Annotated in this window: 38 protein-coding genes; 12 read left to right on the top strand and 26 right to left on the bottom strand. The window is 66.2% G+C overall.

From position 1 onward, the window contains the following. The 11 genes from C4B30_RS32440 to C4B30_RS32395 all read right to left on the bottom strand — a co-directional run. The coding region (locus C4B30_RS32440; protein ID WP_105133518.1) for a methyl-accepting chemotaxis protein at positions 1-1,474 on the bottom strand (1,474 nt) is incomplete at its 3' end. Positions 1,475-1,646: 172 nt separating this feature from the next. After that, positions 1,647-2,318, bottom strand: a complete 672-nt coding sequence (locus C4B30_RS32435) for an OmpA/MotB family protein (RefSeq protein WP_105133517.1) — start codon at positions 2,316-2,318, stop codon at positions 1,647-1,649. A gap of 60 nt (positions 2,319-2,378) precedes the next feature. Further along, positions 2,379-3,143 carry a flagellar motor protein gene (locus C4B30_RS32430; protein ID WP_006484340.1) on the bottom strand — a complete coding sequence of 255 codons (765 nt, stop codon included), beginning with the start codon at positions 3,141-3,143 and terminating at the stop codon, positions 2,379-2,381. Positions 3,144-3,156: 13 nt separating this feature from the next. Continuing rightward, positions 3,157-4,407, bottom strand: coding sequence for a Crp/Fnr family transcriptional regulator (locus tag C4B30_RS32425; RefSeq protein ID WP_105133516.1), 1,251 nt, complete (start codon positions 4,405-4,407; stop codon positions 3,157-3,159). 328 nt (positions 4,408-4,735) lie between these two features. Next, positions 4,736-5,200 (bottom strand): DUF3761 domain-containing protein, encoded by a 465-nt coding sequence (locus C4B30_RS32420; RefSeq protein ID WP_105133515.1) that lies wholly within the window; start codon positions 5,198-5,200, stop codon positions 4,736-4,738. 61 nt (positions 5,201-5,261) lie between these two features. Then, complete coding sequence (locus C4B30_RS35740) at positions 5,262-5,399, bottom strand: HHHH-motif protein (protein ID WP_174385987.1); 138 nt, start codon at positions 5,397-5,399, stop codon at positions 5,262-5,264. A 341-nt stretch (positions 5,400-5,740) separates the two neighbouring features. After that, positions 5,741-6,736, bottom strand: coding sequence for an ABC transporter permease (locus C4B30_RS32415; RefSeq protein ID WP_027782427.1), 996 nt, complete (start codon positions 6,734-6,736; stop codon positions 5,741-5,743). A gap of 1 nt (position 6,737) precedes the next feature. Then, a complete protein-coding gene (locus C4B30_RS32410) occupies positions 6,738-7,715 on the bottom strand; it encodes an ABC transporter permease (protein WP_105133514.1) in 978 nt (325 codons plus the stop codon). Positions 7,716-7,748: 33 nt separating this feature from the next. After that, positions 7,749-9,302, bottom strand: coding sequence for a sugar ABC transporter ATP-binding protein (locus C4B30_RS32405; RefSeq protein WP_105133513.1), 1,554 nt, complete (start codon positions 9,300-9,302; stop codon positions 7,749-7,751). A gap of 57 nt (positions 9,303-9,359) precedes the next feature. Then, positions 9,360-10,388, bottom strand: coding sequence for an ABC transporter substrate-binding protein (locus C4B30_RS32400; RefSeq protein ID WP_080681277.1), 1,029 nt, complete (start codon positions 10,386-10,388; stop codon positions 9,360-9,362). Between the two features lie 133 nt (positions 10,389-10,521). Beyond that, complete coding sequence (locus C4B30_RS32395; protein ID WP_089501343.1) at positions 10,522-11,439, bottom strand: aldose 1-epimerase; 918 nt, start codon at positions 11,437-11,439, stop codon at positions 10,522-10,524. A 313-nt stretch (positions 11,440-11,752) separates the two neighbouring features. Here C4B30_RS32395 and C4B30_RS32390 point away from each other — a divergent pair, with 313 nt between their 5' ends. Then, a complete protein-coding gene (locus C4B30_RS32390) occupies positions 11,753-12,793 on the top strand; it encodes a LacI family DNA-binding transcriptional regulator (protein WP_105133512.1) in 1,041 nt (346 codons plus the stop codon). Between the two features lie 375 nt (positions 12,794-13,168). Further along, on the top strand, positions 13,169-15,490 hold the full coding sequence (locus C4B30_RS32385) for a PA14 domain-containing protein (RefSeq protein ID WP_105133511.1): 2,322 nt from the start codon (positions 13,169-13,171) through the stop codon (positions 15,488-15,490). 76 nt (positions 15,491-15,566) lie between these two features. On the opposite strand, the gene C4B30_RS32380 is transcribed toward C4B30_RS32385, so the two are convergent. From C4B30_RS32380 to C4B30_RS32365, 4 genes are all read right to left on the bottom strand, one after another. Continuing rightward, positions 15,567-16,334 carry an ABC transporter ATP-binding protein gene (locus C4B30_RS32380; protein WP_105133510.1) on the bottom strand — a complete coding sequence of 256 codons (768 nt, stop codon included), beginning with the start codon at positions 16,332-16,334 and terminating at the stop codon, positions 15,567-15,569. A 33-nt stretch (positions 16,335-16,367) separates the two neighbouring features. Next, on the bottom strand, positions 16,368-17,081 hold the full coding sequence (locus C4B30_RS32375; RefSeq protein ID WP_105133509.1) for an ABC transporter permease: 714 nt from the start codon (positions 17,079-17,081) through the stop codon (positions 16,368-16,370). Continuing rightward, positions 17,078-17,767, bottom strand: coding sequence for an ABC transporter permease (locus C4B30_RS32370; RefSeq protein WP_027782418.1), 690 nt, complete (start codon positions 17,765-17,767; stop codon positions 17,078-17,080). The genes C4B30_RS32375 and C4B30_RS32370 overlap by 4 nt, the downstream gene beginning before the upstream one ends. Before the next feature lie 68 nt (positions 17,768-17,835). Further along, positions 17,836-18,609: an ABC transporter substrate-binding protein gene (locus C4B30_RS32365; protein ID WP_105133508.1), complete on the bottom strand. Its 774-nt coding sequence runs from the start codon at positions 18,607-18,609 to the stop codon at positions 17,836-17,838. Between the two features lie 514 nt (positions 18,610-19,123). On the opposite strand from C4B30_RS32365, the gene hutC reads away from it, so the two are divergent. Next, positions 19,124-19,819 (top strand): histidine utilization repressor, encoded by a 696-nt coding sequence (gene hutC, locus C4B30_RS32360; protein WP_027782416.1) that lies wholly within the window; start codon positions 19,124-19,126, stop codon positions 19,817-19,819. A 15-nt stretch (positions 19,820-19,834) separates the two neighbouring features. On the opposite strand, the gene C4B30_RS32355 is transcribed toward hutC, so the two are convergent. Beyond that, complete coding sequence (locus tag C4B30_RS32355) at positions 19,835-21,076, bottom strand: glycosyltransferase (protein WP_105133507.1); 1,242 nt, start codon at positions 21,074-21,076, stop codon at positions 19,835-19,837. Positions 21,077-21,170: 94 nt separating this feature from the next. On the opposite strand from C4B30_RS32355, the gene C4B30_RS32350 reads away from it, so the two are divergent. Next, positions 21,171-21,791: a TetR/AcrR family transcriptional regulator gene (locus C4B30_RS32350; protein ID WP_105133506.1), complete on the top strand. Its 621-nt coding sequence runs from the start codon at positions 21,171-21,173 to the stop codon at positions 21,789-21,791. Between the two features lie 114 nt (positions 21,792-21,905). On the opposite strand, the gene C4B30_RS32345 is transcribed toward C4B30_RS32350, so the two are convergent. Further along, positions 21,906-22,520, bottom strand: coding sequence for a TetR family transcriptional regulator (locus C4B30_RS32345; RefSeq protein ID WP_034185267.1), 615 nt, complete (start codon positions 22,518-22,520; stop codon positions 21,906-21,908). Between the two features lie 375 nt (positions 22,521-22,895). Between C4B30_RS32345 and C4B30_RS32340 the strand changes: the two genes are divergently transcribed. The 3 genes from C4B30_RS32340 to C4B30_RS32325 all read left to right on the top strand — a co-directional run bounded on the left by C4B30_RS32340 (position 22,896) and on the right by C4B30_RS32325 (position 25,716). After that, positions 22,896-23,558, top strand: a complete 663-nt coding sequence (locus tag C4B30_RS32340; RefSeq protein ID WP_105133505.1) for a DUF3313 domain-containing protein — start codon at positions 22,896-22,898, stop codon at positions 23,556-23,558. Further along, the gene (locus tag C4B30_RS32335) at positions 23,533-25,185 is read left to right on the top strand and encodes a PqiB family protein (RefSeq protein ID WP_105133504.1); all 1,653 of its coding nucleotides are present in this window, start codon (positions 23,533-23,535) and stop codon (positions 25,183-25,185) included. Before C4B30_RS32340 ends, C4B30_RS32335 begins: the two co-directional genes overlap by 26 nt. A 177-nt stretch (positions 25,186-25,362) precedes the next feature. Further along, entirely contained in the window at positions 25,363-25,716 is a 354-nt protein-coding gene (locus C4B30_RS32325) for a hypothetical protein (protein WP_027782412.1), read from the top strand. A gap of 42 nt (positions 25,717-25,758) precedes the next feature. Here the strand turns inward: C4B30_RS32325 and C4B30_RS32320 are convergent, their stop codons facing one another. The 4 genes from C4B30_RS32320 to C4B30_RS32305 all read right to left on the bottom strand — a co-directional run bounded on the left by C4B30_RS32320 (position 25,759) and on the right by C4B30_RS32305 (position 29,814). Next, the gene (locus C4B30_RS32320) at positions 25,759-26,556 is read right to left on the bottom strand and encodes an alpha/beta fold hydrolase (RefSeq protein ID WP_105133503.1); all 798 of its coding nucleotides are present in this window, start codon (positions 26,554-26,556) and stop codon (positions 25,759-25,761) included. Between the two features lie 109 nt (positions 26,557-26,665). After that, entirely contained in the window at positions 26,666-27,583 is a 918-nt protein-coding gene (locus C4B30_RS32315; RefSeq protein ID WP_027782410.1) for a LysR family transcriptional regulator, read from the bottom strand. Positions 27,584-27,771: 188 nt separating this feature from the next. After that, positions 27,772-28,017 (bottom strand): DUF3717 domain-containing protein, encoded by a 246-nt coding sequence (locus C4B30_RS32310; protein WP_012338561.1) that lies wholly within the window; start codon positions 28,015-28,017, stop codon positions 27,772-27,774. Between the two features lie 261 nt (positions 28,018-28,278). After that, a complete protein-coding gene (locus C4B30_RS32305) occupies positions 28,279-29,814 on the bottom strand; it encodes an amino acid permease (protein WP_027782409.1) in 1,536 nt (511 codons plus the stop codon). A gap of 587 nt (positions 29,815-30,401) precedes the next feature. On the opposite strand from C4B30_RS32305, the gene C4B30_RS32300 reads away from it, so the two are divergent. From C4B30_RS32300 to argG, 3 genes are all read left to right on the top strand, one after another. Next, complete coding sequence (locus C4B30_RS32300; RefSeq protein WP_105133502.1) at positions 30,402-31,934, top strand: sensor domain-containing diguanylate cyclase; 1,533 nt, start codon at positions 30,402-30,404, stop codon at positions 31,932-31,934. Positions 31,935-32,112: 178 nt separating this feature from the next. Then, positions 32,113-33,183, top strand: coding sequence for an FUSC family protein (locus tag C4B30_RS32295; RefSeq protein ID WP_105133501.1), 1,071 nt, complete (start codon positions 32,113-32,115; stop codon positions 33,181-33,183). A gap of 318 nt (positions 33,184-33,501) precedes the next feature. Continuing rightward, entirely contained in the window at positions 33,502-34,839 is a 1,338-nt protein-coding gene (argG, locus tag C4B30_RS32285) for an argininosuccinate synthase (protein ID WP_006759320.1), read from the top strand. Positions 34,840-34,973: 134 nt separating this feature from the next. Here argG and C4B30_RS32280 read toward each other — a convergent pair whose 3' ends face one another. The 3 genes from C4B30_RS32280 to C4B30_RS32260 form a co-directional block, all read right to left on the bottom strand. Then, complete coding sequence (locus C4B30_RS32280; RefSeq protein ID WP_105133499.1) at positions 34,974-35,798, bottom strand: hypothetical protein; 825 nt, start codon at positions 35,796-35,798, stop codon at positions 34,974-34,976. 90 nt (positions 35,799-35,888) lie between these two features. Further along, complete coding sequence (locus C4B30_RS32275) at positions 35,889-36,818, bottom strand: hypothetical protein (RefSeq protein ID WP_234015479.1); 930 nt, start codon at positions 36,816-36,818, stop codon at positions 35,889-35,891. Positions 36,819-38,415: 1,597 nt separating this feature from the next. Next, positions 38,416-38,745, bottom strand: a complete 330-nt coding sequence (locus tag C4B30_RS32260) for a hypothetical protein (protein WP_034185266.1) — start codon at positions 38,743-38,745, stop codon at positions 38,416-38,418. A gap of 56 nt (positions 38,746-38,801) precedes the next feature. Between C4B30_RS32260 and C4B30_RS32255 the strand changes: the two genes are divergently transcribed. Further along, positions 38,802-39,317 carry a shikimate kinase gene (locus tag C4B30_RS32255; protein WP_105133497.1) on the top strand — a complete coding sequence of 172 codons (516 nt, stop codon included), beginning with the start codon at positions 38,802-38,804 and terminating at the stop codon, positions 39,315-39,317. A 78-nt stretch (positions 39,318-39,395) separates the two neighbouring features. On the opposite strand, the gene C4B30_RS32250 is transcribed toward C4B30_RS32255, so the two are convergent. Continuing rightward, positions 39,396-40,706: an MFS transporter gene (locus C4B30_RS32250; RefSeq protein WP_105133496.1), complete on the bottom strand. Its 1,311-nt coding sequence runs from the start codon at positions 40,704-40,706 to the stop codon at positions 39,396-39,398. Positions 40,707-40,882: 176 nt separating this feature from the next. Next, entirely contained in the window at positions 40,883-41,965 is a 1,083-nt protein-coding gene (locus tag C4B30_RS32245) for a tartrate dehydrogenase (RefSeq protein WP_105133495.1), read from the bottom strand. Positions 41,966-42,073: 108 nt separating this feature from the next. Here C4B30_RS32245 and C4B30_RS32240 point away from each other — a divergent pair, with 108 nt between their 5' ends. Then, positions 42,074-42,994, top strand: a complete 921-nt coding sequence (locus C4B30_RS32240; RefSeq protein WP_105133494.1) for a LysR substrate-binding domain-containing protein — start codon at positions 42,074-42,076, stop codon at positions 42,992-42,994. The last annotated feature ends 311 nt before the right edge of the window (positions 42,995-43,305 follow it).

The raw sequence follows: 43,305 nt of genomic DNA, 5'->3' as shown, positions 1-43,305 counted from the left end.
CCCCCGCCCGCGCCGCTTCCACGGCAGCATTCAAAGCCAGAATATTCGTCTGAAACGAAATACTGTCGATCATCACGATGATCTCGGAGATCCGTTGCGACGCGTCGCTGATCTGCTCCATCGTCGTCACGACTTCACCCACCACCTGCCCGCCGCGCGCCGCCGTATCCGAAGCACCATTGATCATCTTCGCGGCCGTCGTCGCCGTCTCGGTGTTGTTGCGCACCACGGCCGTGATCTCTTCCATCGACGAAGCCGTCCGCTCGAGGTTGCTCGACTGCCCTTCGGTGCGTTCGCTCAGATCCGCATTCCCCGAAGCAATCTGCGCCGACCCGGTCGCAATCGAAGCCGAAGCAGCCCGAATCCGATGAACGAGCGTCGACAGCGACGACACGAACCGGTTGAACGCATCCGACAGTTGCCCGATTTCGTCCTGGCTCTCGACCGTCATCCGGCGCGTCAAATCGCCCTGACCGCTCGCGATTTCCGACAGCAGCGTTGCCGCCCGGCGGATCGGCGCGGCGATCGCTCTGCCCACCAGCCAGATCACGAGCAGCGCAACCCCGAGCCCCACCACCGCCGCAACCAGTGCCGCGCTGCGAATAGCACGCGTCACCGGCCCGAGCAGTTCGGCCTGCGGCACCTGGACGACCACATACGCATTCAGCTCCGGAATGAACGACGTCGCGATGAAGCGCGCGCCGCCATCCCCCTCGTAGCTCAGGTACGCATACGGCTTACCGGCAAGCAGCGTCGACGACGCACCGCCCGGCAGCCCCGGTTCATCCTTCAGAAAATGCTTGCCGTCGATCAGCGACGTATCGCGATGCATCATGATCGCGCCGTCGGGCCGCACGAGGTATGCGAACCCGGTCTCGCCGATCCGATAAGCCGAGATACCCTTCGCAAGCGCATCCACGGACAGGCTCATGCTCGCCGCGCCGATCGGCACGCCGTCGAGTTCCACGCGGCTGTTGATGAACATCATGTAGCCGCCGACGGTCACCTCGCGATCCATGTTCACGTCGAACGCCTTGCCGGACGACAGGAAGCTGGTCAGCCACTGATCCTTGTCGGTCACCTTCCGCTGCAGGCCGGCTTCGTTGTAGTAGTTGCCGCTCTTCACCGACACCCACTGCACGGACGCGGCCTTCTGCTCGTCCTTCACGTTCTTCGCAAGCTGAATCCAGTTGCGCGTGCCGGCATCGGGTTCGCCGTCGGCTTCCCATTGCAGCAGGAACGCATCGCGCGCCAGAATGCGCGACGCGGCGATCGGTCCAGCCATCTGGCGCTGCACGTCGGCGCGGATGCCGTTGACGGCAGTCGGCAGCTCTTCGCGGACGACGCGATCGCGCACCGCTTCGCCGATCAGACGAACGCTGAGCCCGCTCGAAATCGCGACGAACACGAGCAGGCAACTCGTCATGCTGAGAATCAGCTTGTTCTGAATGGAAAGCTTGCGCCAGAAATGCATGGGGAACCCTCGATAACCGCTCGGTCTGAGCCAGATTGGGTTATCGGCAGGCGGGAGCAGAATCGCATCGCTGATTTCAGATAGCGATCATTCGAGATTCGTTATGTTGTTAAAGAGCCGGCATATGCATCCGCCCATATGCACGAGGAACAACGCAAATACAAAGCGCTGATCAGTAAGCAACGAAGATCGTGACGCGCCGATTGCGCGCCCTCGAAGCAGCATCGTCCCCCGCAACAAGCGGCTGCGTATCCGCCCGCCCGATCGCCGCCAGCCGATGCGGCGCGACACCGCGCTCGGTCAGATAGCGCACCACACTCCCCGCGCGCGCCGACGAAAGCTCCCAGTTCGATTCGTACTTCGCGTTCGCGATCGGCACGTTATCCGTGTGGCCTTCAACGAGGATGTCGCCCGTCGCATGCGCGCTCAGTGCCTGCGCAATCTGGTTCAGCACCGGCGACGAATCGGGCAGCAAGCGCGCATCGCCGACGTTGAACAGAATCTTCGCGTCGATACCGATCTCGATGCCGTGCGGCGCCTTCACCAGCGAAATGCGTCCATTCGACTTCAACGAATCGAGCAACGCGAGCCACGGCGGCGCAGGATCGGACTTGGCGGCATCGACGGCGGCACTCCCAACACCCCCAGCCTGCCGCGCAAGTGTCTGATACCGCGCATCGAGCGCGTTGTATTTCGCGAGCTGAAGCACATACAGCGCGAGAAACAGCACCATCAGCGTCGTGATGAGATCCGCGTACGAAATCAGCCAGCGCCCGGACTGCGCGCCTTCGAGTTCGTCATCGTCGCGATCGGCGGCGGATGCGCCGTCAGTTCGAGCAGTCACGCTGTCGGGAATCCGGGTTCGTCATACGGTAGAAGCACGGCGGATACGAGCACTCGGACATCACGCCAGCGATTCCGCCGCCCGCCCGCGCACATCGCCGGTCAACCGCGTCTCGATCGTATGCGGCGACTCCTTGCGCGAAATCGCGAGCAAGCCGTCGAGATACAGCTTGCGGAACCGCATCTCGCTGTCGATCTGCGCACGCAGCTTGCCGTACAGCGGCAGAAACACGAGGTTCGCAAACGCGAGCCCGTACAGCGTCGCGACGAACGCAACCGCGATGCCCGGCCCGAGCTGCGCCGGTTCGAGAATATGGCTCGTCACCTGCACGAGCCCGAGCACCGAGCCGAGAATGCCGAAGGTTGGCGCATAGCCGCCGGCCTGCTGCCATACGCGTACGGCGGCGAGGCGGCTACGTTCGTACGCATCGAGTTCGCGCTGCAATGCATCCTCGAGCACCGCGGTCGACACGCCGTTCGCCAGCAGTTCGAGCCCACGTCGCGCGAACGGATGAATGCCGCTCACGTCCATCGATTCGAACGCGAGCAACCCGTCGAGCTTCGCGCGGTCGCCCCATTCGAGCAGGTCTGACAGGTTCTTGCGATCGACCTCGCGTGCGCGCACGAACGCGAGCCGCAACTGCTTCACCGCGTCGAAGAAGCGCGCCCACGTGTTCTGGATCATCACCGCGCCGAGCGTGCCGCCGAGCACGATCACGAGCGCCTCGAACTGGAACAGCATCGAGAAGTGCCCGCCTTCCAGCGCGAACCCGAACACGATCGCCGCGCCGCCCAGCACCACACCGACCAGGGTCAACAGATCCATACGCCTCCCTGTATCACGCATCCGACGATGAAGTCGATGCGACGGACGTCGCACCCGCCGCAGGCGCCTTCGCCGCGCGTACGGCCTCCAGCACGCGCTGCTCGATCTCCTCGATCTCGACCGGATCGAGCTTGAGTTCGCGGCGCATCACCCACGACACCTCGTTGCGCCGCGCCTCGGTCATCACGGAAAACAGCTTGTCGGCCACCGCGCGATCGTCGAGGTTCGCGATCAGCTTCGCGAGATCGTAGGTATCGAACGTGCTGATCACGTCGAACAGCGTGCGCTGGTCGATCCATACGAGATCCTCGAGCGCGCGCACGTCGCCGCCGCGGCGCGCGTTGCGGCGCGAGAAGTACGCGACGCCCTTTTGTTCGACGTAGCTGAGTACCTTCGATTTGCGGAACGCGAACACTTCTTCCGCGATCTCGCCGTTCGACAGCTTGTTGAGCAGCAGCGTCTTGTCGACGCCGATCAGCGATTCGAGATCGGCCAGTTCGATGAGTTCGAGTTCGCTGTTGATCGACAGGTCGAGATCGTGATCGGCGACCTGCTGCGCGCGGTCGATCACGCGTGCGGCGTCGAACGTGACGACCTGGCGCGCATCCGACGAAGCCGCGTAGTCGGTTGCGCCGCCCGCAACGTCGCCCTGCGCGGCTTCGATCGTGACGAGGTTGAGCTTCTCCATGCGCCGCAGCATCGCGAGCACGTGCGGCCGCGAATGGCCGGCAATCGCACGGCATTTGCGGATCACTTCGGCGAGCGGCACCGAGGTTTCGGCCGCATGCGGCTGCATCGACCGGCGCGCCCACGTGTCGCCCGATTCGCGCGCGTCGGTGCCGGCCATCAGCGACAGCACGTGCGCATACGACAGCACGCCCGGCATGAAATCCGCATGGGTATAGGTCGCAAGCTGGTCGTCCTTGCGCTTCACGCGGCGGATCATCGTCCGCACGATATGGCGCAGCAGCGCGGACACGCGCTCGATCTCTTCATCGAGCATGCCGGCCGGCACGACCGTGAGCTGACAGAACGAAAGCGCCTTCGCGGTATGCGCACGCGGTTCGGCGGCGAGCAGCGCCGATTCGCCGAAGAACTCGCCGCGGCCGAGCGTCGCGACGATCACGCGCTTGTCGTCGCAGCGCGTGGACAACTCGACCTTGCCGTCGGTAATCAGGAAGATGACGGGCTCGCCCGCGAAGCCCTCCGAGTAAATGACTTCTCCGGGCGCCGCGGTACGCGTCCACGATTGCTGACGATTCAAGTCGGTTCCCCTGCTGCGCTGGTTATTGCGGACTGCGCGTCGCCTGTCTGAAGCGTGCGATCGCGAGTCGTCCCCGTGACTCGTTTACGTCAGGGGGCGCAACATCCTTTAGGGAATTCGTCCTCGTTCTTAACCGAAATCAAGGTAAAACGTTTGCGGATTGCGTGGGTACATCGCGGTATTCATTTCGATGCACGCGCAGGTCGTGCAATTGAAAGCGTGGCGCGCTTGCGCACTGGCCGCACAAACGAAAACGCCCCGCCGAAATGGCGGGGCGTGAATCCCGATCGTTCCCGGGCAGCGCGCGAGACGACCGCGCGCGAACCGCTTACGAGCAGGCCTTGCCGTGCGATGCGTGGTAGCCCTTCGCCTTCGCGTCGGCTTCCGACATGTAGCTGCCGTGCTTCGTCTTGCCGTAGTACTTGTCGGTCGAGCAGTGATAGACCTTCGTGGTGTCGTTCGCCCACACCTTGCCCGCGCCGCCGCCCGGTGCTGCGGCCGTGGACGCCGCCGCGCTCTTCGCGGGTGCGGTGCCCGATGCCGGCGCGGCGGAGGCCGCCGTTGCCGGCGCCGCGGCCGGTGCGCTTGCCGCGGCTGCAGCCGATGCGCCGTACCACGTCTTCACGCCTTTATGACCGGCGCACGCGCCCTTTTTCGATGCGCCCGAGTAGAACGAACCGTCCTTGCAAAGCCCCGTCGTGCCGGCCGGCGCGCTGGCCGGAACCTGCGCGAACGCACCGATCGACATACCCATGCCGGCGACCAGCGCGGCGATCAACATCGTCTTTTTCATGGTCCTCTCCTGATTTGCCTGAATGATGAAAATGTCCGGGACATCCCGGGGAAAACCACGATTACCGCACCCAGCGGCACGCGCGGTGATGGTGATGATCGAAATGGCACACGCGGTGCGAATGCGCTTCGGCCAGTGCCGGCACGAGCACGGCGCAAGCCAGTGCGGTTGCCGTCAGGATCTTCGCGATGCGGTTCATGGTGAAACTCTCCCGGATAGGTCAGCCGGTGATCCGGCTGGTACCTCCTTAACGCCGGGTGTGGACGAACCGTGCACCGCGCCCACGCGCAATTGACGATCTTTGACATCGCATCGTTAATCGACGGTCGAAGCTGACGAACGTCTTTCTTTTCTTTCCGGTTCTTCAGCTTCGCGACCGTTTGAAATCCAAAGCAACGTGTCGCATCGGAAAGCCGGTCGCGAATTCAGCAGAGCAATAAAAAACCGCCTGAATGAAGGCGGTTCGTCGAAAACATACATTAACGCGGCACGCTATCCACCGGCCCCGCCCCATAGCGTCGGCGGCGGACACCGCGCACGTCATCGCTTGCGCCGCTTGCCGGTCAGCAGCGTCTGCGCGATCACCGCGAGCAGCAGGAACGCCCCGCTCGCGAGGTTCTGATAGTACGGGCTCAACGTGCCGACCTGGTTGATCACGTTCTCGATCACGCCGAGCAGCAGCACGCCCGCGAGCGGACCGAACAGCGTGCCGACGCCGCCCGTCAGCAGCACGCCGCCGATCACCGCGGCCGCGATCGATTGCAGCTCGTAGCTGTTGCCGGCGCCCGGCAACCCCGAATCGAGTCGCGACGCGAGCAGCGCACCGGCCAGCCCCGCCAGCGCCCCGCTCAACCCGTACGTGACGACCTTGAGCCCTTCGACGTTCACGCCGAGCATGCGCGCCGCTTCCTCGTTGCCGCCGATCGCGAACACGCCCGCGCCGTAGCGCGTGTGATTCAGCACGAACGCGGCGACGAGATACGCGACGAGCACGATCCATACGAGATTGCCGACGCCGAACAGCGAGCCGTTCGCGATCGTCGCGAAGAAGCCGGGGTTCGCGATCAGCATGTCCTGGCTCGCGAGCACGAGCGACAGCCCTTTCAATCCGAGCAGCGCGGCGAGCGTGACGATGAACGGCGCCATCCGCGCGCGGGCGATCAGCCAGCCGTTCATGAGCCCGACGATCAGCCCGACGCAAACGGGCGCGGCCAGCGCGGCGCCCCAACCGTACGGCGCCGCATACGCGGCGATCACGGTGCCGAGCCCGACGAGCGAGCCGACCGACAGGTCGAACCCGCCGAGGATGATCACGAAGCTCTGCCCGATCGTGATCAGCGCGACGAATGCGGCGGCCGCGACGATATCGAGCAGGTTCGGCGCGCTCAGGAAATGCGGGAACACGCGGCCGGCGATCAGGCACACGAGCACGAGGATCGCGATCGCACCGCGCGCCTGCACGAGCCGGACGAACTGCGCGCGACGCGCGCGGCCTGCATCTTGCGCGGTGTGCGGGGAGATCGGCGCGGTCGACATATCAGGCTCCCGAGCGTTGCAGGTACAACGCGCCGAGGATGAACGCGGCCTTCAGGATCTGCGCATACGTGTAGCTGATGTTGTTCATGATGAAGCTGGCATCGAGCAGTTGCAGCAGCAGCACGCCGAACACGGTGCCGACGATCGACACGCGCCCGCCGGACAGCGGCGTGCCGCCGATCACCGATGCGGCGATCGCATCGAGTTCGAAGTTCACGCCGACGTAGTTCGGATCGCCCGCGCCGAGACGCGCGGTGGCGAACAGACCGGCCAACCCGGCCAATGCACCGCTCGCCGCATAGACCGCCAGCAGCGTGCGCCGCACGGGCACGCCGGCGAGATGCGCGGCATCGCGGCTCGCGCCGACGAGAATCGTGTAGCGCCCGAAGGTCGTGTTGCGCACGACGAAGAACACGATGGCCGCGCACGCGAGCGCGATCAGCATCACGACCGGCAGCCCGAAGCACGTGCCGATGCCGACGAAATCGAACGCATCGGACGGCGGCAGGCTCACACGCGAGCCGCCGAGCAACGCCTGCGCCAGCCCGCGCGCGGCGACCAGCAACGCCAGCCCGGAAATCAGCGGATCGATGCCGAGCCGCGCGACGAGGCCGCCGTTGAACAGGCCGACCGCGAGGCCGATCGCAATCGCCGCCGCGAACGCCGCGCCGGTGCCGTACGGCAAGCATACGGCGATGATCGCGCTCGACAGCGCCATCACCGAGCCGACCGACAGGTCGATCCCGCGCGTGGCGATCGCGAGGTTCTGCCCGAGCGCGATCAGCACGATCGGCGCGGCCTGGAACAGCAGACTGCGCGCGGCGAGCGGATTCGAGAAACCGGGCGTGACGATCAGGTTGAAGACGGCGAGCGCGACGAACGCGAGATACACGCTGTGGTCGCGCGCCTGCGCGAACAGCGAGCGGCGCGACGTGCGGCGGGCTTGGTCCGGTTCGCTCATCAGGTTGGCAAGATTCACGCTTTCCTCATCCTCGGGTCGATGTCGGGTGCGTCACGTCTGGTTCGCGAGCAACGCGGTCACGTCGTCGGGGCTCGCGCCGCGCGTCGACAGTTCGCCGCTTGTCGCGCCTTCATGCAGGATCACGAGCCGGTCGGCCAGCTCGAGCAGTTCTTCCATCTCCGACGACGTCGCAACGACCGCCAGCCCCTCGTCGGCGAGCCGTTTGACGAGATCGTGCACCTCCGCCTTCGCGCCGACGTCGATGCCGCGCGTCGGATCGTCGAGGAGCAGCACCGACGGCTCGGTCGACAGGCACCGCGCGATCAGCGCCTTCTGCTGGTTGCCGCCGGACAGCGTCGAGATCGGCGCGCCCGCATGCGACGTCTTGATGCCCAGCTCGCGGATATAGCGCTCGACGAGCGCCTCCTGCTTGCGTACGGAAATGAAGCCGAAGCGTGCGATGCGCGGCAGCACGCACACGACGATGTTCTCGCGCACCGACAGCTTCGAGAAAATGCCTTCCGAGCGGCGATCCTCGGACAGGAACGCGAGCCCCGCGCGAATCGCCCGCGCCGGGTCCGCGCCGTCGAGCGCATGGCCGCCGACGCGCACCGCGCCGCCGTCCGGCTGCTGCGCGCCGAACACGGCCTTGAACGTCTCGGTGCGGCCCGCGCCGAGCAAACCCGCGAGCCCGACGATCTCCTTCGGCGCGACGCGGAACGACACGTCGCGCAGGCGCGTGCCCCAGCGCAGCCGGTCGACGGCGAGCGCCGGCTCGTGCGTCGTGTCGGCGGCGGCCGCCTCCGCCTGTTCGCGCGGGCCGTGCGCGCCGACTTCGCGGCCGAGCATCGCCGAAATCAGCGCCATGCGCGGCAGCCGGTCGGGCGTATCGCTGCGCACGACCGCGCCGTCGCGCAGCACGGTGAGCCGGTCGCACATGCGGTAGCACTCCGAAAGACGATGGCTCACGAGCACGATCGCGATGCCGGTCGCGCGCAACTGCTCGACGACGCCGAACAACACCTCGACTTCCGCCCCGCTCAACGCGGAAGTCGGCTCGTCGAGAATCAGCACGCGCGCGCCGAGCGACACGCCGCGCGCGATCGACACCATCTGTTGCTGGCCGAGCCCGAGCGAGCCGACCTTGTCGGCCGGGTCGACGTCGAGCCCGTAACGCTCGACGATCTCGCGGGTGCGCGCCCGCATCTCGCGGCGATCGATCCACGGGCCGAAGCGGCGCGGCTCGTGACCGAGGAAGATGTTCTCGGCCACGCTGCGTTCCGGAATCAGGTTGATTTCCTGGTAGACCGCGCAGATGCCCGCGTGCTGCGCGGCACGCGGGCTGTCGAACGACACGGGCACGCCGTCGACGCGGATCTCGCCCGCATCGGGCTGGTGAAAGCCGGTGAGGATCTTGATCAGCGTCGACTTGCCGGCGCCGTTCTCGCCCATCAGCCCGTGCACCTCGCCCGCACGCAGCGACAACGACACGCCGGTCAGCGCGCGCACCACGCCGAACGTCTTGCCGACGCCGTGCGTCTCGAGCACGACCGGTTTGCCGTCGGCGCCGTCGGCGTCGGATCCGGCGGGAAGCGTTGCGTCCATCGCGCGCCTCGCGTTCGCGGTTGAGCGGTTGAGCCGTTGGCGGCCGGTGCCGGCCGATCAGTAGACGAGGTTCGCTTCGAGCGAATGCTTCGCGTTCGCCTTGTCGTACAGCGCGTCTTCCATGATCTGCTTTTGCGCGACCGGCTTGCCGGCGAACCACGCTTCGAGCGACTTGAACGCGAGCGGGCCGAAGCGCGGGTTCGTCTCGACGCTCGCCGCGGCCGAGCCGTTCGCGATCGCGGTGACGAAATCCTTGGTGCCGTCGATCGACACGACCGTCACGCCGCGCTGCTTGCCGGCCTGCCGCAGCGCGGTCATCGCGCCGAGCGCCATCGTGTCGGCCTGCGCGTAGACGGCGTTCACGTCCGGATGCGCGAGCAGCACCTGCTCCATCACCTTCTGCGCTTCGGTGGCCGACCAGTTCGCGGTCTGCGACGCGACGATCTTCATGTTCGGGAATTTCTTCAGGCCGTCGGCGAAGCCGTCGGTGCGCTGGCTCTCGACGGTATTGCCATAGCCGCCCTGGATCTCGGCGATCGTGGCCTTGCCGCCCGTCGCATCGGCGAGCGCCTGCGCGGCGCGCTGCCCTTGCCGGAAGAAGTCGGAACCGAGGAACGTGATGAAATCCTGGCACGGCGTGCCGGCCGTCTGGCGGTCGATCGTCACGACCGGGATGCCCTTCGCGCGCGCCTGTGCGAGCGCGGGCTGCAGGCCGGTCGAATCGTTCGGCGCGACGATCAGCGCCTGCGCGCCCTGGTTGATCATGCTTTCGATATCGGCGACCTGCTTCGCCTGGTTCGCGTTCGCATTCGTATACAGCAGCCGCTTGACGCCCGCCGCCTTCGCCGCGGCGCGCACCGACGCGGTTTCGGTCGCGCGGAACGGGTTCTGTTCGTTCTCCGATTGCGAGAAACCGACCACGAGATCGGTCAGCTTCACGCTGCCCGGCTTCGGATTCGTGCAGGTCTGCGCGGAACTGGCGCCGACCTTCTGCGCGTTGTCCTGCGCATGCGCGATCGCGACGCATCCGAGCGTCACACCCATCGTCACCACGATACGTTGCAGCTTTGCACGGCTCGGCATCATCGTCTCCAAGTGTTGTGATGTCGTGATCGGCCCGCGCCCCATGACACACCCGCGGCGGCGGCATCACGAATTAATATTATTACTCGATATTATCGCCTACCCGACTCAGGATAATCCCGTACCGCCGAATCCGTCAGGCGGGGCCAGGCGTCCACCGCAACGTCGCCTGCAGCGACTCGCCCGGCGCCAGCACGCAGCCGCCGACGAGCGACGCGGGTTCCGCCGCATTGAAGCTGTCCGTCGTGTTCGTGACGGGCTCGACGCACAGCGCGTCCGCGCCCGACGGGGCGTACACGACGAGCTGGTCGAACGGCTGCTCGGCCTGCAGCACGATCCGCCGGCCGCGCTCCGGCCAGATCACCGCGGCTTCGCGGGTCCAGCCGACGAAATTGTTGTCGAGCTCGAATGCATCGACCGGCATCCCGTCGCGCAGCGCGGCGACGGCCGGATGATCGCCGACGTGGGTGGGCAGCACATCGGCGTCGGCGTGCCACATCGCGTCGACGTGCGCCTTCACGACGGTGTGCGGCGTGCGCAGGTAATACGGGTGATGGCCCATGCCGAACGGCATCGGCGACGCGCCGAGGTTGCGCGCGGACAGCGTGATCGACAGCACGGGGCCGTCCAGCCGGATCGACTGGCGCGCCTCGTAATGGAACGGCCAGTCGCCAGCGCGGCCCGTATCGGGGCGATGTTCGAAGCGCAGGTCGACCTGCGTGTCGTCGCGCCGCTCGACCTGCCACGGGCGCAGCCAGCCGTGCCCGTGCAGCGCATGGCGATACGCATCGTCCGGGCCGGACAAGTCGATCGTGCGGCCGTCGAATTCGAACTTCGCGTCGCGGATGCGGTTGCAGTAAGGAAACAGCGGAAAGCTCGCGAAGCGCAGCGGATCGCCGCTCGCGAGCGCCGCGTCGGAAGTCGGGCGGAACCAGTGCTGCGGGCCGTCCGGCGCGTCGTCGTAGTACGCGGCGATCGATCCGCCGGCCCGCGGCGCGACGCGTACGCGGGTCGACCCGCTGGCGAGTTCGATCAAGTCGGTGTGGCGGGGCATTCCCATCGGCATCGATCATCCCGGGATGAAGCTGACGATCCCGCAGGCCGGCGTGCAGCATCCGGCCGCGGGCATGTGCGGCCAAGGATGGCACGGCGCCGCCCGCGTGGTCAATAATATTTGTTGATATTATTATCTCGACATCCACGCATCCGGCGCAGCACGCGTAAAGCTTGATTGCCGGCCCGAATGGCCGATGTTACCGTCGGGTCAGATGATCCGACCCGCTGTTCATCAACGATTTTATTTGCCTATCCTGCCGAGGCCGGACCGCGCTCCTACCGTGAAACGCTCTACTCAACGTCGCCCCACGATGACCGACATCGCCAAGCTTGCCGGCGTGTCGCAATCCACCGTCTCCCTCGTGCTGAACAACGCGGCGGGCACGAAATTCTCGGACGCCACGCGCGAAAAAGTGCTGAAGATCGCGCACGAACTCGGCTACCGCTTCCTGCCGCGCGAAGTGACGATGACGCACAGCGGCGAGCGCGACCTGATCGTCTATCTCGCCGACGAAATCTCGACGAGCCCGCACCCGGTCGTCAATATCGACGGCGCGCGCGACGCGGCCTACGCGAACGGCAAGCTGCTCGCCGTGTACTCGACCCACGGCAACGTCGACATCGAGCGTCAGGTGCTCGAGTCGGTGCTCGCGATGCCGAACCTGCTCGGCGTCGTCTATGCGACCGTCTACACGCGCAAGGTCGCGCTGCCGGCCGAGCTGCCGCGCGTGCCGGCCGTGCTGCTCAACTGCTATACGACGGACAGCGGGCTGTCGTCGATCGTGCCGGCCGAAGTCGCGGGCGGCCATGCGGCGACCGAATACCTGCTGCGCGCGGGCCACCGGCGCATCGGCTACGTCAACGGCGAACCGTGGCAGGACGCCGCGAAGGATCGCCTGAAAGGCTATCGCACCGCGCTCGCCACGGCCGACATCCCGTTCGCGCCGGAACTCGTGCGCGACGGCGACTGGGGCTCCGATACCGGCTTCGAGCAAACGCTGTCGTTGCTGCGCGAGCCGCACCCGCCCACCGCGATCTTCTGCGCGAACGACCTGATGGCGATCGGCGCGATCGAGGCCGTCAAGCATCTCGGGATGCGCGTGCCCGACGACGTTTCGGTGCTCGGCTACGACGACCAGGAAATCGCGCGACACACGCACCCGCCGCTGTCGACGATCGTATTGCCGAACTACGAACTGGGCCGCTGGGCCGTCGAGATCCTGCTGCAGGAAGAACAGAACCGCGCGGTCGGGATGCCCGTGCGCCGCCGCGCGATCAAGCTCGACGGGCCGCTGGTCGAGCGCGGGTCGGTGCGGACCGTCGAGACGGCCGCGCAATCGGCGAGCGCGTAAGCACGCCCCAGCCCCCCTCCTCCCGTACACCACATGATGCGGTGCGGCGCATGCGCCGCCCGCGCGGGTCGGCGCTCGCCCGCTGCTTACCCTCCATCGCGCCATGCTTCAGGGTAAACATCATCACTAAATTATTAGTAATAATTTCAAAGCATTTCTATACTTGCGTCGGCATCGAGCAGAACCCGGTGCCACCACACAGCAACACGACGAGACGGTGACCGGAAGCGACTGCGCGCGAACCCGCCGCGCTGCCCGCTCCGTGCCGTCCGCACATCACACGCGCACCGTGCCGCGACGCTTGCCGTCGGGGCACCGCTTCATCCGCATCGAGTCACCAGTCGTCCGCTTCTCCTCATTCATCCGGAGTCCAGAATGACTATCACGTCTCGTCTCAAGCCCGCCGCGCTCGCGGTCGTCGTATTGCTCGCCTCGTGCGGCGGCGATGATTCGTCCGCCCCGTCGGCATCCGCACTCGCCGCGCGTGCGTCCGTCGATGCCGCGTCCAGCGACAGCACCGCCACGGTCGACGCCGCCGCGTCCGGCGATTTCATGAACATGGGGCACGGCGGCCCGTCGCATTTCCCGAACCAGCTCGTCACGCTCGGGCTACCGGGGCCGACGCCCGCGCTGCGCGTGTCGTCGCGCGGCGTGCCACCTTATGCGCCGCCGGCGCCGCCGGTCGCGACCGACACGCAAACGCTGACGCTCGCCGATTTCGATACGTACGGCCCGGCCTGGACGAGCGGAGGCACGAACACGATCCGGATCGACGGCACGAGTACGGATGGCGCGAAGCTCGTCACCAACGCGCAGCATCCGGCGTACGGCCATGCGTCGTACGAAGCGGACGTGACGATCGGCGCCCCGGCGCCGGGCGCGACGACCGCGAATGCGGGCTTCATCGTGCACGTGACGAACCCGTCGGTCGGCACCGATGCGCTGACGGGCTACTACGTCGGGCTCGACGCGGTGCGCCACGTGGTGCAGGTCGGCCGCGAGCAGAACAACTGGACCGATTTCGTCGACTACCCGGCGCCCGCGGTCGTGCCGGGCAGCACACACCACCTGAAGGTCGTCACGCGCAACAACGCGATCGACGTGTTCGTCGACGGCACGCAGGTGATCAGCATCAACGACGCGACGAGCGGCCTGACGACCGCGCTGCGCGCGGGTGCGTTCGGGCTGCGCCGCTTCGGCGCGAGCGTCGCGTTCAGCAACGTGACCGTGAGCCGCTATCCGGACGTCGCGCCGAAAACGTATGATTTCTCGCGCGTGGTGGGCGCCGTGTACAACCCGTGGAATGCCGTCAACGCGATCGATTTCTGGCAGAACTACGATCCGGCGATCGTCGACCGCGAGCTCGACTACGCGCAGACCTACGGGATGAACACGATCACCGTGTACCTGCACTACCTGAACTGGGTCAACGACCGCGACGCGTTCCTCGCGAAATTCGACAGCCTGCTCGAGATCGCCGCGCGCCACGGGCTGAAGGTCGCGCCGATCTTCTACGACGATTGCTGGCACGTCGATCCCGCGTACGGTCCGCAGCCCGCGCCGATCTTCGGCGTGCACAACAGCCGCTGGGTGCAGTCGCCCGGGCAGTCGATCGAGCAGCAGTACCTGCAACCGATCGCGGCGGGCACGTCGACCACGTACAAGCAGGACCTGCAGCACTACATCGCCGATTTCGTGTCCGCGCACCGCAACGACCCGCGCATCCTGTACTGGGAGCCGATGAACGAGCCCGGCTGCAGCGGCAACGGCGCGCTGCAACCGACGCGCGCGTTGATGATGAACGACGCGCGCATCGCGATCCTGAACGCGGGCGCGACGCAGCCGATCAATTCGCCGAACGTGCAGGAGCCGGAAGGCGATTACTTCTCCGACTTCCATGCGTTCCACCCGTACGCGATCAATGCGACGACGCCCGACTACTCGCTGCCGCCGAGCCTGCTCGACAGCCTGAACTCGGAAACGCTGCAGCGCGGCTGGCCGGGCGGCCAGGCGGGCCAGACGATGGCCGGCATCGCGTCCACCTATGGCGGCAAGACGGGCTTCCTCGTGTGGGAACTGATGATCGGCCGCACGAACACCCGCTTCCACTGGGGGCAAACGGCATCCGCGCCGGCAACCGTCGAGCCGGCGACGCCGTTCCAGGGAACGCTCTACCCCGACGGCCACCCGTGGAGCACGGCCGAGGTGCAGGCGCTCGCGAGCGCGTTCAGCTCGCGGCTGCGCGTGCTGAACGCGACGTACTACAACGACACGACGTTCACCACGCCGGTGTTCTCGTCGATCACGCCGCTGGTCGATTTCGACCTGAACACCGAGCGCGGCACCGATTCGCCCGATGCGTCGAAGGGAATGAATGCGACGAACTATGCGATTCGCTGGACCGGCGCGCTCGACGTTCCGAAGGCCGACAACTACACGTTCAGCGTGACGAGCGACAACGTCGCGCGCGTGTGGATCGACGGCCGCAAGGTGATCGACAAGGAACAGCCGGGGCTCGCGACCGCGAAGGGCCGCATCCACTTGTCGCAGAAGCGGAACGTGCCGATCCGCGTCGAGTACGTGCACGCGAGCGGGCCGGCCAGCATGCACCTGCAATGGTCGAGCCCGAGTGCGAGCCGCGACAATCTCGTGCGGGTCGCGCAGCGGCCGTTGACGGACGCGCTCGCGCAACAGTAGGCATGACCTGCATCAACGCCCGTGAAGCCGCAACTGCGTCACGGGCGCTAATGCATCGCCCCGCCCGCACGCGGGTTTACTTCAACCGCCCCGACAGAAACTGCCCGAGCCGCTCGCTCTTCGGATTCACGAGAATCTGTTGCGGATCGCCTTCTTCCTCGATCTTCCCCTGATGCAGGAAGATCACATGATTCGACACGTTGCGCGCGAAGCCCATCTCGTGCGTGACGACCACCATCGTGCGGCCTTCCTCGGCGAGCTTCTGCATCACCTTCAGCACTTCGCCCACGAGTTCCGGATCGAGCGCCGACGTCGGTTCGTCGAACAGCATCACTTCCGGCTCTATCGCGAGTGCGCGCGCAATCGCGACGCGCTGCTGCTGGCCGCCCGACAGGTGCGACGGATACATGCCCTCGACGCGCGGCGCAAGGCCGACCTTCTCCAGATACTTGCGCGCCCGCGCGATCGCCTCGTCCTTGCCGACGCCGAGCACGGCCATCGGCGCCTCGATCACGTTCTCGAGCACCGTCATGTGCGCCCACAGGTTGAAGTGCTGGAACACCATCGACAGCTTCGTGCGCATCCGCTGCAGCTGCTTCTGGTCGGCCACGCGCAGCGAGCCGTTGCGGTCGCGCGTGGTCTGGATCGGCTCGCTGCCGATCGTGATCTGCCCCGAGCATGGCTGCTCGAGGAAGTTGATGCAGCGCAGGAACGTGCTCTTGCCGGAGCCGCTCGAGCCGATGATGCTGATCACGTCGCCGGCCTTCGCCTTCATCGACACGCCCTTCAACACCTCGTTGTCGCCGAATTTCTTGTGCAGGTTGTCAACGGTGAGCTTGTACATGCTTGGTCCTTCCTTGCTGATCTTGCGAATGCGTTAATGGCCGCGCGGCGAGAGGTACGCGAGCCAGCGCGTGTCCAGCTTGCGGAACGCCCAGATGAGCGTGAACACGACGGCGGCGTACAGCACGGCTGCGATGCCGTAGGCCTGGAACGACATGTACGTCGCCGAATTGACGTCGCGCGTGACCTTCAGGATGTCGGGCACGGTCGCGGTGAACGCGAGCGTGGTCGCATGCAGCATCAGGATCACTTCGTTGCTGTAGCTCGGCAGCGAGCGGCGCAGCGCGGACGGCAGGATGATCCGCGTATACAGCTTGAAGCGCGACATCCCGTAGGCCATTCCGGCTTCGATCTCGCCGGCCGACGTCGCCTTGATCGCGCCCGCGAAGATCTCCGTCGCATACGCGCATTCGTTCAGCACGAACGCGAGCAGCGTGCAGTTCATCGCGTTGCGGAAGAACGTGTCGAGCAGCACGTGGTTGTGCACCACCTGCAGGCTGTAGATCCCCGTGTAGCACATCAGCAGTTGCACGTAGAGCGGCGTGCCGCGGAACACGTACGTATAGAGCCACACGGGGCCCGAGATCCAGCGGTTCGACGATGCGCGCGCGATCGCGAGCGGCACCGCCAGCGCGAAACCGAGCACGATCGACACGACCAGCAGCCACAGCGTGATCGCGAGGCCGCTGAAGCGGTAGCCGTCGGTGTACAGATAGCTTTGCCAGTACTGGCTGACGAGTTCGATCACAGTGCGAGCCTCCGGACGCCGACGGAATAACGCTTCTCCAGACGATGCAGCACGAGGTTGGACACCGTCGTGATCGCGAGGTAGATCGCACCCGCGGCCAGCGTGAAGAAGAAGAAATCGAGCGTGCTCTTGCCCGCGTCCTGCGACGCCTTGACGATGTCGGCGAGGCCGATGATCGACACGAGCGCGGTGGCTTTCACGAGCACCTGCCAGTTGTTGCCGATGCCGGGCAGCGCGAAGCGCATCATCTGCGGGAACAGGATGCGGCGGAACACGCGCCAGCCACCCATCCCGTACGCGAAGCCCGCTTCGAGCTGGCCGCGCGGCACCGCGAGGAACGCGCCGCGGAACGTCTCGGTGAAATACGCGCCGTAGATGAAGCCGAGCGTCACGACGCCCGCCACGAACGGGTCGATGTCGATCTGGTCCCAGCCGAGCAGGTCGGTCACGTTGTTCAGCAGGATCTGGATCCCGTAGAACAGCAGCAGCATCAGCACGAGATCCGGCACCGCGCGGATCAGCGTCGTATAGAAGGTGCCGACCGCCTTGAGCACGCGGTTGGTCGACAGTTTTGCGGCCGCGCCAGCGAGCCCCAGCACGAGCGACGCGGCGAGCGACAGCACCGCGAGCTTCACGGTCTCGACCGTGCCGGCCCACAGCAGCGGGCCAAATCCCTGGAAAATCATGTCAGCGTATCCCGATCCGGAAAAACGAGCGGCGCAGCGCGACCGGAGCCGCGTGCGCCGCAAAAGCGTCAGCCGCCGTAGACGTCGAACGCGAAGTACTTCTTCTCGAGCTTCTTGTACGTGCCGTCCTTGATGATGTCGGCGATCGCGTGGTCGATCTTCGCCTTCAGGTCGGCGTCGTCCTTGCGCAGGCCGATGCCCGCGCCGTTGCCAAGCGTCTTCGGATCGTCGATGTCGCCGCCGGCGAACTGGAAGTTCGCGCCGCGCGGCGTCTTCAGGAAGCCGATGTCGGCCTGCACCGCGTCCTGCAGCGCCGCGTCGAGGCGGCCCGACATCAGGTCCTGGTACACGCCGTCCTGGTTCTGGTAAGGCACGACCTGCACGCCCTTCGGCGCCCAGTACGCCTTCGCGTAGGTTTCCTGGATGGTGCCCTGCTCGACGCCGACCGACTTGCCCTTCAGCGATTCGGCCGTCGGCTGCAGGTTCGCGCCCTTCTTCGCGACGAGGCGCGTGGGCGTGTTGAACAGCTTGTCGGAGAACGCGATCTGCTCGGCGCGCGCCGGCGTCATCGACATCGACGACAGCACGCCGTCGAACTTCTTCGCCTTCAGCGCCGGAATCATCCCGTCGAAGTCGTTCTCGATCCACACGCATTTCGCCTTCAGGCGCGCGCAGATCTCGTTGCCGAGATCGACGTCGAAGCCGACCACCTTGCCGCTTGCGTCCTTCGATTCGAACGGCGGATAGCTGGCGTCGACGCCGAACCGGATCGTCGACCAATCCTTCGCATGGGCACCGACCGCGATGCAGGCTAGGGCAATACTGAGCGCGAGTTTCTTCATGACGTTCCTGTCTGAGGCAAGCTGGGCAACGGGCTCCCGCCGGGAACCCTTCCAACCGGCACGCCATCCCCGCGATGGCGCTCCAAGTTGTACATACAACTTTGCCTTTTCCGGGGCATAGCCAGCAATCCGTGTTTATCACTAATTGTCGGCGGATTGATATCGTGGGTTGGAAATTTCCTTAGTTTTCAATTAATTAATGATTACAGCCGGCTGAAATCCGGCTTTCTCGACGCGTACGCATCCCATCTGGGGACGCCGCAGATTTGTCTAGACTGCTTTTGGCGGTGACGTTGGCAGCCGGCAACCGTTTCGCGTCCGAGAAGCCGGTAGCCGAACTGCCGTTCCGTCAGCAGATGGCGGGCCGCGACGCCGCATGGACGCGCGCCGGCCGAACAGGGATGATTCCGGGAATCCGGGCCCGTGCGCCCGCGAAACCGGTACACTCGGCGCCGGGCGCGCGCCGGATCGACATTCGGCGGCGGGCCGCTGCCGACTCTCGAATCGTGATCCCATGACCACACCGATCTATCAGGAAATCAAGGACTTCATCCTCGCGCGCATTCATGCCGGCGAATGGGCGGAAGGCGACCAGGTGCCGTCGGAGAACGAGCTCGCGCGCGAATTCAACGTCGCGCGAATGACCGTCAACCGCGCGCTGCGCGAGCTGACGGCCGAACAGGTGCTCACGCGCACGCGCGGCTCCGGCACCTATGTCGCGTCGCCGAAATACGAATCGACGCTCGTCGCGATCCGCAGCATCTCCGATGAAGTCGCCGCGCGCGGCCACGGCTATCGCGCGCAGGTGCTGCAGGTCGGCGCGGCCATCGCCGACGCGAAGCTCGCCGACGAACTGCAACTCGACACCGGCAGCCCGATCTTTCATTCGCGCGTGCTGCATTTCGAGAACGACACGCCCGTGCAACTCGAGGAACGCTGGGTCAACCCGGCCTGCGCGCCCGAATACGCGCTGCAGGACTTCACGACGACGACGCCGAACCAGTACCTCACACGCGTCGCACCGCTGCAGCGCGTCGAATACCGGATCGAGGCCGCGATGCCCGACGCCGAAACGCGCCGCCACCTGACGATGGAGGATCGCGAGCCGTGCCTGCTGCTGCATCGGCGCACGTGGTCGCAGGGGATGGTCGCGTCGGTCGCGAATCTGTGGCACCCGGGCAGCCGTTACCGGTTCACCGGGCATTTCTGATGCCGCTGCGCGGGCTCACCTCGCGCGCGGTTGCCCCCAGCGTTCGATCGCACTGACGGCCCGCTTCAACCCGTCTTCCTGCGCGAGGCGCGCACCGAGTTGCGCCGCACGCGCCTTCGTCTCGCCTCGTTCGGCAAACGCGATCGCCCGCGCCAGCGCGGCAGCGTCCACGCGCCGCCCCGCGACCGGCGCATCCGCGACACCGAGCCGTTGCAGCCGGTTCGCCCAGAAGAACTGATCGCCCGCGAACGGCACGACCACCGACGCAATGCCGGCCCGCGCAGCCGAATGCGTGGTGCCCGACCCGCCGTGATGAATCGCCATCGCGACGCGCGGGAACAGCCAGTCGTGCGGCGTGTCGCCGATCACGCGAACGTGCGCCGGCAGCAGCGATGCATCGATGCCGCTCCAGCCCGGATAGAACAGCGCGCGCCGGCCGGCCAGCGCCTGCGTCAGCGCCATGGCCATCGCCGCACGATCGAAGCCGGCCATGCTGCCGAAACCGATGTACACGGGCGGCTCGCCCGCGTCGAGAAACGCCGACAGTTCCGGCGGCGGCGCCCAGGCACGCGCCTCGATCCGCCACTGGCCGCATGCCTGCACGTTCGCCGGCCAGTCGGCCGGGCCGGACAGCAGCGCCGGCGAAACGCCATACAGCATCGGATGATCGGTCCACACGTGCTTGCGCGGCGGCAATCCGCATACGCTGGCGCGCGCGGCATTGGTCGACTTCCTGAACGCCTGCCACAGCAGCGCATTCACGAGCCGATGGCTCGCGCGATTCAGCCAGCGCGGCACCTTTCCCGGCGGCAGGAACGGCGACGCGAATTCGGCGGTCGGCGTGATCGGGATCATGCCCGCGCCGATCGCCGGTATGCCGCGATACTCGGCGACCGACAACCCGACGAACGACGCGAGTCCCGACACGAGAAGCGCGTCGCACCCGGCCGATGCGTCCGCCACTTCGCGCATCCATGCGGCCGTGTTCGCGTTCGCGATCGCCGCGAGCGCCTTCGATGTATCGCTGAAGCCGCCACGCCCGCGCACCGCGTCGGCCAACGCGCCTTCCGGCGCAATCGCGCGACGGATATCGCCGGACAGCGGCGCCGACGGCACGCCGAGCGCGGCGGCCGAGCCGAGCGTCGCCGCATCCGCCAGCAGCCGGACGTCGTGACCGGCATCCAGCAGCGCGCGGCCCAGTGCCGCGAGCGGGCGCGTGTCGCCTTCGGTGCCGTAGGTGACGATGACGAGTTTCATGCGGGGCTCCTCGTACACGGCGCAAAAGTTGGATTCAAAAAAAGTGCACGTCGTATACTAATGCAATCCGTACACTTTCAGTCAATCCCCTGCCATGACGATTTCGACCGACGATCCGGGCCGCCGCGCGCGCAAGCGCATCCAGATGCTCGCGCATCTCGCCGAGACCGGTGCGCGCCTGTTCGATGCGCACGGCTACGATGCCGTCACGATGAAGCAGATTGCCGCGCAGGCCGATGTCGCGAAACGCACGCTGTACAACCACTTTCCGACGAAGGAAGCCGTGCTCGCGCACTGGCTCGAAGGCGAGCTCGCGCGCGATCTCGCGCATTTGCAGCGCGACGTCGCGCGGCGCAAGACCTTTGCGTCGCGCATCGGCTGCGTGCTTGATGCGTCGGCCGCCTGGTGCGAACACCATCCGGCGTACCTGCTCGCCTACCTGCGGCACCGCTTCCTGAGCATCGGCGCTGCCGAACCGGAGCGTGCGGGAGAGAACGGCAGCGATATCGCATCGGTGTGGCAGCAACTGATCGCCGCCGGGCAGCAGGCCGGCGAACTGAACCGCACGCTGCGGGCCGATCAGCTCGCAACCTGGTTCCATCACCTGTATCTCGCGGCGATTTTGCGCTGGCTGACCGTGCCGGGGCTATCGCTGAAACGGGAGTTTCAGTCGGTCGCAAAGCTGTTTGTCGAAGGCGCGGAAACCAAACGCTGACGCACGCATGCGAGCGTGCGTGTGCGTCACGCTTTTACAAGCGCCCGAGCACGACCGCGAGCAGCGAGCGCCCGAAACGGGCGACCGCCACGCCGCATACGACGAACGCGCGCTTCATTTTTTCCGCGGCGCTTTCGCCGCCGGCGCACCGCGTGGCGCGGCATCGCCGCCGCCCGACGGCCATTGCGTCTCGTCGAGCAGCCGGTCGAACAGCCTCGCGCGCTCGTCGGCCGACAGCGGACACAGCCCGAACATCGCCGATAACGCGAGCCCCCACGCCGCTTTCCATCGCAGCAGCGCGAGCTCGGGATCGCCGGATTCGGCCGTGATCCGCTTCACGTTCTCGGCATCGGTCTCGCGCACCTTCTGCAGCGGCGCGGGATCCTCGACCAGCGCCGCCATGATCGCCAGCGCCGCCGACGGCTGCTGGTCGATCACTTCACGCATCGTCGCGATCTGCGCGGCCAGCGTCGGCTGCGCTTCGCCCGGGTCGCGCGCGGCCAGATAGTCGCGCTGGAAACGTTGGTAGGTGTCCTGCTGATGTTCCATCAATGCATTCAGCACATCGCCTTTCGTGCGGAACTGATGCATCAGCCCGCCCTTGCTGATGCCGCTTTCGCGCGAAATCGCATCGAACGTGAGCTTGCCCGGGCCGTCGCGCTCGAGGATCGCGAGCGCCGCCTGGATCGCGGCAGTGCGCGTTCGCTCGGAACGCGTCGGGTTGTCCATGAAGTTTTCCCGGTATGGAATGAGGCCACGCGGCCGAGCCGCATGAAGACAGTGCGCGAAGTTTATCACAAACAAACCGCCTGGTCGGTTTACATCCGAAAATGGCGGTGCTACGATCGGCTCCCGCATCGACCCTGGCCGAATGACGGGCCGCGTCTCACATCACGTGACGCGACGGGAGGCCCGCAGGGCGCGGCTTTCCGGCCGCTCTCCTTTATCGGGCGGCCTGCCGCTCCCGCGATTCATTGCTTGTATTACGCCCCAAAAACAAACCGCCTAGTTGGTTTTTTTACAAATCCGAGCGGCGTTGCCGCCCCTGTTGCACCACCTTTCGTGTCGGCTCCGCCGGCGCGAATCCCGACCCCGGAGAATCAGATGAACCGATCGATCAAGCCCAGCCACCTGCTCAACGCCGCGCTGTGCGTCGCGCTCGCCGGATGCGCCGGCGTTCAGCCCGCCCGCTACAGCGGCATCGAATCGTCGCCGTATCTGCGCAGCGATCCGCAGGACAAGTCCGGGCGCATGCCCTACCGCTACGCGCTGCCGGCGGACTGGCACACGTACCGGAAGCTGATCCTCGACCCGGTGGCCGTCTATCGCGGCGCCGATCATCAGTTCGGCGACCTGACCGAGCAGGACAAGTCGACGCTTGCCGCGTACATGGGCGAGACGTTCGCGAAGAAGCTCGGCAAGCGCTTCGAGCTGACGAGCACGCCGGGCCCCGACACGCTGCGCGTGAAACTGACGCTGACGGGCGCCGTGACGACGACGACGTTTGCCGGTGTGTTCGCGCATTTCGATCTCGCGGGGAACGTCTACAACGGCGTGCAGGCGATCCGCGGTCGCGAAGGGGCGTTCACGGGCTCGGTCATCTACGCGGTGGAGATCCGCGATGCGTCGACGAACCGGCTGATCAGCGCGTACGTGACGAAGCAGTATCCGAACGCGATGAACATCGGCGCGAGTTTCGGTGCGCTCGGCGCGGCAAAAACCGGAATCGACAAGGGTGCCGATGCGCTCGTCGCGCAATTCGACTGACCGCCGCGGGCGCACGTCGGCGCGCATTGCGCCGTGGCGTGCCCGCTGGCCGCGTGCGGCGATCGTCTGGATCGTGCCGCTCGCGGCAGTTGCGTGCTGTCTCGCGTGGGGCGTGTCGTTGCTCGGCAGCCGCGGGCCGACGCTCACGATTGCGTTCGCGACCGCCGACGGACTGGAAGCCGGCCGATCGACGCTGCGGCTGCGCAATGTCGAAATCGGCCGCGTCACGCGTGTTCGTACACGGCGCGGGCAACCGGGCGTGACGATCGACGTGCGGCTGGACACCGACGCACGCGCATTGGCCGTGGCCGACACACGCTTCTGGATCGTGCGGCCGCGCCTCGGGCCCGACGGCGTGTCCGGTCTCGATTCGATGCGGTCGGGCGCGTACATCGCGGCGGCCGTCGGCCATTCGCACGATCCGCGTACCGCGTTCGCCGGGCTCGACGCACCGCCGGTCGCCGAAGGCGGCGGTCGTCACTACACGTTGCGCGCAACCTCGCTCGGCTCCGTCGCGATCGGCTCGCCGGTCTATCACCGGCGCGCGCGCGTCGGCCAGGTCGTCGGTTATGCGCTGGACGCCGACGGGCACGGCGTATCGATCGACGTGTTCGTCGCCGCGCCGTTCGATCGATACGTCGATGCCGATGCGCGCTGGTGGCAGGCCGGCGGCCTCGGCGTGCAGCTCGACGCGGGCGGTATGAAGCTCGGTACGCCGTCGATCGCCGCGCTGCTCGCCGGCGCGCTCGCATTCGCGTCGCCGCCGGGACGCACGTCGATCGCCGCGGCACCCGATGGCGCGCGCTTTCGCGTGGCCGACGACGAACTCGACGCGATGCGCACGCCGAATGCACCAGCCGCGCCGGTGGTGATGCGTTTCGACCGCTCGCTGCGCGGGCTCGAGGTCGGCGCGCCGGTGGATTTCCGCGGGATCGAGCTCGGCAACGTGACGGCCGTCGGCACCGAATACGACGCGGCACGCGGCGACGTCACGATGCGCGTGACGATGACTCTCTACCCCGATCGCCTCGGGCAGCGCTACCGCGACGTCCTCGGCAACGGCGATTCCGCTGCCGGCAAGGCGCTGTTGCATACGCTCGTCGCGCGCGGCTTGCGCGGCCAGTTGCGCATCGGCAATCCGATCGCCAACCGCTCGTATGTCGCGCTCGACATGTTTCCGCACGCGCCGCACGCGTCGGTCGATACGACTCGCGAGCCGATTGCATTGCCGACCGTGCCCGGTACGCTCGACGTGCTGCGCGATCAGATTGCCGATATCGCCGGCACATTTTCCCGATTGCCGCTCGACCGGATGGGCGCGGACCTGAACGTCGCGCTCGCGAACACCGACGCGCTGTTCGCCCGGCTCGATACCGAACTCGCGCCGCAGGCCCATGGCGCGCTGGGCACCGCGCGACAGGCGTTCATGGTCGCGCAGGCCATGCTCGGGAAAAAGAGTGCGGGTACATCGAACGTCCGCCGTACGCTGACGCAATTCGCGCGCACGTCGCGCGCGCTGCGCGCGTTGGCCGATGAAATGGAGCAGCATCCGGAATGGTTGCGGCCGAGCACATCAGGCATCGCGCAACCCGATCGCGCACCGCATCCGGCGAGTACGCCACGGTGAACCCGTCGCGCCCCGCATCGGCATTTTTACGACGATCGCACGCATCGCATGCCAAATTCCCCGCGCAGCAGTATGCTGATGTCGTACGGCTGCGCACTGGGCATCGGGTAACCCCGACGTTTGCACGCGATCGCGCCGCCGTCGCGACCGCAATCATGCGTTGCAAGGAGGGTTGTGATGGCCACCACGCATCAGCACTTCCATCTCGAACTACGGCACGCCACCGCGCCGACCTACATCATCAGTTACCTGTTCCCCGCGTTGCTGTTCGTCTACGAACTGCTGCGCGTCGGCCAGTGGATCCGCGATCACGGAATGCAATTCGTCGCATTCAAGCAGATGGGCTACGAGTATCTGCTGATGCTGCTGTTCGTCGGGCTGCAGATCGTCGTCGAGGCGATCTTCCTGCTCGGCGCCGCGATGCGCAAGGATCATCGCGATTTCGAGCATCGCTTGCCGAACGTGATTCTCGGCATCGGCTGCTCGATCGCGCTGCTGGCGATCGATCTCGCGATCCAGCTTGCGTTCTGACGGCCGGCGGGCAGGCGTCCGCTGGCAATGGCAGTGGCGCGCTCAGGCGAGCGCGTCGCGCAGGAACGTCGCGACGGCGGCCAGCACGTCGTCCGTCCGCTCGCGGTGCGGCATGTGTCCGCAGCGGGCGAGCAACAGGAACGACGACGGCCCGGCGACGCGCGCGGCGATCCGCTTCGGATGCACGTCCGACCCGTATTCGTCGTCTTCGCCGTGAATCGCGAGCGTCTCACACTGCACGCGCGGCAAGTCGTCGTCGAGATTCCAGTCGCGAAACGCCGGCGACAGCCACGTGTCGACCCACGCGCGCAGCACCCATTCGGCCTTGTCGCCGTGATAGCGCGCGAGCCGGTCGAGCTGCCCCGGTTCGTCGAACTGCCGCCCCGCGTCGCGAATGCCGGCCAGCGTGCGCTCCTCGACGAACGCCTGCGCGGCGACCGTCACGAGCGCGCGGCAACGCGCCGGATGCACGGCCGCACAGCCGACCGCCATCCCGCCGCCGACGCTGTGCCCGAATGCGACGAACGCATCGACGCCGAGCTGTTCCAGTACCGCAACGAATGCATGGTCGGCCTCGTCGCGCACGAACGTCGTACCGAGCGTGCCCGGATGACGGTCCGAGCGGCCGAAACCGAGGCGGTCGTAGGCGATCACGTCGCGTTGCGTCGCGCGTGCGAGCTGCGCGGGAAAGTCGCGCCACAGGTCGACGCAGCCAAGGGAATCGTGGAGCAGCACGATCGGCGCGGCCGCCTGCCGCGCCGGCCCCGCACGCCAGCGTTTCGCAAAGAGACGCCCTTGCGGCGTCTCGACGATTGTCTCCTCGGTCACGATATCGGTCATGTGTCGGTCGTCTGCATGAAAGCGGCCGCGCGTCGGCGGCCGCATCGAATCGGGACATGGTGGCCCGCCGGCGCGCGCAGCGTCAAGCATGCCCTTACCGCCCGCGCGCTCATTCGGGCTGCGGCGGCAGATACTCCATCTGCGCTTCGTCGTACAGCCGGTAGATCAGCGCCTGCATCGCGCGGATGTCCTCGGATTCGTCGAGCGCGCGCATGCTCATGATGATCGGCGAGACGAGATTCGGATCGTCGAGCGGCTTGTAGCTGATGTCGTCGCGCTTCAGCCCGTACACGCTGTGCGGCACGACCGACACGCCCTCGCCCATCGCGACGAGGCCGAGCGCGATCTGCAACTCGCGCGTCTCGTAGATCCTGCGCGGTTGCAGCGCGCGATCGTGGAAGGCCGCGAGCACCTGGTCCGCGTAGCTCGGGCGCGGCGCCTTCGGAAAGATGATCAGCGTGTCGTTGACGAGATCGTGCAGCGACAGCACCGGTTTCGCGTTCTCGAGCACGTGGCCGAGCGGCAGCGCGACGATCATCCGCTCCTCGCGCAGCACGACGCGCCGCACGCTCGGATCCTCGTGGCGGATGCGCCCGAACCCGACGTCGATGCGCCCTTCCTTCAGCGCCTTGATCTGGTCCATCGTCGACATCTCGTGCAGGCTCAGCTCGACGGCCGGATATTCGCTGCGAAAGCGCCGGATGATCTTCGGCAGCATGCCGTACAGCGTCGAGCCGACGAAACCGACCGACATGCTGCGCTCGATCTTGCCGACTCGCTTCGTCATCGATTCGAGCTCGGTCGTCTGCGCGAGCAGCTGCACCGCGTGCGAATAGAAAAAGCGCCCGGCATCGGTCAGCTTCAGCGGCCGCGCGTTGCGCTCGAACAGCGGCACGCCGAGCGCTTCCTCGAGCTGCTGGATCTGCCGGCTCAGCGGCGGTTGCGCGATATGCAGCCGTTCCGCCGCCCGCGTGAAATTCCGCTCTTCGGCTACCGCGACGAAGTAGCGGAGATGTCTCAACTCCATGTTCGATGCCTCCCGGCGAGCAATCCGGCGCCCCACTCCGGCCGGATGATGTCGTCACGATACCGCAGGCGGGGCCGACCGCCACGTGCGCCGCTTCACGCCATCACGGCGCCGCCCAAAGCAAAACGGGAAGCCCGCGAGCTTCCCGTCGTTTCATCGCCGCCTCGCGGCGGCGGCGCGACCGCGCATCACACCTCGGTCGCGTACAGCGCGTCGCGCTGCTCATGGCTCAGCGAGTCGAGCGGCACGTCGGGCAACTGATAGCAGATCATCGTGCCGTACAGCTCGGCCAGGCAGTTGCTGCCGGCGTCGAGCGCGTAGCCGTCCTCGCCGTCCGGCGCCGGCGGGTACACTTCGCGCCACGCGTTGATCGCGGCTTCGATTCGCACGATGGAAACGGGTCCGGCCTTCCGCTCGGCGGGTGATGCGCTCATGGATTCCTCTGGATTGCGCGCTCCGCGGGCCGTGCCGGCCCGGATGGAACGATGAAAACGCCGGGCCGCTCGCCGGCCGCCGCGCCGCGCGCGCCGGATGCCGATCCGCGCTGCGCCTGTCGCGCCGGCCGGGCCACGGCCCGGTAGGGTCGGGCAATATAACCGGCTTTGACCCCGTGCAGGCAAAAGCCTGGCAAAAAAAACGGGAAGCGCGCGGCTTCCCGTTTCGTCGTCCGTCGCGCGGCCGCTGCCGCGCCGGCGTCAGCCCGCGGTTTCGCGGTTCGCCACCGGCTGCCGCTGCGCGCCGCGGCTCGCGGCGATCCACGGCGCGATCTCCATGTCTTCGTAGCGCACGAACCGGCTCTTCTTCAGGAACCGGAAGCCGAGCCACACGACGACGAACAGGGGAATGCCGACATAGGTCGCGACCACGCCGGCCCAGTCGATCCGGTTCGCGAGGAACGCCTGATAGTCCTGGCCGAGCGCGATCACGAGACACAGCACGAACGCGAACAGCGGGCCGAACGGGAACCACTTCGACTGGTACGGCAACTGGTCGAGCGAATAACCCTGCTTCACGTAGCCCTTGCGGAACCGGTAGTGGCTGACCGCGATGCCGAGCCATGCGATGAAGCCCGTCATCCCCGACGTGTTCAGCAGCCACAGGTACACGGTCTTGTCGCCGTACAGCGACGTGAAGAAGCACAGCGCGCCGACGGCGGTGGTCGCATACAGCGCATTGCGCGGCACGCCGCCGGGAGACAGCTTCGCGAACACCTTCGGCGCGCGGCCTTCGGTGGCGAGGTTGTAGAGCATGCGCGTCGACGCGTACATGCCCGAGTTGCCGGCCGACAGCACGGCCGTCAGGATCACCGCGTTCATCACGCCGGCCGCGAAGGCGAGGCCCGCGTGGCGGAACACCAGCGTGAACGGGCTCACGCCGATGTCGGTCACGTCCGTCTTCAGCAGGTTCGGGTCGGTATACGGAATCAGCACGCCGATCACGAAGATCGCGAACACGTAGAACAGCAGGATGCGCCAGAAGATCTGCTTCACCGCGCGCGGGATCGTCGTGCGCGGGTGCTCCGATTCGCCGGCCGCGACACCGATCAGCTCGGTGCCCTGGAACGAGAAGCCCGCGATCATCGCGACGCCCATCAGCGCCGGCAGGCCGCCCGCGAACGGTGCGTCGCCGATCGTCAGGTTGCCCCAGCCGTTGGCCGGCGCGCCCTTCAGAATGCCGAAGATCATCAGCAGCCCGACGCCGATGAATGCGACCACGGTGACGACCTTGATCAGCGCGAACCAGTATTCGGCTTCGCCGAAACCGCGCACGGTGAGCGCGTTGAGCAGGAACATCACGGCGAGGAACGCCGCGCTCCACCACACGCCCGGCACGTCCGGAAACCAGTAGTGCATCACGAGCTGCGCGGCCACGAGTTCCACCGCGATCGTCACCGCCCAGTTGTACCAGTAGTTCCAGCCGAGCGCGAAGCCGAAGCCTTCGTCCACGTATTTCGCGCCGTAGGTCGCGAACGAGCCCGACACCGGCATGAACGCCGCCATCTCGCCGAGGCTCGTCATCAGGAAGTAGACCATCAGGCCGATCAGCATGTACGCGACCATCGCGCCGCCGGGGCCGGCCTGCGAGATCGACGCGCCGGATGCGACGAACAGGCCCGTGCCGATCGAGCCGCCGATGGCGATCATCGTAAGGTGGCGCGCCTTCAGCGCGCGATGAAGCTTGGGTGGGTTCGCGGACGAACCGGGTGGGTCGGAATTCGGAATGGCGGACATAAACGACACGAACGTTGAGCGGGCCGGCATCCGGAGCCGGCGCATGCGGAATCGGAGCGCGGAGCGCGTCCTGCGATGCATTCGATGCGGCCCCGATACGCGTTGCGCGGCGGGCGCCTGCGGCGAAGCGCGGATTCTACCTGATTCGACAGGGGGACAGCTGAGGTCGCCCCGCCCGCCGCCATGCCCGAGATTTCGCGGAATCAGCGGGTTGGCCGCATCGGGCGCGGCCCCTGCCGCTCGCCGTCGTTAAAGCCCCGATTCCGTACGGGTCATTCGATTTTCATTTCTTCCCGTCAGCACCTGATCCTGTCCCGATCCGCCAAATACAGCGTCAATACGCAAAATCGACCGATCGACGCGCCATTAATCAGACAAAAAGACCGACACTGCTCATTGATTCAAATCAAATCGCCCGCGCGCAATGCGGTAATGATGCGTAACCGTTTCGAATCGCCGTCTCCGCATGCATGTTTTGCAAGCGCACACGAAATTCAGGAATTCGCGGGATAATGACGTTTAATTCGAAATAATCAGCGGACGGCACCGCCAACGACGCGAGTAACCGCCGCCCCCGACTCCCGAGGATGAAGTCATTCCCGCTGCCCGCCACGCTGCGCCGCCATACCGCGTCGATCGTGGCACGCATTCTGTCGCCCCGCGGCGTACTCGTGGCGGGCATCGTCCTGCTGATGTTCAGTTGGGGACTTTCCACGTCGCTATTAATCGAGGCACGGCGCGACGCGTATGACCATGCGGTCGAAAATGCGCGCAACCTGATGCTGCTGATCGAACGCGATATCGCGCGCAATATCGAACTCTACGATTTGTCGCTGCAAAACGTCGTCGACGGCGTGGCCGATCCGGAACTGATGACATTGCCGCCGCGCCAGCGCCACCGGCTGCTGTTCGATCGCGCGGCGACCGGCGCATATCTCGGCTCGATTTTCGTGATGGATGCGCACGGCAATATCGCGATCGATTCCAGCGCATCGCCCGCACGGCAAGGCAATTTCGCCGACCGCGACTATTTCGCCGTGCATCGCGACCGGCACGTCCCCAATCTCTACATCAGCCGGCCGTACGCGTCGCGGCTGCGCGGCGGCGCGCTGACGATCGCGCTGAGCCGCCGGATCGACCGGCCCGACGGCACGTTCGGCGGCGTCGTCGTCGGCACGCTCAGCATCGACTACTTCCGCGCGCTGCTCGACGGCCTCGCGGTCGGCCGGCACGGCAGCGCGGCCATCGTCGAGGACAACGGCGCGCTCGTGTCGCGCCTGCCGTACGACACGCGGGTGGTCGGCCTCGACCTCCACGACTCGCCGCTGTTCATCGACGCGCAGCGCAGCCGCGACGGCGAGCTGACCGGGGTCGGCGCCATCGACGGCGTGCGGCGCATCTATGTTTACAAGCATCTCGCCGGGCTGCCGCTGATCGTCGACGTCGCGCCCGCCGAGATCGACATCTACGCGTCGTGGCGCCACCGCGCGGTCTGGACTGTCGTGCTGATGGGCCTGTTCACGGCGTTCATCGCGTGGGGCTCGCTCGCGCTGTCGCGCGAGCTGAAGCGCCGGCAGGACGCCGAATCGAAGCTGTACCGGCTCGCCCACACCGATTCGCTGACGGGCCTCGACAACCGCGGCACGTTCGACACGGTGCTCGCGAAGGAGGCGCAGCGCGCGTCGCGCAGCGGCCGCCCGTTGTCCGTGCTGTTCGTCGACGTCGATCACTTCAAGGCGTTCAACGACTACTACGGCCACCCCGCCGGCGACGACGTGCTGCGCCAGGTCGCGCATTCGCTGTCGCGCTGCCTGCGCCGCGACAGCGATCACGTCGCGCGCTACGGCGGCGAGGAATTCGTCGTCACGCTGCCCGACACCGACGCGCCGGGCGCGGCAACCGTCGCCGAAGGCATCCGGCGCGCGATCGCGGGGCTCGACATCGAACACGTGAAAAGCCCGTACGGGCGCGTCACGGCCAGCATCGGCACGGCCACCGCCGCCGACGGCCGGACGAACGCCGCGACGCTGCTGCGGCGCGCCGACGAAGCGCTGTACCGCGCGAAGTCCGGCGGCCGCAACCGCGTGCTGGACGCGCAATCGAGCGGGGCCGATGCGTGACGCGCCGCGATGCGCCTTGATGCGCCTTGATGCGACCGGCCGCGTGATCTGATGCGGCCACTCTGCCGCGCCGTGGACAGCCCGCTCGCGTTCGGCTAGCGTTACGTCAGCTGCGCATGCGGCGCGGCGCCGGCCCGCGCGGGCCGCCGTGCGCATTCCGGCCACCCTCCGCTCCGCCATGACCGCCCCGCTCCCGACCCGACTGCCACCGCTCGTACGCCACGCGCTTCGCCCGCTGCTCGACCCGTATCGCCGCTACCGGCATGCGAAGCTGATCCATGCGGCGCGCGTCGCGCTCGCGATTCTCGTGTCGATCGCGCTGTCCACCGGGCTGAACGTGCCGCACGGCGAATGGTCGACGATCACCGTGCTGATCGTCGTCGGCGGGCTGCAGCACCACGGCAACATCCGCAAGAAGGCGGCCGAGCGTGCGCTCGGCACATCCATCGGCGCGCTGGCGGGGCTCGGCCTGATCCTCCTCTACTCGTTCCTGCACGCGCCGTTCGCGATCTACCTGCTGATGGCCGTCGGGTGCGGTGTCTGCGCGTATCACGCGATCGGCAAGGCCGGCTACATCGCGCTGCTGTCGGCGATCACGATGGTGATCGTCGCCGGGCACGGCGACAACGAGATCGTCGACGGCCTGTGGCGCGCGGTGAACGTGCTGGCCGGCATCGCGATCGCGCTGGCGTTCTCGTTCGCGCTGCCGCTCTACGCGACCTATTCGTGGCGCTACAAGCTCGCCGACGCGCTGCGCGCGTGCGCGGCCGTGCATGCGCGGCTCGCGGGCGACCGCGACGTGAGCGACGACGCGCACCTGAAGGAAATGGCCGCGCTGAGCGCGCTGCTCGTGCAGTTGCGCTCGCTGATGCCGTCGGTGGCGAAGGAGTGCGAGACGTCGATGGCTCAGCTCGAGGCGATCCAGCGCAGCCTGCGCCTGTGCATCGGCTATCTGGAGATCCTGTCGAGCGCGCTGCCGGCCCGCGACGACGTGGCGGCCCGCGAATACATGCGCGTCGAGATGAAGACCTTGAACCGTCGCATCCGCGACACGCTGGTCGGCGCAAGCCGCGCGCTCAAGTTCGGCACGCCGAGCCGGCTTGCCCCGCGACGCCGGCCGGTCGACCCGCTGCACGATGCGCCGCCGCCCCAGTTGTCCGGCTACGTGTCGATCACCGCCAAGCTGGCCGGCGAAGTCGACCAGTTGCGCGAGCGGCTGCTCGATACCGCGCGGTCGTGGAATATCTGAAGCCGCGGCTTCACGCGCACCTCTTTCATATACCTTTCTGTGCGGCAAGGCGCCGCGCGGGCGCCTGCGAGCCGGGTTGATGGCCGATCCGGCCCCGAAAATCCGGCCCGCGCCCGACTCGTGCGCACGTGTTTCGGCGGCGATACGACGCCATCCGGCACGCGGTTCTCCACCCGGTTAACCGCCCGTCAGGCCCGCCGCGACAGGCGCGACGCCGGTTCCGCACCAAAATCAGCCCTTGCCCCAACTTCCCGGACAGCCGATACTCGCATATTCCGCGAAATACGATCCCACCGGCTTCAATCCACGGTAATTCCTATGAGCACGATTCTCGAAAGCCTCCCGACCGGCCAGAAGGTCGGTATCGCCTTCTCCGGCGGCCTGGACACCAGCGCCGCGCTGCACTGGATGAAACTGAAGGGCGCCGTCCCGTACGCATACACGGCGAACCTCGGCCAGCCCGACGAAGACGATTACGACGCGATCCCGAAACGCGCGATCGAATACGGCGCAGCCGGCGCCCGCCTGATCGACTGCCGCGCGCAGCTCGTCGCCGAAGGCATCGCGGCGCTGCAAAGCGGCGCGTTCCACATCACGACCGCCGGCGTCACGTACTTCAACACGACGCCGATCGGCCGCGCCGTGACGGGCACGATGCTCGTCGCCGCGATGAAGGAAGACGGCGTCAACATCTGGGGCGACGGCAGCACGTACAAGGGCAACGACATCGAGCGCTTCTACCGCTACGGCCTGCTCGTGAACCCGGATCTGAAGATCTACAAGCCGTGGCTCGACCAGACGTTCATCGACGAGCTCGGCGGCCGCGCCGAAATGTCCGAATTCATGAACCAGGCCGGCTTCGCGTACAAGATGTCGGCCGAGAAGGCGTATTCGACCGACTCGAACCTGCTCGGCGCGACGCACGAGGCGAAGGACCTGGAAAGCCTCGAAAGCGGCATCAAGATCGTGAACCCGATCATGGGCGTCGCGTTCTGGCGCGACGACGTGAAGATCGCCGCCGAGGAAGTGACGGTGCGCTTCGAAGCCGGCCAGCCGGTCGCGCTGAACGGCGTCGAGTTCAAGGATCAGGTCGAGCTGCTGCTGGAAGCGAACCGCATCGGCGGCCGCCACGGCCTCGGCATGAGCGACCAGATCGAGAACCGCATCATCGAGGCGAAGAGCCGCGGCATCTACGAAGCCCCGGGCCTCGCGCTGCTGTACATCGCGTACGAGCGCCTCGTCACCGGCATCCACAACGAAGACACGATCGAGCAGTACCGCGAAAACGGTCGCCGCCTCGGCCGCCTGCTGTATCAGGGCCGCTGGTTCGACCCGCAGGCGATCATGCTGCGCGAAACCGCGCAACGCTGGGTCGCACGCGCGATCACCGGCGAAGTGAAGATCGAACTGCGCCGCGGCAACGACTACTCGATCCTGAGCACGAAGTCGCCGAACCTCACGTATCAGCCGGAACGCCTGTCGATGGAGAAGGTGGCGTCGACGTTCTCGCCGCGCGACCGGATCGGCCAGCTGACGATGCGCAACCTCGACATCACCGATACGCGCGACAAGCTGCGCGTGTATTCGCAAGTCGGGCTGCTGACGCCGGGTGAAACGTCTGCGCTGCCGCAGATCAAGGGCGATAGCGACAAGTAAGCCAGTCGCTTTCGCGAGCGGCCGGGCGGCGTGACAGCCGCCCGGCTGCGTGCAGTACTTCCCCTTCCCGCTTTTTCTTCAAGCACTGCCGGATCCGCAACGCGTATCGCGACGATCCTGCAGGCGCGTCAAGGTTATTTCGATGCCGTGGCGGTGGTGGCCGTGGTAGTCGCAGTGGCCGCAGCGGCCGCGGTCGTCGTCATCGTCATCGTCGTGGCAGCAGTGGCAGGCGCCGGCGTACGTGCCAGATCCTGACCGATCATGTCCGCGACCGACTTCTCGCACGACTTGATCCCTTCCACCGACTTGTCGAAATTCTTCTCGAGATCGCTGAAGCTGCCGTACGTGTAAGCGAAATCGCTGTCGATGTGGACGCTGTTCGCCTTGATGTCGTAGCCGCACGCGAACGTCTTGTAATAGAGGTCCTGCTTCGTCTTCGCGTCGAGAATGCGCGCGCGGATGACGACCCACGGGATGTAGTCGGGCTGGTTGGCCGGCGAGATATAGCCGAACGACGTGAACCACACGTTCATGATCGCATCCGCGTCGGTCTGGATCGCGGAGTAGTCGTCCGACTTGCCGTCATCGGCGAGCTTCGTCTTCTGGCCGTCCAGCTTCACGACCTGATAGCCGTTGCCGGTAAGGCGGCCCGTCACGCCGTCCACGATGTCCGGTGCGAAGACGATCTTGCCGGCCGCCACGTGGTCCGTGTAGGTGCTCGTATGGCTTGCGTTCACGGCGCCTTGCGCGAGCGCGCCGATCAGCCCGAACCCGGCCGCCGCGCCGCCGAAATTGACGACCGCGACACGCTTCGGCTCGATGACGTCGAGCATCGCGATCGAATGCAGCTTCTGACGCGCTTCGGGCTTCATGTCCGTGTTCGGCAACGTGGTGCAGCCGGACAGCAGCGTCACGAGCAGGCCGCAACCGAACAGGGTGGCTTTGAATGAGTTCTTCATTGGGTGAGTGGCTTTCGTTGTTGACGGAACGTTTTCGTCAGGCCGTCGCACGCGGCGTGTGAAAAAGCCGCGTGCGAGCAGACCGTGCGTTTATTGCTTGATGACCTGACCGTAGGCGACGAAGCTGTAATCAGCTGCGCGCAGCACGTACAGGATCGATCGCTGGAAGCCGTTGGTCCCCTTGATCGGCACGAACATGATCGCGGCGCTGCCCGACAGCGGAACGCCCGCCGGCAGCGTGCAACCCGACGATGCCGAGGCTGCCAGCGTCATGTCGTACATGTTCTGGTTCGAGCCGGGCGTGGAAAGCTGCAGCGTGCCGCTCAGGTTGCAACCGCTCAGCGTGCCGGTGACCGTGCCGCCCGAGGCGATCGAGAAGGACGCGTTGGTGGTCGCCCACGTGCCCGTGACGCTGTCCTGCGTGACGCTCAGTGCGTTCGCGGCGTTGTAGCTCCACGTGAAATTCGACGCCGTACCGTTGCGGCTGATCGTGCCGGACAACGTCTGCTGCGGGCTGTATGCGCCGGAGCCGGAGTCGATTTTGGTGATCAGCCCGCCGGTGCCGAAGTTGACGCCCGAACCGAGCGACCACGTCGCGCCATTGACCGTCAGACTCGCGAAATCCTCGGACATCACGAACGATCCCAGCAGATTGAGCGCGGTCACGTTGTTGCGCGGATCGACCAGGGCGATGGTCGAGTAGCCGAGGTTGCCGGATGCCGACCAGATCCCGACCGGGCCGGTTGCCGTTGCGGCCGTCGAGCCGGCTTGCGGGGTCGTCAGGCTGGGTAGTGCTTCGCCTGCCGTCACCGGCTGCGACGAGGCGACGGGGGCGCTTGCGGGAGGTGCTGCGAGCGGCGTCGATGCGACGACCGGTGTGCTGGCTGCGTTGTTGGCGCCGCCGGTGTTTGCGGGCGTGCCGCTGGTTGAGTTCGACGAGCCGTCGCCGCCGCCGCAACCGGCGACGACGAATACCGAGATCGCGGCGGCTGCCAGCAGACAAAGGGAATGCTTGTTCAATTCAATCCTCGATTTTTTGATGCGTTTTTTTAGTGGTCTAGATTCGAATCGCGTTACTTTTCTGGTGTGGTGCGTGGGCCTCCTCGAGCGACGGTGGATGCTTGGGGTGATGTGTTGGGGAAGGACGATGAGAGGGGCGTCGGTTGCCGGATATTCGGCACGACGGGTACGAGCGTGGAGGTGTGGTCGTGCGGGAACGCGCACGCAGCGGTGAGAATCGCGTGCAGCAGCAGGCATGCCGCGGCAAGGCAAAGGCGCAGTGCGCGCCAGCCCCGGTGCCTGCGCGCCCCATCGAATCGGTGCATCCCATCTTCTGATACTGCGCACGGCTTCGACGGCCGGGCGCCCCCTCGGTTATCTGGTCGTGTGGTTTGGTGGTACGGCTCTGGTAATACTTTTTTTGAGCTACCGAAGAAGGGTAACGGCGGGGGTGGGGATTTCTTTAGGGCGGGTTATCGAGGGAATTTTCCAGGGCGATGTTGTTGATCCGCGTGATTCCGGACGAACCGACCGCCCTCACGAATACCTCGTGAAGGTGGCCGCTCAACGTCGGCTCGCCCCGCTGATATTGAAGGGCGCCAAGCTTCTGCCGGACATCTGCCCGTCGCCTCATTGGCAGCGCATCGAAGTCCGACAAATGCTCACGGATCCTCATTCACAATAAGGTCACGCTCTCGCTCGAAGATTGGATACACCGTAAGATCTCGATCATAAAATGCTTCGAAGAAGCCCGATTCTTGCCACGCTGCTGGCGCAATGCTGATCGTCCCATTCACATTTATTCTGGAACGCCAGTTCGACGGCACCGTCGTGCTTACGAGCTCAAAACACTCCGCTTGGTGCGCCCCCATGTTTGGCCATTCTCCCGCCCTCTCGGACGTCACTAGCCCGTAACGACGCTTTCCATCAGCGTCAATCTCGACGCTCATTACATGGTAGATACGCCCGAGTGTCAGCCATGGAGAGGACTGTACCTCGCGACCGAACGCGTCAAGTAAGCGAATGCACTTAACTTTCATGGCTTTTTGGGTACGCCGGACATATTGTTGAAGATCGCCTTGTAGGCCACTACACACAGCATGGCGCCCGTGTTCCGGCGGGCGATTCGCAAGACCTTGCCGTTCAGCACGATCACGAAGGTGACGCCATGCTAATCGATGAAGGCCTGCTGGACTTGAGATGGCGATCGAGCTCCGCCCAGCGAAAGCGCGCGCTCGCGATCTTGAGAATCACGTTGGCACGACGCATTCCTCGAATTCTCGTTCAAGGCCGTGAGACGCACGCGCTCGCCTGCAATTGCGCCATCGCGCCCTCCAAACGGTCCCGGAGATTCCGCCGTTTATATTGACGAATTCAATCTTGCACGAACGCCTCACTAGCAGGTTATCAGACCTCTATCGTTTCTCGGTCTGATCGAGTACCGCCTGGATCTCTGCTATCAAACACTCTACTTTGGCTCGTCGGGCACCAATCCGTGTTTCGAATTCGAACACATCGATACCATTGCAAACCTCGTTAAGAGCCGCGTTGAGCACGAGTAACTCCTCGAGACTTACCTCCATCTCGACGTAGTCGGTGATCCTGTTGAGCCTCATAGTTACCTCAAGTTATTAAAATAGGACTTCCCATTCATCGGCTTAAACGCCGTTCCGCCATCAGCCGCTTTGGGGTTCCGAATCACAACCATACCGGACGCATCGTCCCAATATGCAGAACGCCCGTTGCTCAGCGGCTTCGTTGCCGAGGGGTTGTTCAGTATATTTTCGATCTGGCTAGCAAACTGCTGTTGCGTCGTAATAGTGCCACCAAACTCATTCTGCTCGATCACGTGCTTGCCAAACGCATGACCGTTAGCGATCTCCTCCGCCGCGAGTTGGTTGTTCAACCGCACGCCGTTAGCTGCATTGGCCGCGCTCTGAGTCGACATTACAAATCGATTTCATGTCGAGGCACAATGAAGGCGTCCGATCAACCCCGCTCCTCATGTCCTCTACATCGACGAACACGCCGCTCACCGTCATCCACCTGAACGGCCCGATCAACAGCGGCAAGACGACGATCGGTCGCGCACTCGCATGCGTGCTGCCCGAAGCGCGCTTCATCGACGGCGACGATCACGATGCGCCTGAAGATGCGCCGTTCGACGTGCAATGGGCCATCGCGCTGGAGCGGCTGCTCACGCAGATCGCGCAAGCGCGCGAACGCCACCTCGTGATCGCCTATCCGATCGGCGCAGCGGACTTCGAGCGGCTGCGCGCGGCATGCACCGCGCGCGATGCGCGATTGTTCGTCGTGACGCTCGCGCCACCCGAAGCGGTTGCAGCGTCGAACCGCGGCACGCGTGCACTGACGGACTGGGAACGGCGACGGATCGCCGAGATGTATCGGGAAGGATATGCGTCGCGCGCGTTCAGCGATTGCGTGATCGATACGTCGAACGCGTCGCCTGACATGTGCGCGACGGAGATCGCTCGACGCGCGGTGCTGCCCGCGCATTGACGCGGCTGCTTCGGTCGCACGCGGCCGTCAGCGCATCGCATGGACGTCCGGATGCATGACCGCGGATGCGCGCCGCTCTTAATGATGCTGCTGCACGCCCGGCACGACCTGCTCGCGCGCCGCCTTCCGGCTCAACATCAGCGTAACCACCGCCGACACCGCGAGCGTCCCTGCGACCACGTAGAGCCCCGCCGCATACCCGCCCGTCGCGCGCTTCAGCCAGCCGATCGCGAACGGTCCGACGAACCCGCCGAGATTGCCGATCGAGTTGATCATCGCGATCCCCGCGGCCGCGCCGGCGCCGGACAGGAATGCGCTCGGCATCGCCCACAACGGCGCCTTCGCGGCACTGATCCCGATGTTGACGACGACCAGCGCGAGCACGGTCAGCAGCGCGGTACTCGCCTGCCCCGCGAACACGAAGCCGATGCACGCGAGCACACACGGAATCACGACGTGCCATGTACGCTCTCCGGTGCGATCCGAATGCCGCGCCCAGACGATCATCGCGACCACGGCGGCGAGGCTCGGGATGCCGGTGAGCAAGCCTGTCTGCAGCGCGGTGAAGCCGAACTGCCTGACCATCAGCGGCGCCCACAGGCCGAGCGTATACAGCCCCGCCGACGTGCCGAAGTAGATCAGCGCGAGCGCCAGCACGCGCGGATCGCGCAGCGCCTGCCACGCGCCGGCCGTGTGCCCGGCATGCGTGTGGCGCACGTCGGCTTCGACTTTCAGCTTCGCGATCAGCCAGTCGCGCTCGTCCGCCTGCAGCCACGCGGCCTTCGACGGCGAATCGGTCATGCACCTGAGCACGACGAAGCCGAGCACGACCGCCGGCAACGCTTCGACGATGTACAGCATCTGCCAGTCGGCGAGGCCGAACATCGGCGGCATCTGCATGATCGCGCCCGACAGCGGCGAACCGATCGCGGTCGAGATCGGCGCGGCCGCCATGAACCACGCGGCGGCCACCGCGCGCTGCTTCGCGGGGAACCACAGGCTCAGGTACAGGATGATGCCGGGGAAGAAGCCGGCTTCCGCCATGCCGAGCAGGAAGCGCAGCACGTAGAAGCTGGTCGGCCCGGCAGCAAACGCGGATACGGCCGACACGATGCCCCACGTGATCATCACGCGCGCGATCCAGATGCGCGCGCCGACGCGATGGAGAATCAGGTTGCTTGGCACTTCGAATAGAAAGTAGCCGATGAAGAACAGGCCGCCGCCGAACCCGAACGCGGTCGGCGACAGGCCGATCGCCTTGTTCATCGTCATCGCCGCGAAGCCGACGTTGACGCGATCGAGAAAGCTGACGAAATAAAGCAGCATCACGAACGGAATGATGCGCCACATCAGCTTCCGTGCGACGCGGGTTTCCAGATCCGTCTGCATGTGTCTCCTCCTTCGAGGTCGGGCCTGCGCCGTCGGTCGGTGGACCTCGAGCGCCGGCCGGCGCCCGGCTCGCGTCGCATGCGCGAGTCCCGGGCTGAAAATCCGTGAGTGAAGCGAGCGGGCTGCGCTCGGCCGCGCACACGCGCGACCGTCACCGCGTCACCGCCGCGCCGCTGTCAGGCCACGACCGCCGCGTTCGCGACGCGCGCGCAGACGGCCGCCGTCACTTGCGCGGTCGTCGCGCTGCCGCCGAGGTCGCGCGTGTGCAGCGACGGGTCGGCCGTCACGGCCTCGATCGCCTGCATCACACGCGCGGCGGCATCCGCCTCGCCGAGATGTTCGAGCAGCATCACGACCGACCAGAAGGTGCCGACCGGATTCGCGAGCCCCTTGCCCATGATGTCGAATGCGGAGCCGTGGATCGGCTCGAACATCGACGGATAGCGGCGCTCGGGATCGATGTTGCCGGTCGGCGCGATGCCGAGACTACCCGCGAGCGCGGCGGCGAGATCGCTGAGGATGTCCGCGTGCAGGTTGGTCGCGACGATCGTGTCGAGCGACGCCGGGCGGTTGACCATGCGCGCGGTCGCCGCATCGACGAGTTCCTTGTCCCACGTCACGTCGGGAAATTCGTGCGAGACCTGCTTCGCGATCTCGTCCCACATCACCATTGCGTGACGCTGCGCGTTGCTCTTCGTGATCACGGTCAGCAGCTTGCGGGGCCGCGACTGCGCAAGTCGGAACGCGAAACGCATGATGCGTTCGACGCCGGCGCGCGTGAGGATCGACACGTCGGTCGCGGCCTCGATCGGATGGCCCTGGTGCACGCGGCCGCCGACGCCCGCATATTCGCCTTCCGAGTTCTCGCGGACGATCACCCAGTTCAGGTCGTCCGGCCCGCAGCGCTTCAGCGGCGCGTCGATGCCCGGCAGGATGCGCGTCGGGCGCACGTTCGCGTACTGGTCGAAGCCCTGGCAGATCTTCAGGCGCAGCCCCCACAGCGTCACGTGGTCGGGTACGCCCGGGTCGCCCGCGGAGCCGAACAGGATCGCGTCCTTGCCGCGCAGCGCGTCGAGGCCATCGACCGGCATCATCGCGCCGTGCCGGCGGTAGTAGTCGGCGCCCCAGTCGAAATCCTCGAACTCGAACGCAAAGCGGTCGCTGCCGCGGGCCAGCGCTTCCAGCACCTGCTTGCCGGCCGGCACCACTTCCTTGCCGATGCCGTCGCCGGGAATCGTTGCGATACGGTAGGTCTTCATGCGGACATCCTCGATTGATCGTGAGCGTGAACGCACCTTACCGAACCAGAAGTGCAGAAACCGTGGCTATACTCAAAGCATCTTTAACTTAAATTCACGAATCCTGTCATGACGGATACCGTCCAGCCGGCCGATCTCGGCTTTTTCTCGACGCTGGCCGCCTCGGGCAGCCTGAGCGCGGCCGCGCGCGAGCTCGGACTGACCGCGGCGGCTGTCAGCAAGCGGCTCACGCAGATGGAGCGACGCGCGGGCGTGACGCTCGTCAATCGCACGACGCGCCGGATGATGCTGACGCCCGAAGGCGACGTGTACCTCGACTACGCGCGCCGGATCCTCGACCAGATGGACGAACTCGGCGAACTGCTCGGCAGCGCGAAGCAGCGGCCGAAAGGCCTGTTGCGCGTCAATGCGACGCTCGGTTTCGGGCGCAGCCACGTCGGCCCGACGATCTCGCGCTTCGTCGCGCGCTATCCGGAGGTGTCGGTGCAGTTGCAGTTGTCGGTGATGCCGCCGCCGCTCACCGACGACGCGTTCGACGTGTGCATCCGCTTCGGCGAACCGCCCGACACGCGCGTCGTCGCGCGGCGGCTCGCGCCGAACCGCCGGCTGCTGTGCGCGGCACCGGCGTATCTCGCGCGGCACGGGACGCCCGGCACGCCGCACGACCTGACGCGGCACAACTGCATCGGCATCCGGCAAGGCGACGAAGGCTACGGCGTGTGGCGCCTGACGAGCCGGCGCGGCGCGGCCAGCCATACGGAAGCCGTGCGGATCAACGGCAACCTGACGACGAACGACGGCGAGATCGCGGTGAAGTGGGCGCTCGACGGGCACGGCATCCTGATGCGCGCGGAATGGGACCTGCGCGACTATCTCGCCGACGGGCGGCTGGTCGTCGTGCTGCCCGGTCATGAAACGCCGAGCGCCGATATCTACGCGGTGTATGCGCAGCGTCACCAGATGTCCACGCGGATTCGCGCGTTCGTCGATTTTCTGGCTGAGGATTTCGGGCGGCTGAAGGCGACGTAGGGTGTCGCTCACCGACGCATGGCAGCGTCAGGCACGGTACGCGGGCTGCGAGCGAGCGTACCGTGTCGGCTCGCGGGGTATGGTCGCACGGATGTTCACCCGACATGCGAGGAAAATATTCCGGCGAGCTTCGTGCGAAATCGCCAAAATATTGACATTCTTCGATACGGATCGGATGTCCAGCGCATTCCGCCTCGCAACCGCTTGAGGGCTTGTCGTCGGCATCCCGCTTTCAAGCCACCGCTACCAGCCCGCCGTAGCGATCGCCGGTAGCGGCTGCACCCGACAGCGCCGGCCGCCACCCCACCGCC

Source organism: Burkholderia sp. BE12, from assembly GCF_002959955.1.
Classification (GTDB): Bacteria; Pseudomonadota; Gammaproteobacteria; order Burkholderiales; family Burkholderiaceae; genus Burkholderia.
The sequence above is the reverse complement of the archived record's forward strand: the minus strand, read 5'-3'. Positions and strand labels throughout refer to the sequence as shown.

What these genes read in the sequence shown, in the direction of transcription:
- C4B30_RS32430 (WP_006484340.1), bottom strand. Translation starts at nt 3,143, where the DNA reads ATGGATCTGTTGACCCTGGTCGGTGTGGTGCTGGGCGGCGCGGCGATC.
- C4B30_RS32420 (WP_105133515.1), bottom strand. Translation starts at nt 5,200, where the DNA reads ATGAAAAAGACGATGTTGATCGCCGCGCTGGTCGCCGGCATGGGTATG.
- C4B30_RS35740 (WP_174385987.1), bottom strand. Translation starts at nt 5,399, where the DNA reads ATGAACCGCATCGCGAAGATCCTGACGGCAACCGCACTGGCTTGCGCC.
- C4B30_RS32415 (WP_027782427.1), bottom strand. Translation starts at nt 6,736, where the DNA reads ATGTCGACCGCGCCGATCTCCCCGCACACCGCGCAAGATGCAGGCCGC.
- C4B30_RS32405 (WP_105133513.1), bottom strand. Translation starts at nt 9,302, where the DNA reads ATGGACGCAACGCTTCCCGCCGGATCCGACGCCGACGGCGCCGACGGC.
- C4B30_RS32400 (WP_080681277.1), bottom strand. Translation starts at nt 10,388, where the DNA reads ATGATGCCGAGCCGTGCAAAGCTGCAACGTATCGTGGTGACGATGGGT.
- C4B30_RS32395 (WP_089501343.1), bottom strand. Translation starts at nt 11,439, where the DNA reads ATGCCCCGCCACACCGACTTGATCGAACTCGCCAGCGGGTCGACCCGC.
- C4B30_RS32390 (WP_105133512.1), top strand. Translation starts at nt 11,753, where the DNA reads ATGACCGACATCGCCAAGCTTGCCGGCGTGTCGCAATCCACCGTCTCC.
- C4B30_RS32385 (WP_105133511.1), top strand. Translation starts at nt 13,169, where the DNA reads ATGACTATCACGTCTCGTCTCAAGCCCGCCGCGCTCGCGGTCGTCGTA.
- C4B30_RS32380 (WP_105133510.1), bottom strand. Translation starts at nt 16,334, where the DNA reads ATGTACAAGCTCACCGTTGACAACCTGCACAAGAAATTCGGCGACAAC.
- C4B30_RS32370 (WP_027782418.1), bottom strand. Translation starts at nt 17,767, where the DNA reads ATGATTTTCCAGGGATTTGGCCCGCTGCTGTGGGCCGGCACGGTCGAG.
- C4B30_RS32365 (WP_105133508.1), bottom strand. Translation starts at nt 18,609, where the DNA reads ATGAAGAAACTCGCGCTCAGTATTGCCCTAGCCTGCATCGCGGTCGGT.
- hutC (WP_027782416.1), top strand. Translation starts at nt 19,124, where the DNA reads ATGACCACACCGATCTATCAGGAAATCAAGGACTTCATCCTCGCGCGC.
- C4B30_RS32355 (WP_105133507.1), bottom strand. Translation starts at nt 21,076, where the DNA reads ATGAAACTCGTCATCGTCACCTACGGCACCGAAGGCGACACGCGCCCG.
- C4B30_RS32350 (WP_105133506.1), top strand. Translation starts at nt 21,171, where the DNA reads ATGACGATTTCGACCGACGATCCGGGCCGCCGCGCGCGCAAGCGCATC.
- C4B30_RS32345 (WP_034185267.1), bottom strand. Translation starts at nt 22,520, where the DNA reads ATGGACAACCCGACGCGTTCCGAGCGAACGCGCACTGCCGCGATCCAG.
- C4B30_RS32340 (WP_105133505.1), top strand. Translation starts at nt 22,896, where the DNA reads ATGAACCGATCGATCAAGCCCAGCCACCTGCTCAACGCCGCGCTGTGC.
- C4B30_RS32335 (WP_105133504.1), top strand. Translation starts at nt 23,533, where the DNA reads ATGCGCTCGTCGCGCAATTCGACTGACCGCCGCGGGCGCACGTCGGCG.
- C4B30_RS32325 (WP_027782412.1), top strand. Translation starts at nt 25,363, where the DNA reads ATGGCCACCACGCATCAGCACTTCCATCTCGAACTACGGCACGCCACC.
- C4B30_RS32320 (WP_105133503.1), bottom strand. Translation starts at nt 26,556, where the DNA reads ATGACCGATATCGTGACCGAGGAGACAATCGTCGAGACGCCGCAAGGG.
- C4B30_RS32315 (WP_027782410.1), bottom strand. Translation starts at nt 27,583, where the DNA reads ATGGAGTTGAGACATCTCCGCTACTTCGTCGCGGTAGCCGAAGAGCGG.
- C4B30_RS32310 (WP_012338561.1), bottom strand. Translation starts at nt 28,017, where the DNA reads ATGAGCGCATCACCCGCCGAGCGGAAGGCCGGACCCGTTTCCATCGTG.
- C4B30_RS32305 (WP_027782409.1), bottom strand. Translation starts at nt 29,814, where the DNA reads ATGTCCGCCATTCCGAATTCCGACCCACCCGGTTCGTCCGCGAACCCA.
- C4B30_RS32300 (WP_105133502.1), top strand. Translation starts at nt 30,402, where the DNA reads ATGAAGTCATTCCCGCTGCCCGCCACGCTGCGCCGCCATACCGCGTCG.
- C4B30_RS32295 (WP_105133501.1), top strand. Translation starts at nt 32,113, where the DNA reads ATGACCGCCCCGCTCCCGACCCGACTGCCACCGCTCGTACGCCACGCG.
- argG (WP_006759320.1), top strand. Translation starts at nt 33,502, where the DNA reads ATGAGCACGATTCTCGAAAGCCTCCCGACCGGCCAGAAGGTCGGTATC.
- C4B30_RS32280 (WP_105133499.1), bottom strand. Translation starts at nt 35,798, where the DNA reads ATGAAGAACTCATTCAAAGCCACCCTGTTCGGTTGCGGCCTGCTCGTG.
- C4B30_RS32260 (WP_034185266.1), bottom strand. Translation starts at nt 38,745, where the DNA reads ATGTCGACTCAGAGCGCGGCCAATGCAGCTAACGGCGTGCGGTTGAAC.
- C4B30_RS32255 (WP_105133497.1), top strand. Translation starts at nt 38,802, where the DNA reads ATGTCCTCTACATCGACGAACACGCCGCTCACCGTCATCCACCTGAAC.
- C4B30_RS32250 (WP_105133496.1), bottom strand. Translation starts at nt 40,706, where the DNA reads ATGCAGACGGATCTGGAAACCCGCGTCGCACGGAAGCTGATGTGGCGC.
- C4B30_RS32245 (WP_105133495.1), bottom strand. Translation starts at nt 41,965, where the DNA reads ATGAAGACCTACCGTATCGCAACGATTCCCGGCGACGGCATCGGCAAG.
- C4B30_RS32240 (WP_105133494.1), top strand. Translation starts at nt 42,074, where the DNA reads ATGACGGATACCGTCCAGCCGGCCGATCTCGGCTTTTTCTCGACGCTG.